Source organism: Sphingobacterium sp. DR205 (assembly GCF_011064245.1).
GTDB lineage: Bacteria > Bacteroidota > Bacteroidia > Sphingobacteriales > Sphingobacteriaceae > Sphingobacterium > Sphingobacterium athyrii.
In genome coordinates this window covers 7,151,263-7,208,933 of record NZ_CP049333.1, presented here as the reverse complement: position 1 = coordinate 7,208,933, position 57,671 = coordinate 7,151,263, and the positions used below count along the sequence as shown (strand labels likewise).

The 57,671-nt window shown below is 40.1% G+C and carries 45 protein-coding genes, 5 tRNA genes and 2 rRNA genes (2 of these 52 only partly in view); 25 read left to right on the top strand and 27 right to left on the bottom strand.

Going from position 1 to position 57,671, the window contains the following annotated elements; genetic code table 11:
* From G6053_RS30360 to G6053_RS30345, 4 genes are all read right to left on the bottom strand, one after another.
* Window positions 1-727, bottom strand: partial view of a PIG-L family deacetylase gene (locus G6053_RS30360; protein WP_165309511.1) — the start only. It extends 1,727 nt beyond the left edge of the window; the window shows 727 of its 2,454 coding nt (coding positions 1-727); its start codon is at window positions 725-727; its stop codon lies beyond the left edge, outside the window.
* Window positions 728-1,119: 392 nt separating this feature from the next.
* Complete coding sequence (locus G6053_RS30355; protein ID WP_108635448.1) at window positions 1,120-1,374, bottom strand: hypothetical protein; 255 nt, start codon at window positions 1,372-1,374, stop codon at window positions 1,120-1,122.
* Window positions 1,355-1,669, bottom strand: a complete 315-nt coding sequence (locus G6053_RS30350) for a thioredoxin family protein (RefSeq protein ID WP_108635449.1) — start codon at window positions 1,667-1,669, stop codon at window positions 1,355-1,357. Before G6053_RS30350 ends, G6053_RS30355 begins: the two co-directional genes overlap by 20 nt.
* Window positions 1,670-1,754: 85 nt before the next feature.
* Window positions 1,755-2,387, bottom strand: coding sequence for a peroxiredoxin (locus tag G6053_RS30345; RefSeq protein WP_104384792.1), 633 nt, complete (start codon window positions 2,385-2,387; stop codon window positions 1,755-1,757).
* Window positions 2,388-2,674: 287 nt separating this feature from the next.
* Between G6053_RS30345 and G6053_RS30340 the strand changes: the two genes are divergently transcribed.
* Together G6053_RS30340 and G6053_RS30335 are read left to right on the top strand one after the other, a co-directional pair.
* Window positions 2,675-2,755: transfer RNA gene (locus G6053_RS30340), tRNA-Tyr, on the top strand.
* Window positions 2,756-3,127: 372 nt separating this feature from the next.
* A tRNA-Arg gene (locus tag G6053_RS30335) sits at window positions 3,128-3,199 on the top strand.
* A 336-nt stretch (window positions 3,200-3,535) separates the two neighbouring features.
* Here the strand turns inward: G6053_RS30335 and G6053_RS30330 are convergent.
* On the bottom strand, window positions 3,536-4,726 hold the full coding sequence (locus tag G6053_RS30330) for an MFS transporter (protein ID WP_241254888.1): 1,191 nt from the start codon (window positions 4,724-4,726) through the stop codon (window positions 3,536-3,538).
* Window positions 4,727-5,226: 500 nt separating this feature from the next.
* On the opposite strand from G6053_RS30330, the gene G6053_RS30325 reads away from it, so the two are divergent.
* From G6053_RS30325 to G6053_RS30305, 5 genes are all read left to right on the top strand, one after another.
* On the top strand, window positions 5,227-8,430 hold the full coding sequence (locus G6053_RS30325; RefSeq protein WP_165309510.1) for a S41 family peptidase: 3,204 nt from the start codon (window positions 5,227-5,229) through the stop codon (window positions 8,428-8,430).
* Window positions 8,431-8,596: 166 nt separating this feature from the next.
* A complete protein-coding gene (locus G6053_RS30320; protein WP_165309509.1) occupies window positions 8,597-9,334 on the top strand; it encodes a carboxypeptidase-like regulatory domain-containing protein in 738 nt (245 codons plus the stop codon).
* A gap of 1,150 nt (window positions 9,335-10,484) precedes the next feature.
* A complete protein-coding gene (locus G6053_RS30315; protein ID WP_165309508.1) occupies window positions 10,485-10,886 on the top strand; it encodes a hypothetical protein in 402 nt (133 codons plus the stop codon).
* 117 nt (window positions 10,887-11,003) lie between these two features.
* A complete protein-coding gene (locus G6053_RS30310; protein WP_165309507.1) occupies window positions 11,004-11,972 on the top strand; it encodes a hypothetical protein in 969 nt (322 codons plus the stop codon).
* Window positions 11,973-11,984: 12 nt separating this feature from the next.
* Window positions 11,985-12,923 (top strand): hypothetical protein, encoded by a 939-nt coding sequence (locus G6053_RS30305; RefSeq protein WP_165309506.1) that lies wholly within the window; start codon window positions 11,985-11,987, stop codon window positions 12,921-12,923.
* 103 nt (window positions 12,924-13,026) lie between these two features.
* Here G6053_RS30305 and G6053_RS30300 read toward each other — a convergent pair whose 3' ends face one another.
* The 8 genes from G6053_RS30300 to G6053_RS30265 all read right to left on the bottom strand — a co-directional run bounded on the left by G6053_RS30300 (window position 13,027) and on the right by G6053_RS30265 (window position 20,758).
* The gene (locus tag G6053_RS30300; RefSeq protein WP_165309505.1) at window positions 13,027-13,503 is read right to left on the bottom strand and encodes a hypothetical protein; all 477 of its coding nucleotides are present in this window, start codon (window positions 13,501-13,503) and stop codon (window positions 13,027-13,029) included.
* A 10-nt stretch (window positions 13,504-13,513) separates the two neighbouring features.
* Window positions 13,514-14,008 (bottom strand): hypothetical protein, encoded by a 495-nt coding sequence (locus G6053_RS30295; RefSeq protein ID WP_165309504.1) that lies wholly within the window; start codon window positions 14,006-14,008, stop codon window positions 13,514-13,516.
* A 582-nt stretch (window positions 14,009-14,590) separates the two neighbouring features.
* A complete protein-coding gene (locus G6053_RS30290) occupies window positions 14,591-14,863 on the bottom strand; it encodes a hypothetical protein (RefSeq protein WP_165309503.1) in 273 nt (90 codons plus the stop codon).
* Window positions 14,864-15,137: 274 nt separating this feature from the next.
* Window positions 15,138-15,605: a JAB domain-containing protein gene (locus G6053_RS30285; protein ID WP_165309502.1), complete on the bottom strand. Its 468-nt coding sequence runs from the start codon at window positions 15,603-15,605 to the stop codon at window positions 15,138-15,140.
* Between the two features lie 395 nt (window positions 15,606-16,000).
* Window positions 16,001-17,863, bottom strand: a complete 1,863-nt coding sequence (locus G6053_RS30280; RefSeq protein ID WP_165309501.1) for a hypothetical protein — start codon at window positions 17,861-17,863, stop codon at window positions 16,001-16,003.
* A gap of 58 nt (window positions 17,864-17,921) precedes the next feature.
* On the bottom strand, window positions 17,922-18,365 hold the full coding sequence (locus G6053_RS30275) for a hypothetical protein (RefSeq protein ID WP_165309500.1): 444 nt from the start codon (window positions 18,363-18,365) through the stop codon (window positions 17,922-17,924).
* Window positions 18,366-18,558: 193 nt separating this feature from the next.
* Entirely contained in the window at window positions 18,559-19,515 is a 957-nt protein-coding gene (locus G6053_RS30270) for a hypothetical protein (protein ID WP_165309499.1), read from the bottom strand.
* Window positions 19,516-19,624: 109 nt separating this feature from the next.
* Window positions 19,625-20,758 (bottom strand): site-specific integrase, encoded by a 1,134-nt coding sequence (locus G6053_RS30265; protein ID WP_165309498.1) that lies wholly within the window; start codon window positions 20,756-20,758, stop codon window positions 19,625-19,627.
* Window positions 20,759-20,979: 221 nt separating this feature from the next.
* On the opposite strand from G6053_RS30265, the gene G6053_RS30260 reads away from it, so the two are divergent.
* Together G6053_RS30260 and G6053_RS30255 are read left to right on the top strand one after the other, a co-directional pair.
* Window positions 20,980-21,052: transfer RNA gene (locus G6053_RS30260), tRNA-Lys, on the top strand.
* Between the two features lie 466 nt (window positions 21,053-21,518).
* The gene (locus G6053_RS30255) at window positions 21,519-21,983 is read left to right on the top strand and encodes a response regulator (protein WP_108635465.1); all 465 of its coding nucleotides are present in this window, start codon (window positions 21,519-21,521) and stop codon (window positions 21,981-21,983) included.
* A gap of 26 nt (window positions 21,984-22,009) precedes the next feature.
* On the opposite strand, the gene G6053_RS30250 is transcribed toward G6053_RS30255, so the two are convergent.
* The 5 genes from G6053_RS30250 to G6053_RS30230 all read right to left on the bottom strand — a co-directional run bounded on the left by G6053_RS30250 (window position 22,010) and on the right by G6053_RS30230 (window position 28,423).
* On the bottom strand, window positions 22,010-23,095 hold the full coding sequence (locus G6053_RS30250; RefSeq protein WP_108635507.1) for a hybrid sensor histidine kinase/response regulator: 1,086 nt from the start codon (window positions 23,093-23,095) through the stop codon (window positions 22,010-22,012).
* 80 nt (window positions 23,096-23,175) lie between these two features.
* Entirely contained in the window at window positions 23,176-25,326 is a 2,151-nt protein-coding gene (locus G6053_RS30245; protein WP_165309497.1) for a 7TM diverse intracellular signaling domain-containing protein, read from the bottom strand.
* A gap of 10 nt (window positions 25,327-25,336) precedes the next feature.
* Window positions 25,337-26,101: a methyltransferase domain-containing protein gene (locus G6053_RS30240; protein ID WP_165309496.1), complete on the bottom strand. Its 765-nt coding sequence runs from the start codon at window positions 26,099-26,101 to the stop codon at window positions 25,337-25,339.
* On the bottom strand, window positions 26,101-26,910 hold the full coding sequence (locus tag G6053_RS30235) for a hypothetical protein (protein WP_108635468.1): 810 nt from the start codon (window positions 26,908-26,910) through the stop codon (window positions 26,101-26,103). Before G6053_RS30235 ends, G6053_RS30240 begins: the two co-directional genes overlap by 1 nt.
* 178 nt (window positions 26,911-27,088) lie before the next feature.
* Window positions 27,089-28,423: an amidohydrolase family protein gene (locus G6053_RS30230; protein ID WP_165309495.1), complete on the bottom strand. Its 1,335-nt coding sequence runs from the start codon at window positions 28,421-28,423 to the stop codon at window positions 27,089-27,091.
* A 216-nt stretch (window positions 28,424-28,639) separates the two neighbouring features.
* Here G6053_RS30230 and G6053_RS30225 point away from each other — a divergent pair, with 216 nt between their 5' ends.
* The 11 genes from G6053_RS30225 (at window position 28,640) to G6053_RS30175 (ending at window position 38,813) form a co-directional block, all read left to right on the top strand.
* The gene (locus G6053_RS30225) at window positions 28,640-29,584 is read left to right on the top strand and encodes a LytTR family DNA-binding domain-containing protein (RefSeq protein ID WP_165309494.1); all 945 of its coding nucleotides are present in this window, start codon (window positions 28,640-28,642) and stop codon (window positions 29,582-29,584) included.
* 113 nt (window positions 29,585-29,697) lie between these two features.
* Window positions 29,698-30,480, top strand: coding sequence for a CPBP family intramembrane glutamic endopeptidase (locus tag G6053_RS30220; protein ID WP_165309493.1), 783 nt, complete (start codon window positions 29,698-29,700; stop codon window positions 30,478-30,480).
* 150 nt (window positions 30,481-30,630) lie between these two features.
* Window positions 30,631-31,761: an SH3 domain-containing protein gene (locus tag G6053_RS30215; protein ID WP_165309492.1), complete on the top strand. Its 1,131-nt coding sequence runs from the start codon at window positions 30,631-30,633 to the stop codon at window positions 31,759-31,761.
* A gap of 140 nt (window positions 31,762-31,901) precedes the next feature.
* Window positions 31,902-32,378 (top strand): hypothetical protein, encoded by a 477-nt coding sequence (locus tag G6053_RS30210; RefSeq protein ID WP_241254887.1) that lies wholly within the window; start codon window positions 31,902-31,904, stop codon window positions 32,376-32,378.
* A gap of 10 nt (window positions 32,379-32,388) precedes the next feature.
* Complete coding sequence (locus G6053_RS30205; protein ID WP_206531840.1) at window positions 32,389-32,853, top strand: hypothetical protein; 465 nt, start codon at window positions 32,389-32,391, stop codon at window positions 32,851-32,853.
* Between the two features lie 480 nt (window positions 32,854-33,333).
* On the top strand, window positions 33,334-34,329 hold the full coding sequence (locus G6053_RS30195) for a D-2-hydroxyacid dehydrogenase family protein (protein ID WP_165309490.1): 996 nt from the start codon (window positions 33,334-33,336) through the stop codon (window positions 34,327-34,329).
* Window positions 34,330-34,524: 195 nt separating this feature from the next.
* Window positions 34,525-35,571: an aminotransferase class I/II-fold pyridoxal phosphate-dependent enzyme gene (locus tag G6053_RS30190; protein ID WP_165309489.1), complete on the top strand. Its 1,047-nt coding sequence runs from the start codon at window positions 34,525-34,527 to the stop codon at window positions 35,569-35,571.
* 247 nt (window positions 35,572-35,818) lie between these two features.
* Entirely contained in the window at window positions 35,819-36,103 is a 285-nt protein-coding gene (locus G6053_RS30185; protein ID WP_028071165.1) for an HU family DNA-binding protein, read from the top strand.
* Between the two features lie 17 nt (window positions 36,104-36,120).
* Complete coding sequence (locus G6053_RS30180; protein ID WP_108635479.1) at window positions 36,121-36,957, top strand: tetratricopeptide repeat protein; 837 nt, start codon at window positions 36,121-36,123, stop codon at window positions 36,955-36,957.
* 36 nt (window positions 36,958-36,993) lie between these two features.
* Window positions 36,994-37,083 carry a hypothetical protein gene (locus G6053_RS30875; protein ID WP_008506795.1) on the top strand — a complete coding sequence of 30 codons (90 nt, stop codon included), beginning with the start codon at window positions 36,994-36,996 and terminating at the stop codon, window positions 37,081-37,083.
* Window positions 37,084-37,259: 176 nt separating this feature from the next.
* Complete coding sequence (locus G6053_RS30175; RefSeq protein WP_077436961.1) at window positions 37,260-38,813, top strand: Rne/Rng family ribonuclease; 1,554 nt, start codon at window positions 37,260-37,262, stop codon at window positions 38,811-38,813.
* Between the two features lie 50 nt (window positions 38,814-38,863).
* Here G6053_RS30175 and miaA read toward each other — a convergent pair whose 3' ends face one another.
* From miaA to G6053_RS30160, 3 genes are all read right to left on the bottom strand, one after another.
* Window positions 38,864-39,763, bottom strand: a complete 900-nt coding sequence (miaA, locus tag G6053_RS30170; RefSeq protein ID WP_165309488.1) for a tRNA (adenosine(37)-N6)-dimethylallyltransferase MiaA — start codon at window positions 39,761-39,763, stop codon at window positions 38,864-38,866.
* Window positions 39,760-40,932: a Gfo/Idh/MocA family oxidoreductase gene (locus tag G6053_RS30165; protein WP_165309487.1), complete on the bottom strand. Its 1,173-nt coding sequence runs from the start codon at window positions 40,930-40,932 to the stop codon at window positions 39,760-39,762. Before G6053_RS30165 ends, miaA begins: the two co-directional genes overlap by 4 nt.
* A 65-nt stretch (window positions 40,933-40,997) precedes the next feature.
* Entirely contained in the window at window positions 40,998-41,777 is a 780-nt protein-coding gene (locus G6053_RS30160; protein WP_165309486.1) for a hypothetical protein, read from the bottom strand.
* A gap of 261 nt (window positions 41,778-42,038) precedes the next feature.
* Here G6053_RS30160 and def point away from each other — a divergent pair, with 261 nt between their 5' ends.
* Window positions 42,039-42,620, top strand: coding sequence for a peptide deformylase (gene def, locus G6053_RS30155; protein WP_108635483.1), 582 nt, complete (start codon window positions 42,039-42,041; stop codon window positions 42,618-42,620).
* 55 nt (window positions 42,621-42,675) lie between these two features.
* Here the strand turns inward: def and G6053_RS30150 are convergent, their stop codons facing one another.
* The 6 genes from G6053_RS30150 to G6053_RS30125 all read right to left on the bottom strand — a co-directional run bounded on the left by G6053_RS30150 (window position 42,676) and on the right by G6053_RS30125 (window position 52,490).
* Window positions 42,676-43,287 (bottom strand): trimeric intracellular cation channel family protein, encoded by a 612-nt coding sequence (locus G6053_RS30150; protein ID WP_108635484.1) that lies wholly within the window; start codon window positions 43,285-43,287, stop codon window positions 42,676-42,678.
* A 66-nt stretch (window positions 43,288-43,353) separates the two neighbouring features.
* Window positions 43,354-45,714, bottom strand: coding sequence for a GAF domain-containing protein (locus tag G6053_RS30145; protein WP_165309485.1), 2,361 nt, complete (start codon window positions 45,712-45,714; stop codon window positions 43,354-43,356).
* 14 nt (window positions 45,715-45,728) lie between these two features.
* Window positions 45,729-48,338, bottom strand: coding sequence for a BamA/TamA family outer membrane protein (locus tag G6053_RS30140; RefSeq protein WP_108635486.1), 2,610 nt, complete (start codon window positions 48,336-48,338; stop codon window positions 45,729-45,731).
* 5 nt (window positions 48,339-48,343) lie between these two features.
* Window positions 48,344-49,240: a hypothetical protein gene (locus G6053_RS30135; protein ID WP_165309484.1), complete on the bottom strand. Its 897-nt coding sequence runs from the start codon at window positions 49,238-49,240 to the stop codon at window positions 48,344-48,346.
* A gap of 4 nt (window positions 49,241-49,244) precedes the next feature.
* Complete coding sequence (gene ppk1 / locus G6053_RS30130) at window positions 49,245-51,257, bottom strand: polyphosphate kinase 1 (RefSeq protein ID WP_165309483.1); 2,013 nt, start codon at window positions 51,255-51,257, stop codon at window positions 49,245-49,247.
* Between the two features lie 48 nt (window positions 51,258-51,305).
* A complete protein-coding gene (locus G6053_RS30125) occupies window positions 51,306-52,490 on the bottom strand; it encodes a Pycsar system effector family protein (RefSeq protein WP_241254886.1) in 1,185 nt (394 codons plus the stop codon).
* A 1,712-nt stretch (window positions 52,491-54,202) separates the two neighbouring features.
* Between G6053_RS30125 and G6053_RS30120 the strand changes: the two genes are divergently transcribed.
* The 4 genes from G6053_RS30120 to G6053_RS30105 all read left to right on the top strand — a co-directional run.
* Window positions 54,203-55,732, top strand: a 16S ribosomal RNA gene (locus G6053_RS30120).
* A 122-nt stretch (window positions 55,733-55,854) separates the two neighbouring features.
* Window positions 55,855-55,928: transfer RNA gene (locus G6053_RS30115), tRNA-Ile, on the top strand.
* A 90-nt stretch (window positions 55,929-56,018) separates the two neighbouring features.
* Window positions 56,019-56,092 (top strand) — tRNA-Ala (locus tag G6053_RS30110).
* 265 nt (window positions 56,093-56,357) lie between these two features.
* Window positions 56,358-57,671 (top strand): 23S ribosomal RNA (locus tag G6053_RS30105) (it continues 1,571 nt past the right edge of the window).
* The 16S and 23S rRNA genes sit together here with 2 tRNA genes alongside, the layout of an rRNA operon.

The following is a 57,671-nucleotide window of genomic DNA, read 5'->3' as shown; positions in this document are numbered from 1 at the left end:
CAATTTCACCGTATGAGGCACCTATCAGCGCATTGTAGTTACCGATGTCCACTTTGAGCTGGTCTTCACGCGTATTGTCCTGTCCGCCAAAGTTAAAGGTATTCCAGAGGAGGCGTTTCGCCTGCCAGGGTTTTACATATTGCAGCTGTTCAGGAAATTGCTTAGGGTCAGCAGCGGCTTTGAATGCTTCGTGTGCCAGCATTGCGGAGGCCTGATGATGCCCATGGCCACCCCTGGCATCAGGTGGAAACCTCGTTATGATCAGGTCAGGTCTGAATTTGCGGATCAACCATACTGCTTCGGCGAGCACCCGTTGTTTGTCCCAAAAGTCAAATGTTTCCTCGGGTGTCTTTGAAAAGCCAAAATCGTAAGCTGAAGAGAAAAATTGTTCCCCTTTGTCGATCTTTCTCGCAGCAAGAAGCTCCTGCGTACGGATCAGTCCCAATTCAACGCCTTGTTCGGTGCCGATAAGATTCTGTCCCCCGTCACCACGGGTCAGGGATAAATAACCCGTTCTATATTTTTTCTCCTGGGCCAGCCAGGCGATCAGTCGGGTATTTTCGTCATCCGGATGTGCGGCAAAGTACAGAACGGAGCCTAAAACATTCAATTTTTCCAGGTTGAGCTTAATCTCGGCGGCATTCCACTGGGGATTTTGTGCTTGTACAGTTGACTTTGACAGCATGCTGGCCAATAGAACAATGACAGAAAGAAAGGGTTTTCGCATGCCTAAAGATAAAGATTTCATCCAAAACCGCATCGTTGCACATTGTAATTTTAATGTATATTATTTGCTGTAAAGAAGGTGAAAATCAGGGAAAATAAGGACGTTAGCTTAAGATTCGTCTAAAAATAAAAAACGGAAATTCCAACCAAGTTGAAATTTCCGTTTAACAATTAAAATATTTTTTCCTGAAACGAATTTTTAGAGAATAGTTATTTTGTCGCTTCGCTCCAAGTGGCAACCTTTAACATAGTAAATATATGTAGAAAATATTTAGTTCTGTCAGATTCCTTCAATTAGTTTTCCACATTGCTAAATTTTGTCAACAATTTAGCTTTTGGGCAACTAAAAATATGAAAAGAAAGTTTCACTTCAGTGTGTTTAGTCAAGCAAAATTATTTGTCAATTGCTCCTAGAACACGTTTCATGAACATATTTAAGGCGTCTTTTTTCGAATTGCCTTCTTTTATCAATTTATCAACCTCCACGGCACCGTATAGGTTAGAAATTAATTCACCGATCACGTCGAGTTCCTCATCTTTCAATGGAGCTTCTGTAAGAGCTTCCAATGTCTCGATGGTCTCCAGGATATAGTCTACATCATTTTGTTCGATGAATTCTGTAAGATGTTTAATTACTGGCAGCTTCATTGAATAATTCTACTAATGCGTCCAACTTATTTGTTTGTACTTGATTCACCAATTTACCGTTTTTAAATGCAGCAAATGTAGGCAGATTATTGACGTTTGCCAATTTGCGTGATTCAGGAAATTTCTCCGCATCAGCGATGATAAAAGGAACACTCTCGTTTTCGCCGGACAATTTCTTGAATTTTGGTTTCATGATTTTGCAGTTACCACACCATGTAGCAGCATACTGAACCATCACAATATCGTTATTGTTTACAATTTCTTGTAAATTATCGTTTTCTAATTCTTGTAACATGATTTTATTATTAAGGTGATTGATGGAGAAATCAACAGGAGCCGGGATAAAGGCCCCTGTTGATAAGACCTGAGGTCCTTTATTGTTAGTGTTTAGCTAAATAATCAGCTACACCTTTTCTGTCGGCATTCATTGCATCTTTACCTTCTTCCCAGTTTGCAGGACATACTTCGCCAAATTTCTGTACGTGAGCGTAAGCGTCGATCAAGCGTAAATATTCTTTCACGTTACGGCCCAAAGGCATGTCGTTTACAGACTCGTGGAATACACGGCCAGTTTCGTCGATCAAATAAGTAGCTCTGTAAGTAACAGCAGATCCCTGTGCCAATGTACCGTACTCAGGATGCTCAACTTCTTGAACGTCCAGGATACCCAATACGCTAGATAAGTTGCGGTTAGTATCAGCTAAAATAGGATATTCAACACCTTCGATACCACCATTATCTTTTGCAGTGTTTAACCAAGCAAAGTGAACTTCGTTTGTGTCGCAAGAAGCACCGATTAAGACTGTATTGCGTTTTTCAAATTCAGCAGCAGCCTCTTGGAACGCGTGTAACTCTGTAGGACATACAAAAGTGAAATCTTTTGGATACCAGAACAAAAGTACTTTTTTACCTTCTTTAACTGCTTTTTCGAAAATGTTGATCTGCAAATTGTCGCCTAAATAATCAATTGCATCTACTGTAATGCTTGGAAAACTTTTACCTGTGAAACTCATAATATATCTTTCTTTTTTTGTTGACACAAAGATAAGGCAACCCGGTTCAAAAAGCGAATTGATTTTACCAATACACTATCATCAAAATCTATTATGACTAGAATATAACAATAAGTTTTTATTATATTAATATAAGGTCTTTGAGAGGCGGCGGACCGAACAGGGATTTCTTGAAAAAATAAAACAATTCATACTGGGGTAGTTACAGATTAATGCGTCAAAATAGTTGCACAATTGATGTGCAAAAGCTACTTTTGCGACGTTCTATTTCAAAATAGCGCAATGCTGGAGGGGTTCCAGAGCGGTCAAATGGGACGGACTGTAAATCCGTTGCTTCGGCTTCGAAGGTTCGAATCCTTCTCCCTCCACATTTTTTTCCTTTATAAATTTCACTTTAAATTTTCCTGTCAAAATCGATGAGCATATTGGGCCAACGGCTTATATAACTCCATTGATGGGAGTCTACTGCTGTTGTCCTATAGAGCATATTGTAAGGATATTAAGTACTGCCTTTAAAATTTGGTGAATCTATTAAGTCTATTAAGGTATAGCCGGAACTGCCATTGTATGTCATTATCGGGTGTTATACCAGCGGTGCGGTGGCAGTTGAGGTTATTGTCGGGAATCCTCACCGAATTGCTTTTTGCTTCTGATCACGGAGTCCGGCAAAAAATATAGCATGGATTTTCAACTTGCTATTGACTTATTTATAAAATAAACCTAAGTTTGGCTTTTGAAACGGCCCCGTAGTTCAACGGATAGAATAGATGTTTCCTAAACATTTGATAGCAGTTCGATTCTGCTCGGGGCTACATAAGGAGAAGTGATGCCAGCAGTTTCGCTTTTCAATTGCAGGAGAAATACGATGAAAGTTATTTCTCCTGTTTTATTTTAATGGATAATCATCTTCGCTATTTGTATCGTTATTCCTCCCATCAGACAGTCAGTCTCCTGTCAGAACGTTTTTTTTCAGAAAAACTGTTGGTTTTTCAAAATAAAATATTGGGGACAATCTTTCGTTCATGCCGAATATGGGCGTAGCAGACGAAAAACACCCTGATAATTGGTCGCCGCAAGACACCAATAGAAGCAGCGAAGTTCAAAAATCAGCAAAAAAACGAAGAATGTATTTCCAAATACCAGTTGGATTAGGTATTGGACGGCGTTTCTTTAAATAGAGATAACCTTCCCACCATGCCAAACATGAGCAGACCAAAGCAGGCGAAAACACCATAGGAATAGCGTAAACTAAATGCTTCTGCGATATAGCCGATCAGTGGCGGCCCCATTAAGAACCCGAGATAGCTAATGCTGGAAACCATGGCCAATGCCACGCCCGATGGTACATTTTTATTTTGACCGGCGATACTATAGATAGACGGTACATTACAGGCGACACCGATACCCACGAGCATAAAAGCAAGCGTGCATATAATAAACTGAGGAAAAATGACCGAGGTCATCATGCCTACGAACATCAGGAGTCCGCTATATTGTAAGGTTCTTTTACGTCCCAGCTTACGGATCACGGCGTCGCCCACAAAACGGCCCGTTGCCATCATGATCATAAAAGAAGCATAGCCCACAACAACGAGTTTTTCGGGCGCATGAACGATTTCCTTAAAGTATACCCCGCTCCAGTCAAACATGGCGCCCTCGGTTGCCATGCTGAAAAAACCGATGATGCCCAGTTGTAAAAGACTTCCCTCAGGTCTGGAAAAAAAACTTCGCCGTTCTTTCTGTGGTGATTTTCCCGGAACCAGATAGCGTTGATTGATGAATGTATTGCCGATGACCAAGGCCAATATGATCAAAAAATGTGATAAGGTATCCAGGCCGAGGTTCATGGTGAGCAGCCCGACCAATGCGCCAGTAAATCCGGCGATGCTCCAAGCGCCGTGGAAAGAAGTCATAATTGACTTTTTATAGATCTGTTCGGTAGCTACCCCCTGGGTATTGACCGAGATATTGCACATATTTCCCGTTACGCCAAAAAGAAAGAGAATAGCTCCCAGTTGCCAGGCATTTTGAGCAAAGGCGATGGAGCATAAGACCAATGCATAAGCAATAGGTACGATACGGAGCACTTTGGCGCTCCCATATTTGGTGACCAATTTACCCGAAAGGGCCATTGTGACCAGCTGTCCTATGGGAAGCATCAATAAAATGGTTCCCAGCTGCCCTTCGCTCAGATGAAGACGCTCCTTGATGACCGGAATACGGCTTGCCCAGGAGGCGAAAGCAATGCCCTGACAAAAAAAGAAAAGAGATACTGCAATCCGAATGCGATTGCGTTTGTTATAAAGATCTTCCTCTGAGAGAGTTAGCATAGTGTCCATAGTTCCTGATTTGAGGGTGCAAAGTTACGGATAAGTATTTCATTTTACGACAGGATCAATAAAGAAATTTAATCACTCAGTCCCGAAGGAACATCATCGCTAAAGCTTGGCAAGAGTAGAACATGACAACAAAGACTGTTGAAAATTATATCTAAAACAAGTGAAAATTATCTTCTTTAATTTTGCTTTATGGCAGCCAAGGTTGCGATAATTATCTTCATTCATGCGCTTATGTAAATTTTGTTATGTTAAACACTTTATTATTAGATGGATACATATTCCATAATCAAACCCGATCCTTCCCTATGCTACTTGATCAAGTTGGCATAAGTTGAATTTACCAGCCTTTCTTTACTTTAAATATACGAAGTTGTTCAAACAAGACCTACTCATGTCAGGTTAAAATACAATCAAAATGTAAAATTCGCAATACGTCAATAGTTTTTCGATAACGTATCCTATTTTTGTTAAAGGCAAACAATTATTAGCCTCCTAGATAAATGATAAAAAAACTGCTTTTGAGTGCAGTTCTGGCCTACGGCGGAACTGCTTATGTCGTTGCGCAGCAACCGACATTTTTGTCTCATCCAACATTGACACCCGATGGGAAGGAGATGGTATTCAGCTATGAAGGAGATCTTTGGAAAGTAGCGAGCCAAGGAGGTGTTGCTGTCCGGCTTACGGGTATGGAGGGCAACGAAATCAACCCCCGAATCTCTCCGGACGGTAAATGGTTGGCATTCTCGGCCAATCAAAATGGGAATATGGATATTTATGTCATGCCTTTGGCCGGCGGAGATATCCGTCAGTTGACAGCACATGATGCCTCGGATGAGGTGGACAGCTGGAGCTGGGACAGTAAATCACTCTATTTCACTTCCTCTCGTTATAATCGTATGGGGGCTTATCAGGTGTCTCTGGACGGTGGAACGGCAACACGCCTATTTCCGCATTTTTTCAACTATATCAGTGGTGTCGTTCCTACGCCTTCGGGGGAGCTCCTGTTTAACGATAGCTGGGAAGGATACAGTTCGGCAAACCGCAAACGCTATAAGGGTGCATTCAACCCAGATATTCGTTCCTATAATCCCAAAACAAAAACCTTTCAGCAATATACAGACTATGTTGGAAAAGATCTTTGGCCAACAACAGATCAAAAAGGAAACATATACTGTGTTTCGGATGAAAACAACGGCGAATACAACCTGTATCAGCTCAGCGGCAAGACCAAAACAGCGCTAACAAGCTTTACAGAATCCATTAAACGTCCTTTTGTGTCAGCAAATGGCGATAAAATCGCATTTGAAAAAGGGTATCAGCTCTATATTTATGATGTCGCCGGGAAAAAAACGGTACAGCCCAATATCGCATTAAACCGCAATCAGGTACTTGGCAAGCTGAAGGAATTCAATATCTCGGGTAATATCAGTGATTTTGACGTTTCGCCCGACGGAAAAAAGATAGCCTTTGTATCCAGAGGCGAGCTGTTTGTTTCCGATAGTGAAGGTAAATTTGTGCGTCAGATGCCGGGCAAAGGGGAGCGTGTCATGGAAGTTAAATGGCTCAAGGACAGTAAAACCCTGCTTTATAGTCAAACCTACCAGGGATATCAGAACTGGTTTTCCCGTACCGCGGATGGAAAAGGCGAGGTGAAACAGCTGACCGAAGACCTTCGAAATAACCGCGATATTAGCTTTAACGCCGACCGAACGAAAGCGGTATACCTAAGCGGCCGCGATGAGGTACGAACATTGGATCTAGGGAGTCTAAAAAGCCAGACCGTGGTTAAAGACGAAATCTGGGGCTTCCAGAATTCTTCGCCCTCATTTTCGCCCGATGGTAATTATCTGTTATTTACGGCAATGCGCAATTTTGAACAGGACATCTTTGTCCATAACCTCAAGAGCGGGCAAACGACCAACCTGACCAATACCGGTGTCTCCGAGACCAACCCCTATTGGTCTCCGGATGGGAAGTATATTTATTTTGCGAGCAACAGAACCAAGCCTTCATACCCTACGGGAATGCAAAACTCGAGCATCTTCCGTATGGCGCTGACCAATTTTGACCAACCGTATCGCAGTGCCAAGTTCGACGAATTATTTGCCCAGCCCGCAGTAAAAAAAGATTCGGTCGCAAATAAGCCGAAAGCGCCTAAAAAAGAAAACGACGCCAAGGATAAGAGTAAGTCGAATGCAGATAAGAACAAGCCGGCAGCTCCCGGTTCAGAACCGAAGAAAACGGTCTTGGTACAGCTAGATCTTGAGGGCTTACGGGATCGTATCGAACAAGTCAGTCCTGCATCCGGGACACAGTACAGCCCTTTGGTGATCCAAAAAGCAGACAAGACTTATGTGTTCTATTCGTCTGACCATGAGGGCAAATTCAGCGCTTACCGTACCGTATATGAGCCATTCACGGCTCCTAAAACTGAAAAGGTAATCGAAGGTGGCATGGGACGGGTGCAGGAATCGGCAGGCAAGTACTTTGTGCTGAACCGAGGTACCATACAGAAATACAGTCTGGAGGGAAACAAGCTCGATGCGATAGCCATGAGCTTTAAATTCAACCGAGACCTGGAGAAAGAATTTAACCAGATGTTTTATGAAACCTGGGCCAATCTGGAAGAGAACTTTTATGACAGTAATTTTCATGGGGTAGACTGGACGGCAACCAAAAAGAAATACGAAAAATATCTGCAGGGAATCAATGACCGTAATGATCTGCGTATTCTCTTGAACGATATGTTGGGCGAGCTCAACTCATCACACTTGGGCTTTAGTTCCACGGGGGCTGAAGAACGTAAACCTTTTGGATTCGTGACCAACGAGATCGGAGTGGAATATGATAACGAAAACCCTTATAAGATCAGCCGCATTGTAGGCAATGGGCCGGCGGCAAAGAAAGAGGTGGATATTAAAGCGGGTGATGTGCTGGTCGCTGTCAATGGTGTTAAAATAAACACAACGGCAGATCGGGACAGTTATTTTACATGGCCATCAATGGAAGAGGAAGTGCAACTGACGCTAAGCCGCAATGGCAAAGAGGTTCATACCAATGTGCGGCCGATTTCCAGTACAGTTTTTAGGGAATTGATTTACGATGAATGGATCAAGGATAACCGCAGCCGTGTAGACAAATTGAGTGACAATAAGATTGCTTATTCACATATGAAGAATATGTCGGGCGGAGAATTGCAGCGTTTTCTTATCGATATGGCTGAGCAGGAAAATAACAAGCAAGGAATTATTTTGGACTTACGTTATAATACCGGTGGAAATGTGCACGATGAAGTATTGCGTTTTCTGTCGCAGCGGCCTTACCTACAGTGGCAGTATCGTGGTGGAAAACGAGCGCCACAAAGTAATTTTGCGCCCGCTGCCAAGCCGATCGTGCTGTTGATCAATGAACAGTCTCTGAGTGACGCAGAGATGACCGCGGCCGGATTCAAAGCCTTGAAACTGGGTAAAATCATTGGTAATGAAACTTACCGCTGGATCATCTTTACCTCAGGTAAGGGACTGGTCGACGGGTCTTTCTACCGGCTACCTTCCTGGGGTTGCTATACGCTGGACGGTCAGGATCTGGAGCAGACAGGTGTTGCACCTGATATTTTTGTGAAAAATACAGTTCAGGACCGTATGGAAAATAAAGATCCGCAGCTGGAGCGGGCAGTGAAAGAAATCTTAGCCGATCTCAAGTAATATAGTAACAATTATATATGACTGCAAGCTGGAGGGGTATCCCCTCCAGCTATAGCAAGATTAATTCCCCTACGGCCTCTTTACAACTATTTAAAATTATTTTATTCCGCTCTTGTGAAATCTTGATCTTTTTTGCATCCCTTCTCAAAACATAAAAGGAATAGACATGGAAAAGATCATATTACAAGTAAAAGAATCCTGCATGGCGGATTGGGGCAAAATGACAGCACAGGAACAAGGACGCTTTTGTGGCAAGTGCGAAAAGATAGTCGTTGATTTCTCGCAGATGAGTGATCAGGAAATCGTTGATCAGATCAAAAAATCCAGTAAAGGGCTTTGCGGTCGTTTTTATGAAGATCAGCTGTTACGTGAATTGGATGCCAGTTTTTCCTTTGCAAAAAATCCGGTATGGCTTAATAGGTGGAATGGTATTGCTGCCGGACTGATGCTAATCGGTTCATTGAGCTTACCTGCGGTACAGGCGCAAACCTTCACAACAGGAAAAGTGGCTGTGGTACAGCCAAAAGATGTAGCAGCAACCGAATCTGTCGAAAAACTGACAATTCCAAGCCAACCTCTGAAAAGTGAGCCTGCATTGTCAAATCAGGATAGCATTAAGGTAAAGATCTCAGGAAAAATTGTATGTGCTTCTGGCGAGGGCAGCATGACGGGAACTGACGTGTCAATTGGAGATTACCATACGAAAGCTGGTGAAAATGGCAGCTTTGAGTTTTGGGTACCACAATCCTTATTTAGTAAAGATCAGGAACTACGTGCACAAATGATCGGGTATAAGACTGTTGTTGTTCGCTTAAAAAAGGGCAACAAGAAAGCTATAAATAAGCCTATTAAGATGGAGGTTAGACCAATGATTATGGGGCTTATTGCTACTTCAGATCGGTAGGGACTAGGCCACGTGAAGGTGTTCTATTTTTTGCTTGGCTGTAAGTGAGTAACGGTCGAAGCACCGAGATGACCAGCAGACTTTTTTGACAGTTTATAAGTGCTTATATGTCTAATCTGGACTTTGCCGAAGAGTTTTTGATGGTTATCGCATGTGATATAATTTTGCGGGACCAATGGGTGAACGTACACTTAAGGCGATCGAAGCCATGGAACAAAAAATGGAAGACAAAGAATAAAAAATCTCCTTTTATACTTGACTTTCTCTCCGCTGAATCTTACATTTGATTTATCGAATGACTTCGTAGCTCAGTTGGTAGAGCAACAGACTCTTAATCAACGACTTAAAGTCTTTATTGTCCCATTTAACATATTCATTTTAAAGCATTTAGATAAAATCATTGTTAGAACAGTAGTTTAAAAATATTGTTAATTAACCTTGTTTTTTGAGCCTTAAACAGGCTTCTGTTCTCGCAATTGTTCTCGCTAATTTATATAATATAACCTCCTTCCTCTTTGTATAAAGTTAAGGAGGTTTTTTATTTTTTTTAATTTTAACGAGTAGGGAACCTAATGCTCTCTAATTGAATAAGACAAGAAAGTTGTGAGAACCCAAAATTTTTAAGGGGTATAAAATATAGAAATGAGTTCTCAATAGTCCTCAAAAATAATATGGATACGTAAACCATCGGGTAATATCCCCTATTCTATTAGAAAGCTTTTCGTTATCTAAATACCCTCTAAGATATTAAGCCCGCCCTTTTGCTCGCCGTCCTGCGAGTTGAACGAAGGTCGTTGAAGAAAAGTCCGTAAGGATGATTCAACGATATCTATGAAATAGACGAAGCTTCTTGGCGGTATTTTTGAAAAGAGGATTGTGACCTGGGTTTATCAAAAATAGTGACAAGAGCGAAGCCTGAGAGAACAGCAGGCGAGCCAAACTCTAAAAACGGTTGGATTTTGAATGTGCATGCAATGCTTATTCAAAAGACAAAAGAGTTTTTATGAAGTGAAGGGATTTATAAAACATTAAGTATGACAAACAGCGAAGCTATAAATATGAAATTTTATGAAATAAGGTTTCATATTTATAAAGTTTGGCGTATCTTAATGGCATAAATTCCGAAACGGAATGCCATATTACCAAGCTTATGATAAAAACTAAATGGCTTATTTATACAGTATTGATAGGTTTAATGCCATTCTTTATAAGAGTGTTCATTGTCCTTTTTGATAAAAGGGGATCTTTTGGCTATTTATTTAATGAAATTGACTTTATCAGTTTCGGATTAATATTAAATTTATCAGTAATTAACGAGTTAGAGGATAAAATCGTTGCAGATAAGGTTTGGAAGTCAAGGGTGATTGGGTTTTCAATCTTTTCCATTTTAATTCTTTCTGCAATACTAGCGATTGTAACTTATTCCGATTTTAATATGAATAAGGAATTGAATAGGAACTCAATTAAGATATGCGCAATTTTATTAGCTGTAGTTAACTTTGTCCTCAATTATGCTGTGTATAACAAATTAAACGTGTTAAACGATGAATAATTTGATAATAATCCTAACAGCAATCGCGTCGATTGTAGGTCTCTATATAGCAATAAGTACCATCGTGGAGACACGCAAAAGACATTACAATGATTATATTAAAAGAAAGAGAAATAAATGAAAAAATTAAGATCATTTTTATACTTAGATAATTACAAGATGTATTCAATATCTTCTCAATTATTTGAAGGTTTGACGGAGTACATTTTAAGAAGTGAAAGTGCAGTTTCCAAGGAAGAAGAAAAACAAAAAGGACCTGTATTCAGTGGTAAAGTATTAGCGGATATTATAGAAACAAACTCTAATCAGACAGAGAAAAAATTTTTACACGATTATTCATATAATCTTTTTGAAGAAACTTTAATAGGAGAAGGGAGAGTTCTCGAAATCTCTTCTGAAACAGATGATGATGTATTCGAAAAATTAGATGACTATAGTTTTTTGAAAATTACTGGTAATATAATTTTTAACGACGTTCAAGAATTGGAGAAAACGATGTCACAATTTAATCAAACAGGTGAGGCATTAGGTTATATAACTTGTTTGGAAGAATATAAAAATGAAGTTGCCGAAATACAACAGAGTGTTAACGATGTTAAAGACAGAAATAAAAAAGCTCATCTGAATAATTTACTTAAAAATAAAGCCTCATTTAGTACTTATTTGAAAGAAAAGGGTTTGCAGATGGATGAGGGATTTTTGAAGCATCTTGGATATCTTTTAAGGTATGGATATCATCAGCAATTAGAAGTTCAAGTTCCAATACTTAGAAATGGTTTAGATCTTAATTTATTCAGTGCTCAGCTCGATAGAAAGAATCTAAAAGAAAATGAACAAACGATGATAAAAAAATTTTCTAGAGAGACAGAAAAAAAATTCACGTTGTTTGGCATATTGACTCAGAAATTAGATCGTGAAAGTAAAGAAGAACTTTTTGCAAAATTTAGTGATGCAAAAGAAAATCCAAGTATGAAAGAAGCAATTTCTAATGTGGTAAAACATATGGGAAATGTCGAAAATACCTTTAATGGAAAGTCAGATTATGAGTTTATTATAGATCCAATAGCCTTGTATTTAGAAATTTAGATTTCAAACAATATGTCTAAAAATATTCTATTTCCTTATGTAACTTTTAATCATTTTGTTGATGAGCCATTAATAAAAAAATTAGCATTATTTTATGATAAAATACTGGTCGGAGATGGTCGATTTAATATAATCTCTGATCTGTCTAGTACTAAGATGAATGAGGAGAATCGATCTCTATTCTATGAACAAGCTGTATGGGAATTTTTAAAGGATAATAATGTAGTTGAAGTATATCCGTATTTTAAAGAGAAGTTCGATCAACAAGATGAGGAAACATTGGAGTTGACAAAGAAATTAGAGGAATTATTTAGGAAGGAGAGAATAGATAAATATTCAAAAATATCAAATCCAACTCAGGAAGAATTAGAAGAAATGAAGAGAGAATACTTCCATCATTTTTTCCTTACTCATGATATATCTATTAGATTGGACACATTACATTTGAGAAAACTTGATGAATTTTCGGAATATTACCCATTGCTTCGCACTATTGATACTTTAAGGTCGAATGAAAAGAAAACACAGATAATTCAATTTATATTAAATGATATTCCCGAACCAAGTTCTGATACCTCATGGGATCATATAATTGAATTTAGAACTGATGAAGATATAAAAAATAAATATTTGGCATTGATAAATTGGATAAATAGAACATCCAATTCTAACTCAAAAATTTCCGAAATAAAGGAGGAATATGATTATTTGTATAGTGAATATATAAAACAATTTAATCTCCATAAGATGAAATATAATAATTCAAAACTGGAAGTAATTGTGAATGCAACAGTGAATTTTGTCACAAACGTAGCGACAGGTAATTATATAAGCTCGATCAAAGATCTATTTCAATTTAATATTAAAAATGCCAGTCTGTTGCAAGAGGAGTCGAAACTTACAGGCAAAGAGATCGCATATATTTTTCATGCAAAAGAGACTTTTAAATAGAATCCCACTCACGAAACCCTCCAAGTTTCAATTGAGTGGGATTTTTAGATAGATATAGGGCAAGTTATAAAGGTAAATGTAGGATGTTTCAGTTATTGTCTTATTAAAAGTAAAACCACTTCGAAAAAAAAGATCGTTTATTTTCCCTTATCTCTTCGTTAACAATAATACCCTTTTCAAAGGTTAACTGGATCAGGTTTTTGTACACTGTGTCGTGATAATTATCACCAGAGAGCTTTATACGCTTTACCAATTTTATCTCCCCTGAAAACCATTTAGCAAAAACATTCTGCTGATTTGGAAATAGATAATTAAGGCTAATATTTTTGATTTCGTAAGATCTGTCAGGACTGAATTCATTTTTTTCAGTTTGATAAATTCTGATCGCTCCAGAAAAATGAGTTAGAAATAGCTTATTGTCTGATATAACCCATAATCCACTATAACCCCTCCAACAACTAGATGCTATGGGTTGAAATTCAAAATTTTGTTTTTGTAAATATTGATCCAATGGTTCAGCATAGAGACTTTGATACCTTTTTCCTTTATAAATGAATTCTTCGGGTGTTTGTGCTGTCATATCTGTTATTTTAATTGGCCAATGTAAAACGGAATTTATCAAATAGACGTGTAATAAGAGACTTCTTACCTCTTGTCACTCGGATTTCTTCGTTTATCAATTGACCGTTAACAAAGGTCAAGATATAGACCTTAATGCGTTCTTTATTTAGGTCCTCTATTTGAGATCGAGTTCTAACCAAATGAACGTCGCCAGTATACCAGTCAGCATGCATCCTGCAGTTATTCAGACAATGTGATAAATCAATATCTATAATCTCATCTTGATTTGTAGGAGAACAATTATTGAAATCAGAATAATTGATAATACCACTTAATTTGAAGATATTGAGTTGTTGACCTTCAATCACCCAAGTGGCGGTGAATCTCTTCCAGCATCTAGTACTTACATTTGGATAATATTCCTTTATATTTTCAGCAATTGCAGACGTTGTTATGTCCTCTTGATATATCGACCAAAAGCAACTTCTGTTGTAGTAAACAATTTCAGATTGATAAACTGCCATAAGCTTGGAATAAAATAGCCTTCCAATAAATGAAAAGGCTATTTATTGACTAAGTGTATTTTTTAAGGTCGTCCAGTATCGCTCTATACACTTGGTCGAAATTAAATCTGCCCAATTTGGAATCGATGTATTCCCTAGCAAATTCATGACCTTTGTGCGTTTGTGGAACTGGTGATGAAAAAATTCCTAGAAACCTAATTTTCTTCGTAAACCTGTGCGTGTTATCCATGTTGATATTAATCATCTTGTTCCTCAACACAGAAATTGTCTCGTAATTTGGTGAACCCTGCGGAGGTAGTTGAATAAAATATGATGGAGATATACTTATAACAAGATCGTCTTTCCAGTCTAAGGAAATATTGTATTTCCATCCATTATGAACTCCTTCGTCTTGTGATTTATATGAGATAGCCATTATTGTACAAATTGTGATATAATTGATATGAGAAGACAAAATCCAAGAATTATTAATACAATGATGTTCCTTGGTTCATCTAACGTCTTTTGTGATTTGAAGAATAGGAAAACCGATGCGAAAACGATCAATAATATTATTATATGCATGTTACCGATTCGAGTTTACTAACGGTTTTCAATGATAAAGTCAGAACTTCGTCGGCCTTGATTAACTTCATCTAGAACACCATTGATAAAATAGAAATACCACGAACCTTGATATCCATCTCCTTGCAGATAAATGGTGTAGTTACGAGTATGTTTGATGCTTGTAACCTTTTTTCTATTCTGTTTTAGGAAATCATTTTCACTCATCCCAATGGTATAGTATACTTTGGAAGCGCAAGAGGACAATGCAAGCAGTAGAATAACCCCGCATAGCGTTAATAACCTTTTCATAAGTTCAATATGTGTTTGGATCGAAAGTCCCGATTCGATGGGTTAATAATAAAAAAGCGTGGGACGTAACCTAGAGCTGAATGCTGAGAGAGGTACCTAGGAGAACCCTGCACAAACAAACAGATAGGCACGTCCCACGCTTATATATAGCGTAGAACGTCACCTTATCCGCTCTTGTTGTGCAATTGAAAATTTCCTAGGTTTTCTCTTTCACAAGAACTTCAAGCTAACGCTTTATTTCTTCAATATTTTAATACAATGCAAAGATAAATAATTATTGATTACCAATATCAAAATATCCCTCATCTTTTAAACTGAGGTATTTATCAGGTGTTACTATTAAATGGTCGCAGACTTCGATATCTAAGAACTTGCCTGCTTCAATTGCTTTCTTTGTAATTGCCCTATCGGCAGAACTTGGCTGTAATTGTTCCGATGGATGATTGTGTGCCAGTATTATTTTAGATGCTGATGCTTTTAGCGCTATAGAAAAGATAACTTTCATGTCCACTGGAACGAAATCCTTACCTCCTCTTGCTAGGTCTATAATTCCCAGTACTTTGTTAGCATTATTTAGTAAGATAACTTTAAACTCTTCTAAAAAGCTCATAACCGATCTGTCCCAGACCTGCATCAATATTTTATATGCTTGCTGGGAATTAGTTGCTAATGGGCATTCTGAAATTTTAAATTCGGGAATGAACTCGACCCTGATCTCTGAAACATTGAGTAGATTTTTCATGGTTTGATTGTGTTTTTAATAAATGATTTCCAAGTAGGTTGACGTCGGGGGATGATCATTTACACCTGTAGTGCGTAAAACACATATATTAGATTCAATGGCTGTACATTAACTTCGGACAATTTGCTAGACAGTGCCTTATTCTATTAGAGAGGGGGCGTTTATAAAAGGTAGATATATAGGTGTTTACGGCGTGTATAAAAAAACAGTTAGGTATAATTATTTGATATATAGTGAAATAAAACGGATGACTTTTCTAGACTAGAAATTCCCTCTAATTGAAAAAGAAATATTTTTCGGATGGGATCAGGTTATTATATTACCCATTTTCAAGACACCTGTCTTCTATTAAAAATAGCCCCGTCCTCAAAGACTTGGGGCATATTTTTAATAGGTCAATTTTTGGTATTTATATCATAGACGAATGACGTTATTTTTATGTGTTCAATTTGAACACCATTGATTCTAGGCTTAGATTCAGTTATTTGGAAGAAAGATTTTACGCCATGAATATTTCTTTTAATATCAGAATTATGATTACGTGTGATTTTAATAAATTGGTCTAAAAACTCTTGTTTCTTATAGCTTTTACCAACGTCAAATTTAGTATATAGTGCTTTGATAAGAGGGAAATTTTCTAAAGTATCTTTTCCATAGTTCAAGGCATGGTGCTTTTTTAAGGCTAACTGACTTTTAGCAATTTTTCTGAGTCCTTTTTCTCCTTCATCATAATATACATCGTAAATTTCAGGGTGTTTTTCTCGAATCATTTTGCTAAGATTATCTGAATCGTCAATTATAATATACTGGCCTTCATAATTTCTTTTCTTAGTTTCTTGAATATTATTGAGTAAAATAATAATTTGATCTAGTTTCTCTTGAAAACTAAGTGCTGTTTTAATTCTGTCTAATTGTTCTGATTTATTGATAACTAAATATTTTTCTTGTTCAACATTAAAATATTTGATATCTGTGTCTAGAATACAAACAGATTTATATGCATTAAAAAGCGAATCAGATGATCTATAATAAGAGTTTACTATATTTTCTTCTATAAAATTATCCCACATAAAGTAGTTCGGAGAACAATCTTGGTTAATAAATAATTTATGACCAGACATCTGTATAATACTGTTGATGACTTCTGCAGTATGTGGGTCGGAAGAGGATTTTTTTAGCCCTATAAGAAATTGTACAACAGCATTGCAAGCACTTAAATATGCAATAGATTCCTCTTTACTTTTGTGTTTTAACCTCGGATCAATATTCGAAATTATGGTAAATGACTTTACGACCTTTCGTTTTCTAAATCTTCCGACAATTTGAATAGCATCCGTTGCTGGATTTATTTTTGTATGAGGAGCATTTACAATATCGCTAAGAATTACAACATCAACTTCCTCGTTAATATCTATATCCAATGCGCAAAAATATCTTGATGTTAAAAAATTATATTTTTTGTAATTTTTCTCAAGCAATTGATGGCCAAGATGAGCAGGATTTATATTTTTTCTTTTGTCATAAAAATCATTGACTTCTTCGACGGATGTGAAGATTGCCGACTCTTTTTCAATATTTAATGTTTTTATAAAATCTGAGATGTTTGTAGGACTATTAAAAAAGATGAATACTTTTCTGTTTCTTAAAGTATCTAAATGTTTCTTAAATGCATCGAAAACAGAGTTAGTGGTAATCAATTTCATATTCTTTGCAATTTGATATGTTGGGATTACATTCCAGACTTTAAAATTATGTTGTTGAAATCTAGGATCGATAGGCATATACCCTGTTGCGCTAACTAGAGCTTTTCCCTTGAATTTAAAAAATAATTCCATTGGGTATGTGATCATTTCTCTAAAATCGACATCTGAGGCCATTTTTTCGAATTCATCAAAGAGGATAAAATAGTCATTAAGGAAATCAATATTTAATTTACTAAATGCGTCAATTACCTTTTTGAACGATTCTGGTGTTGTGATAATCTTCTTGTTAGGTTTTTTGTTCTTTGAAAGGTATTTGATTATGCTGTTGGTCGTTATACCTTCGTAAACTCCAAAACAATTTTTGTGTTTGAGTAATTTTCCTTGTATTACTGGAACATAAGGTTCAATAATAATTGAATTGCGCTCGCAGATTAGCTCTAAATATGTTGCACCAATACCTGTAATATTTTTTAAAAGAATCGTATTAGTTGGGATTTCAGCCATTATATGCTGTAAAAATTGTCCCTTTTGTATATATTTTGGTTCGTTTTGCATGATATCTATTGAAAATATTTGGGTAAGCAGGGGAAGACCCCCCTGCTTAGGAAAAGAATTATTTTTGTGTAGCTATAATCATTAGCTCTTTTAGGTTTAGGTCATACTTTACAAAGGACGCAAAGCTTAATAGTTTATGTAGTCCACGGAAATAGAACATTTCGAATTTAACATCTTTGCCTTCATGAGTCGTTGTCACTTCAACAAAAGAAATCCGTTCTTTTGGTGTAAATCGCACTTCCGAGATTTTCATCTTTATCCCATTTGTAAGATTATTAATGAAAAGCCAAAACTCTAGTCGCTGTTGATTAGTAAGTGCTTTATGGAATTCTCTAAAATACTTTTTTGTAAAGACACCAAAGTATTCATGATTTTCAATAAAAACATTATTATTCGATAGTATATATTTCACATTCTTCGCACTAGTTTTCTTTGTTTTACCAGTGAATAGTGGTTTTTGCTCCACGGAGGCATTTTTCAATTTTAATTGAACTATATTCATGTTCAGAATTCTTTTAACTTGTTTTTTCTCTGTCAACCCAGTTCGTTCCCACATCAACACTTGGCGCCTTATTGTTTTTGTGTTATCCCTTTCGGACAATACAAAGGTGCAAACAACGAAATAGGGGGCAATCTTTTCGTTTTTTAAAGATCACCCCCCATTGAAAATAAGGTTGAAAAAATATTGGCGGAATTTACATTTTCAGCAAATCTTTGATAAAGTCCTCCTTTTCCGAATAATTGCCGGATGGAGGTATGAGCTTGGGTGAATCAATTGGAATCATACCAAAAAAGCGCATAGCAGAAAAGATATATAGATGCTTTTGTTTCATCATAGGGGCAACCTTGGGTTCAGCTTCAACAATTAAAATATCTAAGAATTTCATGAGAGATTTGGCAACAAGACTGCTAAAGATTCTCCTAGCGGATTTATTCTTGCTTATTTTATAAGTAGACATCTGCTCATGCAGTCTGACAAAATATTTCAATGTGAATTCGTATTCTAGGCCCTCATTAATTGCCACGCTTAGAATAGAATTGGAAGTGATGAAATTCGTATTATAACGTCCCTTTATTCTATCGTCAAATTTTGAATATCTATCATCAATTAATTTATCCAATATTTCTTTTGAACTCTCTGGATCAACAAGAATATTATCCTGTGAGATTAAGTTTCCTCTTTCGTCCCTGTGCTTGATGGATATTTCACTCCGATTGATATTTTCTCGGATTCGCAACAGTTTTACAATTTCCTCAACATCTGCAATCTCCCAATTAACCAATTCTTGATGGTTCATTCCATCACTCTCTTTATTATCCAGTAGCTTGTAATGCAATTCCCACTCATAATCAAGATATGTATTAATGAGACATAGGCTTTCAAAGATGAGGGCTAAAATCATCTCTTTATGATATTGATCAAGATTTTCGTATTCTTCATTTAAAAGCATTGAAGATAGGTCATAGATCATTGAGTAGTCATCATGCCAGAATTTTCCCCCATTTTCGTCTATATGCCCCAAAGGAGATACCTCGAACGCAAAATGTTGGTTATCTGTCCAGTCTTTGGTGTTATAATCATTTTGGTAACACTGTTTTAAACGAAATGGATTAAGTTTAATATCTATATTGAATGGCATTTCTTCTATCATGACCCAAAAATATAAAAGCCATTGGATTTACCATCGGAATGATAACAGAAAATGAGAACTCATTTTATTAGAGGGGGTATAATTAACAAAATGAATTCTCAAATTCTCATTATAATTCTGGCATCACGTGTTTCAATTCATTCGCATTATGAACACCTAATCCACGCAGGTATTTAAGCGTTACAATCATATCTGAATGTCCTAATAGCTGTTGGAGTATATGAAGGTCTTTAGTTTTCTTATAAACGTTTACAGAAGCTGTATGGCGGAATGAGTAGATCGTTTGGTTCTTCTCGATAATTGCTTCTTTCTCCATTAGTTTGAACATTCTAGTCCAAGCGGTGCTAAAATAGTAGGGATTATTGGCATCAGGTGCCCCAGTAAAGAGATTATCATCATGGGATAGATTTTCTAATCGATTTATCAATAACTCCCTTACATAATTCGGTATTGGTACTATTCTAATCTTTTTCCCTTTATTCTCATTACCCGAGAGGTGTATTTCAGTAACATTATTCTTGAAATGGTGGCGTTTGAGCAATCTAATTTCATTATGGGGTCGTAGTAAGCAACCATAACTGATTAGACAACATAGATACAAATCTGTATGATTTCTCTTTAGAAACTCTAGGACTTTTGGTAATTGATCTTCTGAATAAATTTTATGAAGCTTAGGGGTTGCCTTTCTTCGATCTGTCCTATTAACAATGGAAGTGTTAAATTCAAAGTCTTTATCAATTTCTCCAAATACAGCCTTAATATGACGTCTTGAAATCATATAGTTGGAAGCACTCGAATTAAATTGATTCATGAATTCTTGAATTCTCGACCGTTGTAGATCGTTTATATTCCCATTTAATTCTTCGCTAGTTAGAAATGCTTTTAATTTATTGGTTAGTTTTTCTAGATGGTGGACATATTTGCTTGACAAATTTGCCTTCTTCTTATTTTCTATAGCCATATCTAACAATTCTCTTAAGGAGGTGTTTTCAATGGTTTTAATTTTTGTTGGCGATTTGTTTATAGGGTATTTCCCGAACTCAATAGCTTTTTTAAATTCATATTCTAGAACCTTTAATTTTTCAATCCTCTCTTTTACTGTTAAACAAGAGTTTGGCTGTATGTCCAAACCCAATTTTACACCAGTATATTCTTTATATTTTTTGTCTCCAATCTTGATATAGATATACGAACGCTTCTTTAAATCGTCGGGATTAGATATTGTAATTTGTGCATTATCCATGAGTGCTGTTCTCGCACTGTTCTCGCAATAGATGTTATCTATTACGCTTTGTTATATGAATAAATAAATGTTATGATAATGCTGTAACAAATCAGGTAATTCGAAGCTCCTTTTAGGTTTGATAAAACACTAAAATCTCGCTGGAATGTCATAAAACTCAAAAAAATACGGCTTAATACTTGACTTTCTCTTTGGTGAACCTTACATTTGATTTATCGAATGACTTCGTAGCTCAGTTGGTAGAGCAACAGACTCTTAATCTGTGGGTCCTGAGTTCGAGCCTCAGCGGGGTCACTTTCAGAAAAGCCTTTTTACGTAAGTAGAACGGCTTTTTTTATGCCTTTAAAGTGGTTTTTTCATTTTTGTCATACCGAGAGTTATAAAATCTATTAATTAATTTGAAACACTTAAATACGACTTCTATTTCATATTTAACCCAATTCTGGCTAAAATTGTACTGATTTGGCGCACTTTTGGCGCATTTTTATGTATATTCTAACCACGAGATCCCAATCTAATGCTCTCTAATTGAATAAGACACCAACGTTGTTGAGAACCCAAAATTTTTAAGAGGTATATAATATCAAAAAGAAATGAGCTGAAATAACATGGATAAGTAATCCATCAGGGCAATATCCCGTATTCTATTAGAAAGTGTAGGGTTATTTAATTTTTTCTAAAGTAATGAGTAAAGTTTGTTCTTCAAGCTACTTAATTCAGTAAATTTATTCCGTAAATTTGTATCGGAGGCAATAAGTTTATGGAAAACAAGAAGATTTCAATATTGTATGTTGATGATGAGGAGAATAATTTGTTTTCCTTCAAGGCGACATTCCGTTTAAAATATAAGATATTTACCGCCATCAGTGGAGCAGAGGCAATTGATCTCGTTAAAAATAATTCGATTAATATCATTATCACCGATCAACGAATGCCCGAAATGACCGGTGTCGAGTTTTTGGAGAGGATCATTAAGATTGATGCAGCTCCAATGCGTATACTTTTAACGGGGTATACTGATATGGCTGCTGTGGTCGATGCTGTCAATAAAGGAAAGATATTCCATTACCTCAATAAACCTTGGAGCGAAGCAGAACTGGACGAAACGATTCAGCGTGCGTATGAGGTATATCTGGAACGGCAAAAAATAATCGAAACGAATGCGAAACTCGAATCATCCAATGATCAACTCGAGTTTATGCTGCGCCAAAAACTGCTTTCCTAAAACAAAAGCTTTTAGGAAAGGCAGAACTATTTACTCGGTATACTGACTGTAAATGTCGTGCCTGCACCCAGTGGCGATTGCACATCAATGGTCCCTTGCAGCTTTAGTAGCGCGTTTTGTACGTTATACAAGCCAAATCCCATGCCTTTGGCCTGATCACTGCCCCTAAAAAACAGTTTGAAAATATCATGAATGTGTTCGGGAGAAATACCGATACCATTATCGCTCACCACAATCTTCGCCTGCTTGTCAGATACGTCAACAGATAGTTTAACGAATGGCTCCGCCTGGCCCTTACGCTGATATTTGAAGGCGTTGGATAGTAAATTGTGTAAAATCAATTCTAGAATTGCCTTGTCACATTTAAATGGTTCTTTTTGGTTTACATAGATATCAAAGCTTACGTCTTTGTTTTGGGTATACATTTTATAGAACTGTCTTACATTGCCGAAAAGTTCGTCAAAATTAATTTCAGAGAGCATGAGCTCACCTCTCCGCAATAGATAGTAGTCCCTTAGACTATCAATATAGGCATCTAGGCTGACCAATGAACTATCCATCAAGGTAAGTAATTCATGGATGCGGTCTATATTGTCAAATTCTAGCCCAAGTTTTACTGCGGAGAGTACTCCTGTTAAAGGATCACGTAAATCATGGCTGACACTATAGGCAAACTTATCCAGCTCATCGTACGCTTTCTGCAGCTCCTGATTCTTTGTCTCTAACAGCGAATTTGCAACATAAAATTTATTTGCTTCTTCAACTGCTGAAATAATCTCTTCCCTCATCCAAGGCTTGCGGACAAAGCGAAAGATATGGCCCTTATTGATCGCGTCAATAACTGTATCCATGTCAGCATACGCAGTCAATAAAATACGTATAGGCTTCGGAAAATCTCTTTTGATGCGGTGCAGAAAATCTATTCCCAGTTCTTCGGGCATACGCTGGTCACAAAAGATCACACGGATCTCCGGATTGGCGAGAAGTATTTTCTCGGCTTCAGCTGTGTTTGATGCAGTATGAATGACATAATCGTATCTAAAATTCGCTTTAAAACCAATTAAGTTATTTGCTTCATCATCAATATATAATATTTCAAGCTCCGTCTGCATAATTTGTATAATATGGTTTATTTTCCCAAAATGACCGAAATTAATCATAATTTATCGAACTCATTGGGTTTACTTTTACGTCAATTCTTTTGTTGTATGGGGATTTGTAGCGTGAAGACTGTTCCCTCTCCTACTTCTGATTCTACAATAATCCTACCATGATGCTTGGCAATGGTATTATAGGCGATGGACATCCCTAACCCTGTCCCCTCGCCGACGTCCTTTGTCGTGAAAAAAGGTTCAAAAATACGTTCCTGAATATTTTTTGGAATACCGATGCCATTGTCTGCTATTTTAACAAAAACACTGGACAGATCCGCAGCAAGTCCAGTTTCTATCCCTAATTTCCCCCCTCCGTTATCACCGAATTTTTTGTTGATGGCATACAGTGCATTCGTTATAATATTCAGAAATACCTGGTTCAGTTTCCCTGCATGGCATTCTACCATCGGCAGGTCGCCATATTTTTTTTCGACCTCAATCGTATTATTGATCAAGCTGTTCAGTATCACCATCGTGGACGCTATGCCCTCGTTGATATCGGCAAATTTTAATGTGTCCTCATCGACACGTGAGAAGATACGTAAACTTTTTACTATTTCAGCGGTACGATGGGCTCCATCATGCATTCCTTTCAATAGAAAATCGACTTCCGTCTTCAGATAGTCAATGTCCAGATCATCCTTGAATTTTTTGATCTGTAATTGTTTCTCATCATCAGAAAGCTCCGGTGCAAAAGCAATACGTTCGACTTCGTCCAACGTGTCCCAGATCATCCTGATATCTCTTTTCAGGGGGGCTACATTCGAGGTGACGAAGTTGATTGGATTGTTGATTTCGTGTGCGACTCCTGCGGTCAACTGTCCCAACGAGGCCATTTTTTCGGCTTCAACCAATTGTGACTGGGCTTCTTTCAGATGTGTCAGTGTCATTTGCAATGACGCATTGGATTCTTTTAGTTCATGTGTTCGTTCACTGACCTTTTGCTCCAGCACCATATTCTGTTCACGGATGAGCCGCTCGTTTTCTAAAGAGATCGCTAATTCTCGTAGCCTAGATTCTTCCTTTTCCTGCTTAAGTATATTGATGCTGTAGGCCAGACCAAAGGATAGCAAAGCCATTTCGATTACGGAGGCAATCTGCACAGCGTTGCTTGTAAAGTTATTATAGTCTAATATTCCGTAGTCTTTTAATAAAAACACAACGGATCCTAGGAGTAAAACAGTCCATCCATAAACAAAGTATTTTGCTGGTTTATAGCCGCTTATCATAATGCGATAGGATAAGTAGAGAACAAATAAAGAGCCAGCTCCAGTGGTCACCTGCATCACAAAAAATGCGGATTGCGTTAAACTGGCTAGCGCCAGGATGGTACCAATGGCAAACAAAATAATAAAAATGATGATTATCCGTCTTGATCGCGGTGCATTTTTCTTTAATTGGAGAAATGAATCTGCAAATAAAAGCGCACTAAGCCCCGATAGACAACCAAATATCATGGGGCCTTTGGTTGCAAAGTAAGGCCAGGAAGGCCATAGATACTGAAAACTATAACCTTTGATGCCCATTTGGGTGACACCGGCACAGAGGACATATAAAACGTAATAAAGGTACCCCCTATCCCTTACGGAGAAAAATAGAAAGAGATTATATATCACCATAATGAGTACTATTCCGATATAGATACCACTAATGAGGCTATCGTTATTCATCTGCGTCACAAATTGTCGCTCGCTACTCAGGTAGATGGGTAATATAATCTGCTCGGTACTTTTAATACGAATGAAAAAGGTCTTTTCAGCCCGTCTGGGCAGATGAATGTCAAATACATAGTTCGGAACTTTATATTTTCGTATGGAAAAATTTTGATGTTCCCCAAGTTTGATCGATTGGTAAGAGCCATTCCCGGACGGGCTATATAATTCAACTTCATCCAATAACGGATAGGCAATTTCTAATAGAAAATATAAATCTTGTTCGCTGCTATTTTTTATAGGGAGGCGAAACCAGACGGCGTCAGATGAGATGCCTAAGTTTGGAACTGCACTATTTAGGGGTTGAAAGTCCGATGAAGATAAAATGGTTGAAAATGCGGGGTTCCCGGGCCCGGTATAACGCTCCAGCTGATGACCGATCAGTAGCCGTTGTCCGGGATGGTCAACAGTGAGCTGTGCTCGTGACGGGAGGCATGCGAGAATATACAGACAGATCAGGGAAAACCAGCACTTCATTTTTAGGAGGCTATTTTTTTGCCAGGGCGATGACCAGATTCATTGACACTAAAAAACAGCCGGTTTCATCCAATTGTTTCAGTGTTTGTTGGAATTCCTCAAATTCTGCTTGGCTCAATTTGCCCTTTTCGAACATCTCCAAGAGGATGCTGTCTAAAAACAGATAGCGGTTGGCTTCTTCTTTAGAACGTGTCACCATGCAGAAAGTTTGCAGTTGAACATCTTGAAATCCATTCTTAAGGAGGTCTGTTGTCAGCTTATTGCCCGCCCAGCCGTTGTTGACTTTCTCTTCGGTCAAATAATGGCAGATCTTGGCTTCTATGCTTACATGCTGGGTGTAGAAAGTCAGGCTATTCCAGATGGTCTCAACGATAACCACAGGTTGGCCCTTGCCCAATATGCGATATACCTCACGAAACATCTTTTGTGGATCAGTCAAATGCTGGACAAGACGTTCCATCCGTACTCCGGAAACCTCCTCATCTTCGAAATCGAGCTGATATACCTCACCCTGAACGAAATTAACATTGCTGATTCCGTCGCTACCTGCTTTCGCATGATCAATCAATTTCGCATCATGGTCTACACCGATCACCTGTACTTCGCTTCCCAGCATATTGGCCAGGTTAATAGCATCCATTCCGGTACCGCAACCCAAATCGGCAAGGAGCCCCTCTTTGATCGTAGTGAAAGGAGAATAGGATTGTATTTTTAATTGCTTGAGAAAGTCTCCGGTATCCTGTAAATAACCGGCGCCATAGTGTTTAGTGTCCATTACAAAATATTTAGATTACGTTGATCTGTTTTGAGATCTGCCGATGTGTGCTGCAAATTTTTTATGACCTCTTCAAGATCCCAACGGTCTAGGTTGGGGATGTCTATTTGATAGTGAATTTCAATTTCTTTATTTCGCAGGGTTTCTATCCGGACAATATTGGAATTGTTTCGGAGGGAGAAAATAGCTTCCTTATTTTCCTGATCGGCTTCAGTCAACGTATCCAGATTTCTCATGATCATGACTGTCGCCACTAAGTCTAATTTGGGATAGTAAAAAGTACCATTGTTACCAACGCTGGTATCTATGCGGTAACCCACACTTTCCGCCAGTTTTACCGTATATGGAGCACACAGTGCAAATAACGATTTGATTCCGATCTGTGTACTGATGGCTGCTCCAGCCCTGGTGAGGAAAATACTCCCGATTCCATAGCCCGCGATCTCCCGCGAGTTCCATAGCCCGCAGCCTTCGCCGGTACCGTGTAAGGCGTAGTCGTATACTAAATCGTAAATCCGTGCATCCATGGCACCTGTAGCCTGTTCTATCGGCAATGGCTCACTTCCGCCGGCGGCATGTATGCGAACACCTCCATATACCTTCTCACCATCAAGAGATTCTACAATAAGGACGAATGACGCCGGATTGTACATCCATTCGTTCTTGGACGAAGTAACTTTCTTGACACCTATCGCTGTCAAGACATGGGCGTGCCCTTCTATAAAACGTTCACAGGTCTTAGGATCGTCGATAGCACGAAATGCTCTCAATCTAACTACCGGACGTCCATCGTTGAATAATAATGCCACCGAAATGCTTTAATTTATCGTTGAAACACAAAACTAATCAATAAAAAGCAAAAGGTGTTTAAAGCTTTGATAAATAAACACCTTTATGATCTGCCTTTTACAAAAATATATGTAAGGCCGGTTCTATCCATAAAATCAATTATATTAATAGAGATCGGAACCAGCCTGGAATGAACTGTCAACGTTTTTGTAAACTATTCTTATAAATTTGTCCGTCTTTGACAATAAGGAGAAAATTTTTGTCCGGATCGGCCAGTAGTGCCAGGTCCCGGAGCGGATCGCCATTGACCAATAGCATGTCGGCCAAGGCTCCCTCTTCGATCACGCCTAGTTTGCCGGGATATGGGCTCCGTAAACCCGAAATCTGTAACAGCTCCGCATTGTCCTGGGTAACCATTTTAATAATCTCAGCATTCGTAAACCATTTTTGAAGACGGAGGATGAATGAATTTTGCAGCTCATTCAGGTCTGGTTCAAAAAGGAAGTCGGTTCCCCAGGCGAGCTTAACACCGTGTTTCTTGGCCAAAGGCCATACTTTTTCCTGTCCTTCGATAACGGGCTTGCGTTTTATTCGCCTTTGCGGATCCATATCAGGTGTGTCTTCGACCAAATTTTGTAAGCTGAGCCAGATATTTTTCTCTGCAAGAAGTTGCAGCGTTTCCTCATCCAATAGCTGTCCGTGTTCGATGCACTTTACCCCTGCTTCGACCGCCCGGCGTATCGCCCTGGGGGTATAAGCGTGTACGGTAACATAAGTGCCCCAATCTTCCGCTGCTTCGACCGCCGCCTTCATCTCATCCAGGGTATATTGCGTAACATCCACAGGGTCATACGCCGAAGAGGTGCCTCCGCCAGCCATCAGTTTGATCTGACTGGCGCCGAACCGTAAATTTTCTCTGACGGCTGTCAGTACCTCATCGCGTCCGTCGGCTATAAAAGTGGCTCCATATCTTTCGGCCCGTGAAACAATGCCGAAGAATCTGCGCGATTTTTCCTCTGGCGTCCTAAAATCACCATGCCCCGCAGTTTGGCTTATTGTAGCTCCGGAAGGCCAGATCCTGGGGCCGATTAGTTTACCTTTGTCAATCGCAGCCTTCAATGGAAATATCGGTCCACCCACATCGCGCACACTCGTAAATCCACGCATGAGCATTTTCTGCGCTGATTGGCCAACCTTGTTTACCAGAAATTCCTCAGAAAGGTCGTTTGTCATCATCTGTGGCATTGTAAGTGCCCCAAAGACCAAATGCACATGGGCATCAATCAAGCCGGGCAGTAATGTTTTGCCTTTGGCATCTATCTTTACAATTTCGGCTCCTGTGGTTTTAATGGGCGCAGCACTGATCGTTTGAATCGTGTTGCCGTTGATCAGAACGTGTTTCAGACCGCTAAGGCTCTGGTTTTTATAATCTATGAGTTTGACATTTTCCAAAAGGATCTGTTTCTGCTGTGCTGTTAAAACATGGGTGCTGCAAGCACAGATAAAGAAGGTAAGTACATGACGTAAACGCATAATTATTAAATATAATGTGTTTAAATAATACTATGACTACAGTCATCAAACCATATAAAAGACATGTTTAATGAACTATTCCCTAAGTTAAATATAATTTGGATATTTCTTTATTATAGTGTAATAATATTTCGCCATAATTAGTCGCTAAGTGCCTCTGTACGATCAAAAAGTGCTATAATCAGCGCTAAATTTTTAGTAAATTTGTTACTGATTATGATCAATTTAACGCGATGGCTAGGGCGGCACCAACAGGTCATTCCGGAAATATTTTCACTCCGGACCTCGCTGCGGTATGCTTTTTTGCTCGGAGGATCCTGTTATCTTTTTTTAATCATTTTTCAGCCTTTTGGTACCTACAATTTTGAAGATTCAGGGAAATATATACTATTGATGGGCTATGGGGGCATTTTCGCCTTATCTTATCTATTCGCTTCCGCCTTATTGGCCAACAGAAAGAAATGGACGGTAAAAAAAGAATTCCTGCGTATGCTATTGGTATACGTAGCAGCGACAATATTGAATTTTTTATACAATAGCTGTATTGTGAGCCGGGTGTCCATGCAATGGATCAACTTGCTGTATATGGGACTTTATACCCTGTCGCTCTATGTACCCATCGGACTGATTTATTTTTTAACACTCATAAAAACGGATCGGGGTAAACCGACGGAGTCTGTATCGGTCCCTTTCGCCCAGAGGCAAGTTTTGCCGATACGAGTGAGTTTACCGGCGCAGCGTATATCGAACCTCGGCGCTCATACCCCGGCTGCTCCACTATTGGCGAGCTTACCGGATCAGCATGCCGTGGTTTCTGATAACAGCACTGTTGTTTGTCTTGCTAATGGGAGCCAGCTTTTATGTTTTGGCCGACAGGATTTTATATTTGCCAAATCCATGGATAATTATTGTGAGGTCTATTTTTACGAAAATAAAATAGCCAAAAAAGAGATTATCCGGATCACTTTGGGAAAGTTGGCGGAGCAATTGACAGATGCGAACATACACCGTTGCCATAGGTCATATCTGGTTAATTTCGACAAGATTCTGGTCAAGGAGGGCAATGCAAAAGGCTTTCTGTTGCGTTTCGCTGACAGGGACGAATATGCACTGGTATCGCGATCGATGCTCCCGGCTGTAAGAGCCTACTTATTGAAATGATGCGGTTCAATTGGCTCCCTGGGATAACCGGTACCATTCGTCCCTAAATCTGGCGAACCGCCACATATTTTTGTCAGTCCTGTCATTGCCATATAGTTTTGTCCCAAAAAAATATGAATCATACAAATTTCAACTTGCTTGTTTTGTTTTTCTTCTTCGGGATTTACTTTGGCTTAGATCAGGCATTTTTTTCCTCCGTTCAGTCCTGGATAATCGGCTTTATTCACAACAGGGCCTTGGCCCACATGGTAACCTATATTCTCAGCCTGCTGCCTTTGCTCTTGGGGGCACTTTTGCTCAAGCCTAAAGATCAGGACACATTGGTGTCTAAATTTGGGGTAAATGGGTCTCCTGCATTGGGGATAGGTATCGCCGCGTTGGCAACACTTCCGATGTTTATCGGTTATGCATTTAGGTTTTCTTTGATCAGGGAACCCGATTTCAATTCATTGGTCATTAATACCTTCTCTGCAGGATTGTTTGAAGAACTCATCTTTAGGGCTTATTTTTTTGGTCTTGTTTACCGCTATACACGCCTTGGGTTTATTCCCGCTATTCTGGCAACATCGTTGGTATTTGCCTTACTGCATCTATATCAAAGCCAGGATCCGATGGAATTGGTTCTCATTTTTATGATAACATTTTTGGGATCGGTATTGTTTGCCTGGTTATATACTGAGTGGAAGTTTAATGTTTGGGTTCCGGTAGCCCTACATATATTGATGAATCTGGCCTGGGTGCTATTTAATGTTGACGAAAATGCTGCAGGCAACTGGTATGCTAATATCTTCCGCTTTTTGACGATCGCTCTGATGATCGTATTGACAGTAATCAGAGCCAAGAATAGCCATAACGGTCTCCGGGTAAACCGAAAGACACTCTGGCGCAAGGTATAAAATTCGGAAGCGAAGTTCCGGGAGTTTACATTGGCTTTTGCCCGATATCGGTAGGTTCGGTTTATGGGCATTTCCGAATTTATAGCAATAGAAGAGAACCCCTGAATACCAGTATTTTTTTTCGGCACGGGAATCGCTATCTTCACCTATATGAAAAGACTGTTATTTTTACCCGTGTATATGCTTGTCGGAAGCACTATTTTGATGGGAATGTCAAGCTGTGGTGACGGAGCAAAAAAGAAAGCTATCCGGAAGGAGGATTCGGTGCAAATGGGTGTGAGTGCGATCAAAGATACCGCGATAGCGGAGAAATTTCCGCCCTTGCCGATCAACTATGATCAGACAAAGGTCTTGAAAAATCTATATGTGATCGACCGTGCTGGCGTGGTTTTGCGTCAGGGGGCAGATGAAAATGCTCCGGCGCTTGGAAAATATCCTTTTGGAACAAAACTGGACGTGATCGGTGAGGAAGGTGAGTGGATTGCAGTGATGGATCGTATTCAAAGGGATTATAAAGGGGCTAACGGTGAAGCCAATGATGTAACACAATGGGAAAAAGTATATGTGGCGAAATCTAAATTGGGCAAACAGGATAAAATAACAATATCGCCCAAGGATTTAAATATTATTGTCTCACAGACCGTAAACGGAAAAGAAAGCTATTATGAAAAAGGGCATCCATTGGATAAATATCTTTTTGTGGAATTAATAGATGAACAAACGTTTTTGGCCGCCCGAAATACGGTAGAAAATTATTTGATCAAAGATACGCTGTCCTATACCAAAAACGGAAAGATTTTGGAACTGCCGCTGGCAAACGGGAAAAAACTGACTTTTACAGATAAGGATATAGATAATGAGCTGGAATCTAGCTATTCGTACATGGGGCATTACGATTTTCTGAATGCTTTTGCCATAGCGGGCAACTATTGGGAAAGTGCTGATGTACGCCTTTTTGATCGGCAGGATGGTCATCTTATTGTGGAATGCGGCGATTATCCTTTCTTTTCCGCGGATAAAAAATATTTGATGACGTTGCATGCTGATCCCTATGAATCAACGGGTGACCTGCAAGTCTTCCACGTGAAACAGGGAAAGGTGATCCCGATGATTTCAGTAAGTTTTAAAGAATGGATGCCGACATGGAAAGAGGAACTGATGTTCTGGGGTAAAGATGGGTACATCTATACCGCCGCCAACCATGTAAATGGTTATTGGGGCGAGGAAGGAAGCTTGAGTGAAAGGTCTCAGTTTATTAGAATCAAGTTGCTTAAACCTTAAGCGGTGCCAAAAAGGTGTTTTGCCGATTCAATTTGCGAGTATCAGGCTGCATGGACACTATTTTTCTGTTTTAAGTAAAACTATTTTGGGACGCACCTGTTGTATTCCATAAAATAGATTATAGTTTGTAATTTAGCTGGATGAAACTAAAAACACTACTGTTATTTGCTGCGCTATGTTGTTCATTCTTTCTGGTAAAGGCCCAAAATAGGCCTTGGCGGGAGCATAACAGCTGGATCTGGGGGCCTTCAGCGGGATACCAGTACCAAAGCGGCAATTTTCTAAAAGTTTCTGGTTGGGGCCTATTTGCACCGAACGACTTTCAGTACATGAAAATCGACGCCGGTGCAAATTTCAGCTGGATGGACAACAAAACGACAGTTATTCCCGAGGTGGGCTTTACCTATTATCTAAATGACTTTGTCCTGTTCCCATTTGTTAAGGCCGAACTGACCCCTTATACCATCACTCCAAAAGTTGGAGCAAGTTTATTCTCAATCGTCGACTTGGGTATAGGCTATGGATTTGATTACAACACAAAGAAGAATTTTAGGCCGATAGATGGTTTTACGGTGTCTGTAGGGGTGAATATACCGCTGAATTTTCATCTTTATTAAATGACGGATTATGCAAAATAGAAGTATACTTTGGATAGGCTGTATGATTATTTTGCTTGCTTTTGGAAAAAAGGCAGCAGCACAGGATCATTTGATCGGTCCTACGCTGAGTTATCAATTCCAAAAAGAGAGTATCATAAAAACAGGCGCTTATTTTGCATTTCCATTTTTAGGTGATAATATCTTGCGGGCAGATGCCACAGCCAACTTTACCTGGACTCAAAAGAAATTTGCGGTTATTCCAGAAGGGGCCATTACATATTATCCACAAACGTATGTGTTGACTCCATTTGTACGTGCGGAAGTGACGCCTTATACCTTTACCCCAAAACTTGGTGTCAGTCTGGCAACACTTTTGGATATTGATTTTGGACATGGTTTTTCCATCAAAGACAAAGCGGATTATCGGCTAATGAAGGGATTTGCAGTGTCTCTGAGATTCAGTATTCCGCTGAACTATAGGCTCAACATGTAACTTCTTCCGCCTTCAAGTTATCTGTCCGATTGCTCAGCGATCAAAAAGAAGATGATTCGGGGATTTTCTCTGCCTGATTACAGCGCCTCATGAATAAATGGGTGAGGTCAGCCTTCGGTTACTGATTTATCCAACTTTTGAAAGCGGCAACTTTCTCTCTCGAAACAATCAAATCGTCAGACTCGTAGTGCTTGAGGTACACTTTCAATCTGGCATTGGAATGCACAGCGACGTTTTTTATAGCATTAAATTGCACAATGGAACTTCGGTTGATCCTGAAAAAATCTTTGGGGGATAATTGTGGCGACAAAGCATCCAGCGTCTGGTCTACGGACGCAAACAATTGCTCCTACGAAAAAGAGTGGATGAAATGTCAAAAAATCATGACGAAATGTAGTATTCCGATTTTATGCTGTAAATTAATGTTCGAAATGAAAACCGGTCATCATAAATGAACGGTGTAAATTAAGTCACAGAAAGATGCGAATTACCATTTTAGATGACTATCAAGATGCTGTCCGACAGTTGGATTGTTTCAAAATACTTGATGGTCATGATGTTCAGATATTGAAACAATCCTATACAGATCCCCATGAATTGGCGGAAAAACTTAAAAACACAGAAGCGTTGGTGCTGATCAGGGAACGAACGAAAATCTCTGCCGAGCTGCTCAGTAAGCTGCCAAACCTTCGGCTCATCAGCCAAACCGGAAAAATTTCCAATCATCTTGATCTGACGACCTGTAGCTTTTATCAGGTTGCTGTTGCAGAAAGTACGGGATCCCCAACTGCTCCCGCCGAACTGACCTGGTTATTAATTATGAATGCTTTGCGGAAACTGCCGCAAGCGATTGCAGCGATGCAAAAAGGGCAATGGCAGACGAATATTGGTCAGTCCGTGGCAGGAAAAACAATGGGGATATGGGGCTACGGTAAAATAGGTCGGCTGATCGCCCAATACGCCAAAGCCTTTGGCGCGGAAGTGATCGTTTGGGGCAGCGAATGTTCAAGGGAAGAGGCTGTGAGGGATGGATTCTTAGCAGCATCCAGTAAATCAGATTTCTTCCATTTTGCGGATGTGGTAACCCTGCACCTACGATTGGTGCCAGAAACCCGGGGTATCGTAAAATTGGAGGATCTAAGGTCCATGAAGCCGTCAGCACTATTTGTAAATACTTCGCGGGCGGAACTGGTGGAACAAGGTGCGCTTCTGAAGGCTCTGGAAAGTGGAACTCCAGGCGCCGCTGCTCTGGATGTCTATGAGTCCGAACCGATCACGGATCCCAATTATCCATTGTTGCAAATGCCAAATGTCATCTGTTCTCCGCATTTGGGCTACGTGGAAGAGGATGGATACGAAAAGCTGTTTAGGTTGGCATTTGAAAATATTGTCGCTTTCGCACAAGGAACACCACAGCATATCGCCAATCCAGAAGTACTTACAGCTTACCCCAGATCGACCGGTCAGAGCAATTAACGAACTTTCTGGAGCACCAATTGACTCTTCGTTCATTGGCAAATGAAGCAATTAAAAGCCTCCTACAATGTTACTCTTTGGTCATAAGTGGAGCTGAGGATTAGGGACGAATGTTTCTGTTACAATTTGATAGGCCAAACCAAATGCGTATTATTGATTACAATACCCTGCATGTAGTAGGGCTCCATGGTTAAAATGAAAAATTTCACAAAACTTGATCAGCCCACCGGGCGGTCCATATATCTGGATGAAAAGGAATACCTCTTTTTTGGGGGAACCTCCTATCTGGGGCTGGCAACGGATAAAGCATATGCCGAACTTTTTATTGAGGGAGTGCGACAGTATGGTGTTAATAACGGGACTTCGCGCAATAATAATGTTCAGCAGGCTATATTTGATCAAGCTGAACAATATGCGGCCATGCGGTTTGGTTTTGGAGCTGGTTTATTGCTGTCTAGCGGCTATTTGGCGACCCAATTTGTTGTCAAAATGTTATCAATGGAGGGAGAACTGCTTTATGCCCCGGCCTGCCATCCCTCCTTGTGGCTTGACATAAACCCTGCTGTAACGGGCGATTTTAGGGACTGGAGTCTGCGAACTGTCGAGTATATCAATCAATCCAAAGCGGCCTCTTTTGTTATCGTGAGCAATAGCTTGGATAATATGACTCCAGAACGATATGACTTCTCGATTTTTAAGAACGTTTCGGCAATGAAGAAAGTTACCTTGATCCTGGATGATTCTCACGGTATAGGTGTACTGCGTGAAAATGGCATTTCGATCGCTGACCGTGATTTTCTAGGGGAAAATATAGAATTGATTGTTGTTGCCTCCTTAGCAAAGGGTTTGGCGACAGATGCAGGACTGATCTTGGCCAGCGCGAAACGGATTGAACAGCTCAAGAAATCAAATTTTTATACGGGGGCCTCTCCCAGTTCCCCCGCGAGCCTCTTTGCTTTTTTAAATGGGGAACACATCTATCGTAAACAATTTGAAAAATTGCAGGCAAATATTCGTTATTTCGAATCACTTTCTGAGGGATATTTAAATAGCATGGCTAATTTCCCAGTCTTTTCGTCCAAGGATACCAGCCTATATGCAAGGCTGATGGAAGCCGGTATACTGGTCTCGAGTTTCCCTTATCCGCTCCCTACGGATCCCTTATTGAATAGGATTGTGGTCAATGCACATCATACATCCGAAGATTTGGACCGTATTAGTCATGCAATTGGCATATCTTGAATTTTCTATGACATCCAATGAATCAACTTGTTGTAAATTAGGAAATTGTTTTTATTTTTGAGATTTATTTCAGCATTTGTTGGATGTGAAATGGCGTTAATTGATTGTAAATGTTTGGCTTTTGGAAGGTTATTTATCAAAAAAGTGTTTAAATAATTTCCATTCCTCATTTTAAAACAATACTTTTGCATCCCCAAACATTAGTTGGCTTAAGGGTTGAAAAATAAATAATTACAGTAAAATAGATATGACTAAAGCAGAAATTATTGCAGAAATCTCTAACAAAACTGGCTTAGAGAAGGTAGATGTTCAAGAGACCGTAGAGGCGTTCTTCAAAGTTGTCAAAAACGCAATGATCGGAGGAGAAAATGTATATGTAAGAGGTTTTGGTAGCTTCGTAGTCAAAAAAAGAGCTGAGAAGACTGCAAGAAACATTTCAAAAAATACAGCAATCATTATTCCGGAGCATTTTGTCCCTAGCTTCAAGCCAGCTAAGATTTTCGTTGAGAAAGTAAAAAATGGCAATAAATAATCTTAAAATAGATTAAAATGGCAAATACCAAACAAATAATAGTCATAGGAGCAGTTGTAGCCTTGGTTGCTGTGCTATTTGCGCAGCCTATTAAAGGTTTGGTGGACAAAGAAAAACAAACTGCTGCAGCATCTGAATCGAAACCTTCCAATGAAGTAAACTTGGAAAATATCTCTTCGATGACAAAACAAGGTTTAGATGCTAGTTTAGTCAAAGAAATTTCCGATATTGAGGCCCAAGTTGCAAAAGCTTCTGGTGAAGATAAGGTAAAGCTGTTGCAACAGTTGGCAGATAAGTGGGACGACGTCGCAAAACCAGCCCCTCAGGCATTTGTGTATGAGGAAATGGCAAAGGTTTCCCCTCAATTTGAATATTGGTTGAAAGCCGGTAATGCTTATCGTGCTGCTTATACGAATTTGCAAGATTCTACTTTAGCCCAAGCACTCAATCAAAATGCAATTCATGCATATGAGGCAGCGCTAAAAGCGAATTCAAGTAGTCTGGATGCAAAGACAGGATTAGGTGCCGCAATGGTATCAGGGACAAACAACCCAATGGCAGGTATTGCTTTATTACGGGAAGTTGTTGCTGCTGATCCTAAAAACTTAGAAGCGAATAAAACTTTGGGATTGTTTTCATTACAGTCCCGTCAGTTTGACAAAGCCATCGAGCGTTTTAAGACCGTTATCGATCAGAAGCCCGATGCAGAGTCATACTTTTACTTAGCCACAGGCTATGAAAATATTGGGATGAAAAAAGAGGCCGTCACTGCTTTTCAAAAAAGTAAAGAGCTGGCTGCTGATCCATCCCTATCACAATTCATTGATCGCAAGATTGCGGAATTGAGCAAGTAATTAATTTATTATTTATAATCATTAAAAAATTTAGCTATGCCAAGCGGAAAAAAAAGAAAAAGACACAAGATGGCTACTCACAAACGTAAAAAACGTTTAAGAAAAAATAGACACAAGAAAAAATAATCTTGTGATGAGCTTTTAAACATCTTGGCCCATTTTGCTGAGATAGCTTTACGAAACGATCTACATGTCTTTATGGATGTGTAGATTGTTTTTTTCGTAACAACGTTCTTTAAATGTTTAATCGGATACCGAAAATTGCGATAGGATATCGCATAGGTATCAAAAATGAGTAGCTTTTGGTAAAGGAATTAATTATCGATTCAACTCCTGATAAAGGGGTAACTATTGCTTTACTACAGGACAAGCAGCTCGTTGAACTTAACCGTGAGCCCGCAAATAACAATTTTGCCGTTGGGGATATCTATCTCGGACGGATTAAGCGAATTATGCCGGGGCTAAATGCGGCTTTCGTAGATGTAGGCTACGAAAAGGACGCTTTTCTACATTATTTAGATTTGGGTCCCCAAGTTCAATCTTTGCTTAAGCTTACGCGTATCGTAAAGAATGGCAGTTATCAAGAGAAACTGCTCAATAGTTTAAAACTTGAAAAGGATATCGATAAAGCTGGTAAGATCTCTGATGTCTTGAGCAAAAATATGCTCGTGCCAGTACAAATCGCCAAAGAACCCATCTCAACAAAAGGACCTCGTCTGAGCTCAGACCTATCAATTGCAGGTCGTTTTGTCGTTTTGGTGCCTTTCTCAAGTACTGTTTCCATTTCCAAGCGTATCAAAGGCAGTAACGAACGCAACCGCCTCAAAAAGATTGTCGAAGGTATTAAACCAGCTAATTTTGGTGTAATCATCCGTACAGTCTCCGAAGGAAAGGGTGTCGAAGAACTGCAACGTGACTTATTGGACCTGATCTCAAAATGGGAGCTATTTACCAAACGTCTTCGAAATGCTGAACCACCACAAAAGGTTCTCGGCGAAATGGATCGCGCATCCACTATTCTACGGGATATCCTAACGGATGAGTTCTCGCATATTTATGTTAATGATCCTTCGATCTTCGAAGAAACAAAATCATATATACACGATATATCTCCGGATCTGGAGAAAATTGTAAAACTTTACAAACATAAAGAACCAATTTTCGACCATTTCGGAGTTGAAAAGCAAATCAAGGCAGCTTTTGGCAAGACTGTTACTTTGCCCGGCGGCGCGTATCTCGTTATTGAGCATACCGAAGCCCTGCATGTAATCGATGTCAATAGTGGTAACCGTTCTGCCAATAAGGAGAATCAGGAGGATAATGCATTGCTGGTCAATATGGAAGCAGCAAAGGAAATTGCGCGGCAACTGCGCCTGCGTGATATGGGGGGAATTGTAGTCATCGATTTCATTGATATGCATAAGCCCAATCACCGAAAAGAGTTGTATACATTCTTAAAAGAATGTATGGTGTCGGATAGGGCGAGGCATACGATTTTGCCACCAAGTAAATTTGGTCTGGTGCAGATCACCCGCCAGCGTGTAAGACCTGAAATGAATATTGTCACAAACGAGAAATGTCCGGCTTGTGATGGTACAGGAGAAATCCGATCAAGTATTGTCCTAATGGATGATATTGAAAATAATTTGAGTTTTATTCTTCAAGAACAGAATGAGAAAAAGGTGACCTTATGTGTTCACCCGTACATAGACGCCTACATTAAGTCTGGTCTGATTTCTAAAAGAATGAAATGGTTTATGAAGTACGGTAAATGGATTAAAGTAAATCCAATGACGTCATATTATCTAACTGAATTCCACTTTTTCAATGCGAAAGACGAGGAAATCAAGTTATAATAGAAAGAGATTAACGAAAAGGGTTAGTAGTCATACTAGCCCTTTTTTGTTTATATCCAATGAATCTTGATCCCATCCTTTTCCATTTTTCGGAAGTAGGTCATTTGACGTTTGGCATACCGGTGTATTTCCGTTTCCAGTTTGGTGAAGAAGGTCGTGTAATCCACTTGCCCAAGGAGATATAAGGAGGCATACTTGTACTCTAAACCATAATATTGCAGCTGATCATGAGAAACTCCCTCGGTCAGTAATTGTTCGACTTCTTGTAGAAATCCGCTTTTGATTCGCTCATTCAATCGTTTACTGATACTTTCCCGTCTTTTTTCTAATGGTGGATTTAATCCAATGACAAGAGCTTCTGAAGCTTGCTGTTTGGGTTTGAACTCGGGGTTCTGTTGGAGAAATTCCAGTATCTCGATGGCGCGGATAATACGTTTATTCGTGGAATGGTCTATCTGAAAATCCAATGGACATGCATAGGTGCTTAGCCGTTCCATCAATTCAGGCGCTGTCTTTCCGGCGAGAGACTCTTTGAACCCCGTTATACTCGGAATTAGTGCATAGGGGGTCTGTTGGATAACGCTCTGCAAATATAAGCCCGTTCCACCGCAGAGGATCGTGTGCTTGCCCTTTTTTAAAATGGACTGATGGGCTTGATGGAAGTCCGCAATAAAATTTCCAAGATTGTATTTTGCTCCCGGTTCTTGTATATCGATGAGATGGTATGGAATGCCTTGGTATTCAGTAAGGTCTTTTCCAGTTCCAATATCCATGCGTCGGTAAATTTGACGGGAATCGGCACTGATAATTTCGGCATCAATTTGTTGGGCGAGTTGTACTGCCAGTTTGGTCTTGCCGGAGGCTGTGGGGCCTAGGATAACGATAACTTTCTCTTTTGGAACAGATTGTTGTTCCAAAAGAGAAAGTATAGGTTTTAGTCTGTCTATCACAGAACAAATTTAGTCCATTTTTCTGTTCCTTCATTATTTTTTACGACAGTATCGATGAAGGCCATACCTCTGACCCCGTCATAAACTGTTGGAAAGTCTTGTTCTTCAGCGGTTGGAGTTCTTCCTTCACGTTTTGCGGTAACTGTTGCTGCAAAGTTGCGATAGATATTAGCAAAAGATTCCAATAGCCCTTCTGGGTGGCCAGCAGGAACACGTGTATTATGGGTTGCAAACGAGCTCAATGTATAAGGCGCAGCGTATGCATTTCCTGTACGGTACAGCTGGCGAGGTTGATCAAGCATTTTGACGATCAGGTTGTTCGGGTCTTCGTTGGCCCATTCCAATCCGCCTTTTTCGCCATAAATACGTATACGAACAGCGTTCTCTTCTCCTGCCGAGATTTGTGATGCCATTAATACGCCTTTGGCACCGTTTTGGAAACGCAATAATACGGAGCCATCATCATCCAATAATCGGCCTTCAACAAATGTTGTTAAATCAGCACATAACTCTTCGATTTTTAATCCCGACACATATTCCGCAAGATGAGCTACGTGTGTACCGATATCACCCATGACCAACGACTTGCCCGAGCGTTTTGGATCCGCGCGCCAAGCCGCGCCAGCATTGCCCTCGCGTTCAGTTAAACGGCTCAACCAGCCCTGTGGATATTCAACAACAATTTTTCTTATTTTACCAAAGTGGCCTTCTTTTACCATTGCTTTGGCCTGCTTTACCATCGGATAACCTGAATAGGTATGTGTCAAACATAATGTACGGCCCGTACGCTCTACAGTCTCCTGTAATTCTTTTGCTTCTTCAACAGATACAGTCATTGGTTTTTCAACAACAACATCGAAGCCTTTTTCCAAAGCTAATTTAGCTGGAGCAAAATGTAGAAAGTTTGGAGTAACGATCGTTACAAAATCCATACGCTCCCCCTCAGGAAGCAACGATTCTTTCTCGATCATCTCTTCGTAGTTGAGATAGACACGCTCAGGAGCTACAAATAAGTCTTCTCCAGACTGTTTTGAAATCTGTGGATCAATGCTAAATGCGCCACAAACCAATTCAATCTTTCCATCCATAAAAGCGGCAATGCGGTGTACAGCACCAATAAAGGCGTCGTTTCCGCCTCCGACCATACCCATGCGAAGTTTTCTCTTCATAACGTTATTATTTTTTGATTATTTATTTTTCAAATTATTACAGTGTACAATATACACAATTTAGCTTATTTTATATACAAAATCATCTTGATGCTTCCCATGTTTTCCTTTTGAAAGCCAAGTGGAGCCTGATCCATTAATACACTTAGCTCTTCTTCGTTACGATAAGTATATCTATGCGCTCCCGCAATCCAGAAGGTGATCGGAGCTGTAATTTCTTTTATCGTAAAGCCGATTTTTTCTAAGGAAGAATGCTGATTCCAGTCCCTGTCGGTATACGTCATAATATCCCCCGGGGAAAAGTCTTTCGAAAAAGCCTTGATTAACTTGCTTAGCCCGCCAATCACGTTATAGCCAGATTTATTGCAAAAGCGCAATAACTCAAAAGAACGGTATTCGTCATTTTTATCGTTCATACGGCGCCCTCCGGAAAAAACAGCTATGGACACGAGTTCGCCCTGCTCATATAGTCCGTATCTGTATTTTCCCGGGAGTGGAGTTTGTAAGTGATGTTCCACGAGGAACTGCTGACTTACTTTTTTATCAATCCGAGCAACGATTGTTTTCCGTGCGTAAATACGACGATTATTCTTCCATTTGGCAACGATGCGCTGAACAATGAGGTCGAATTTTTGTGCTAATATATCCTCGTCTATATGAATGCCCTCTTCGGGGCCCTGAAACCGTAAACGTCTTTCGTTGGGATAGAGAAAGATCTTTTTTGTTAATTCAGAAGAATCAATTTGTAGATATCCATCTAGTTCGATCAGGGGTAATCGCACTGCTAGGTGACGTTCAAGTTCGATTTTGAACCGAATAACAAGATCTTTAAAAGCTGGATTCATAAAACAAAAGTAACTCTTATGGAAGTTCTGGCGAAATATTCGCTTTTAATAATTATCCGTATCTTTGTGCAAAATATGATTGTACTGTGAAATATCCATGCTTAAAAAGCATAACACCGATGCGGGCTAAGCAGCTGCAAGCGAAAAAAAATGTGGTATATTATTTATACAGCATATTTCATAGGACTTTAAAAAACAAACTAAGTGCGACGACTTCATTTGTATCAATGACAATCGACACTTATAAATAATTATTTATATATGAAACTTCCGATAGTGGCGTATGGCGACCCTGTATTAAGAAAGGTTGCTGAGGAAATAGATGAAGACTATCCTGATTTAAAGAAATTGATAGATGATATGTTTGATACCATGTATGCTGCACATGGTGTTGGGATTGCGGCGCCACAAGTTGGATTGCCAATACGTATGTTTGTTATTGATGCGACGCCGTTTGCAGAAGATGACGAAGAGAATAAAGAAATGCTCAAATCTTTCAAAAGAGTTTTCATCAATCCGATTATGGTGGAGGAATCTGGTGAAAAATGGGCTTTTGGTGAAGGCTGCCTAAGTATTCCTGATATTAATGAAGACGTACTTCGTCATAAGAATATTCGTATCAATTATTTGGATGAGAATTTTGAGGAGCACGAAGTGGACCTGACCGGATTGGCGGCGCGTGTTGTTCAACACGAATATGACCATCTTGAAGGGAAGCTGTTTACAGACAAATTGAGCACGCTTAAGAAAACGATGTTAAAGGGTAAGTTGGACGCAATTGCCAAAGGCAATATCCGGGTGAGCTATAAAATGAAATTTCCACAGCAAAAGAAAAAGCGTTAGTCCAAACTAACGCTTCTCTTATTTTATTGTAGCGATTGCTTTCCAACCTTATCACTCAGTCCAATCGGGGAAGATATAACCTATACTTAACCGCGGTCATTCGAATCAGAAAAACCACACCGGCAGCAATAATAGCTGCCCAGGACAAATCCAGATTGAGGTGTACAAGCAAAATATAAATTAATCCGCCCGCCAAACAGGCCGTAGCATAGACCTCTTTTTTGAAGATCAAAGGCGTCTCATTGAGGAGGATATCGCGTATCATTCCCCCGCATACAGCTGTAAACATACCAAAGATGATGGCTGCATAGACGTTACTTTCGTAGTTCAATGACTTTTGCACGCCTAAGATGGTGAAGAAACTGATTCCTATCGCATCAAAAAGTGTCAGGGTTCGATAATAGCCATAGAGCTGCCTATTGAAGATGATGGCAATTAAGATGCCTAAGAATATCGCAATAAGATAATTGCTGTCATTTACCCAAACGGGGCGTAAATTTAGAAATACGTCACGCATGGATCCGCCGCCAATAGCCGTCACAAAACCCAAGAAGGCAGCTCCGAAAATATCGATGTCCTTACGCTTTGCGGATAAGGTGCCCGATATCGCAAAAAATAAAGTGCCAAGCAAATCGCTTAAATAAAAATAGTTGGCATCAGTTATCATCGTAATATTGTTATTAAAATAATTCCCTTATTTACGCTCTACTAAATCCAGAGAGATTATACAAATTTAGGAGAAATCCCGATAGTTTAGGTTTACTGTAAGACGAATAGCTTTCAAACCTACTATTCCTTGTACATCCTCCAGTTTGAGGTGCTCTACGGTCCTTTCAATGATGCCCATATCATAAATAGCCTGTATGCTTAGATTAAGGTCTTCTAGCACCTCATCCGACAGATAGACAATGGCAATCTTGTTGACCTGGGTGAGCCTTTCCTTGGTCCGTTTTACCCGTATTTTATCTATTCTTTTTTTGATGATTTCGTAACGGATATTCAATGATCCTTCAACATCAAATCGACGCTCGTCTTCCCGAAAGCTGATATCAATACTGTGTGGGTTAATGAAAATAAGCTGTGTGGTCTCCAAGGTAATTGGTAAATCCTGTTTTGCGTGATGTGCTTTCAGGGCAATACGGGCCATGGAGATAATCTGTTGTCGCCTAAAGATATTGATAAATTCTTTGCTAAAGGTCTGCTGTGGTGTAATGGATTCTCCTATATAGATATCGTATTCGATACCGTCGGTCCTGAATTTTTGAAAATAGGAGGGATAATTGCCCTGGATAAAACTGTTGAAATGATTGAGTTCCTTACTGATGATTTGATTTATCTTCCATAATGAGGTCTCAAATTCATTTCTATAAAATTCTCCGGTTTCACGATTGGTGAAAAAATGCTTGGCATAATGTTCGATAATGTCGTGCTTTGTTGAGAATTCTCTTCTCGCTGCCTCGATAAATGGCTGAACATCTTTTCTGAAGAATTCAATGATCTTGACCATGGATTCATCAAAGGAGATTTGGTCGAGCGACATGGTAATCTGGTCTACCCGTTTTGAAAAATCAATAATGAGCTGATGTGTGTCCTCCCTGGATAGTTCGTCAATGAGAAGAGCCAGTTGTTTCACTTTGAAACTAAAATCCTTTAAAATAGATGCATTGCGGATGACGGTAGAATCCTTTACATCTATAGCTCCATAAAGTGGATAAACTTCTTCGAAAATAACAGGTTTGATATGGGCGTTCTGTTCATCGTTTTCCAGTTCCTGAATATATTGAGCTGCAATATGATTAAACTTCCATTGTACGGCCGGCTGGATTGTTGTAAACCGGTTAATAATAATCTCGTCAATGCGTTTCTTGAACTCTGCTGTGATATCATAGGATAGCTGAGACAGTAGGGGCACAAGCGTGCGGAGGGATTGAATGGTTTCATTGTCCAATTGATCCAGCTGATGACTGTAAATTTCCATAATCCCGGACAAGGCATGGTTATGTATCAATGGAATACACAGATAGGTCTTGACCCCGGACGCCTTGATTCGTTCATCAAAAATGGATGTCGTATTTTTAATGGCATCTAGGGTATTATAAAAAATAAGATGCGGGTGTTTTAGGTAGTTTGCAACTTGCGGATTGATGTTGGTATAGCTATTGCTGGCGTTTGCTTCGGAAATTAAAATACTTTTATTTGTAATGGAATAATCAAAAAAAGGCAGGCCATTTAACTGAAACAATGGAAACAGACTAAAAATTGTATCCGTACTCTTTAGGATCGGCGCGATGATTTTCTCCAGATCTGATAAAAAAAGATGGTAATTGTATGTGGCAAGATCCAATAAAATAGACTGTATTCTCTTAATAGTATGTTCGAGACTACTTTTTTTGACAGTGAGCATGGTGAACCCGGATAATTCAAAATCTTCTAGCTTAATTGCATTAATGACATGATCCCAGTTGAACAAAGAAGCGTCATTGGTGTTTTTGGTCAGATTTCTCAGGTCGAATTGGGGAAGTTCTTTTTTGGGCTTAATATCAACAAATTTGAAATCTATAGTTAGATCATAATAATCGATGATTTCGCCTTTTTCATTTAAATGATGATAAACAATTGTATTATTTTCTTTGGCAGGCAGTCCGTATAGACGTTCGAAAATAAGCGTATATATCAGCTTTTCTTGGTTGTTTAGGGGCTCTCCATCTTGCAATTGATCTTGGATATCCTGTTCCTCCAATCTATTTTTCCAGAGGTCAAAAAAGGCATCAGTCCCATAAAACGCTTCTTCTGCAAGTGGCGTAGCGAGCGCCCAATATCGTTTAGGATCTGTATCTATAAGCGATACCGAAAGACTATAGATGAGCTGTAAAATATCTTTATAGGCACTTAAATTGTGTTTACATAGCTTGCCGCTGACATGTTCAATTTCTTTTATTCGCTCCAGGGCAAATAATGGAATCATGTCATCAGAAGATATACCACTTTCGGTAAAGGATTCTAGGTATCGAAAGAAAGGTTCAAAATGAAGTTTTTTTTCGAGCTTATAGAATGTGTTTTTACCTTTTGTTAGCTGTACTTTCCTTATTTCCATTTATTGAATATACTTTAGAAGCGAAAGCCTGTACTAAAATAAGGATACCAGCCTTCGTTGGATTTGGCCATTACGAAGTGAAGGGGCAAGGCATTTGCCACGATATAATAAAGCCCTCCGCCGAATCCTTGGTGGAAAGTGGAGCTGTTATGGTCTTTTGCCCAGACTTTTCCAATATCATACATGCCCATGAGGCCTAGCTCCCCAGGCAGAACGTAGCTTTTTATATCATGGATCTTAACACGAGCCTCCAGGTTATTGTAGACCATTTGTTCCCCAGCAAAACGGTATTGGCGATAACCACGTAGATTTTCGTGACCACCAAGAAAAAGATATTGATAGAATGTTGGGTTACCCACGACCGTTCCTCCTCCTACCCTGTTGGCAAATATAATACCTTCGTTAATTGCACTAAAATAACCGGTCATTTCTGCGCTTAACTGTGCCGAATGCCGCGAATATTTGTTTAAGCCTAAATAGGATTGTAGCGCAGCTTTAACAAATACACCTTTACTTGGATTGATTTTACGATTACGAGTATCTTGTGTTAGAAAAGCATTTAATCCGGCAAAGGCCTTGTCATGGGTAATGGAGAGACTATCATAGGAATGCAGTGCCTGCGGATTTAGGATAAAACGATCTTGATTTTCAACGGGATCCAGATGATAGAACTGGATATGGGGGCCAATAGCGTAATTTAACGTCGATGATGGATGCCATCTCAGTAGCGGATTGATATTAAAAATATTGAATCGGCTACGGTAATATTTTGCTCCATACTGATCTTTTAAAAACAAGGAATTGTTGCCCACGCCAAAAAAGTTTTGCGTATTGTCGGGCGCTTTTGCCAGTGCGTCGATAACGAAGTCGGCATTGCCTATGACATCTTCCCATTCACCGCGATAATGAATTTTATAGGCACCTGTCCGGAATGCCGTAGCGACTGTAATCTGTTGTTTATAGGTAAAAGGCACTTTCCTAAATCCCCGTTGGTGGGTATATGCTGCGCCAAGCCCCAAAGAAAAACCATCATCAGCATTGTAACCAGCTGTTAATAATGGTAGCCAGGAATTGTATAAATTCACGGGAACAAACGCTGTATTTACGCTATCCTTACCGCGATGTAGCTTGACTCGTTTTTTTTCTCCTAAAATCGTTGAATTGGACGTGTTTTCATAGAGCTTTATTCTTGATCTGCTATTATCAATTACATAGGTCTTTGGCAAACTATCGCCAATTATTCGCAGTTTTATCGGAGAATTTGTATTATTTATTAACAATGAGTCTTGACCCTCAGAAAGATATAATCGGATCTCTTTCGTCAAATTTTTTTCGTAAACTTTGTCCATCAAAGTTTTAGTCACCTGTCCATTTTTGTTGATTTTGGATACCTTGACATTTAATCCCCTGTCTTTGGTGCTGACGATCTCTACCTTCTCGTTCTTATCACTGAAATGGATATCTACAATATTATTGATAAAGCGATAATATTGTTCCATCGCAGTAGGCAGGGCATCACGTCTGCTCTGAAGGGTGCGGAAAATCTGTTCGCCTCGAATCGCTATGGATGATTGAGGCAAGCTGTTGACAGACTGCCGGAGTACCGAATCGGTCAATCGGGCGACAAATTGGTCTACTTCTTTTGTCCATTCTTTGTGGGAGAGCTGATTGCTGGGATGTGCATTTAAAAACCTGGATTTGAAAAGGGAATATCTGATATTTGGAATGCCCATTGTAAACCCTTGCATAACAGGATTTACAAATCGTTGGTAAATATCTTTCATCAAAAATCCCTGTGTAACACGCAAGGCCTGATCGCGGTCACGTGGAATGGGAATATAGTCCTTATCTTTGTCATTCGTATTCTGATTTTCATTGTACCAGCGCCATTGATCTTCATGACGATCCCAATCGCTTACCATCACGTCCAACATGCGTGCTCTGAGGTATGCCTTGGGTTTAAAATCATCGTCATTGTCTTCCTGGAGTTTGCGCACCGCTTTAGCACTATTATCAGAATCGCCCAGCGGTTCCCGTTCCTCCAATAGGGCTACAGTATTTTCGAATAGCGCTGCGTATTGGCCAAGGATCGGATCCGGTGCGACGAATCCGATAATAGGATGTGCATGTGGGATGTTGACAGCATTGGCCAGTGCCGGGATCATCAGCGCGGAATAAGGATGTTGCGCACTTGTTGCATCGTCCAGGACATCCTGAACAAAGGTCCCGTGCAATTCTTCTGGAATCAAAGATTCTGTTCGTTTATTTACTGACCGAAGGGCCCATTCTCTTCCTGTTGGATCCGTCAATCGAAGTGACACGGATTGCATGCCCCCTCCCTGTTTGATGGGCGTTAGACCTCCGAATAATTTAGAGAGCTGAAGTATGGGTAATGAGGTTTCGGCAGCCCATTCTTTGCGATAGTTTTCTCCCAGAAATGATTTTTTAAATTTGCCCGCCTGTCCATACTTTGCATTTGCGACAACAGTAATACTGTCTTTTATCACGGCTTGTGTCAGAGGCTTGTCTTTGTGTGCTTCAGCTGCCAAGGTCGACTTGTTCTCCTGCTGGGAATAAGCTTGTGCGGTGAAAAAAAGTAAAAGAAATGGTAAGACCCGTTGCATGCTTATTATTTTTCAAATTTATAAATGATTCCTTTGTCCTGATCACCGGCTTCACTGCTGATGTAAAGATTGGATTTTGAATCAAAGTTGATCCCTTCTGGTTGGGGAAATAGCTTTGGATCCAACGGCGTTAAGGATTTGACCTTGAAGTTTTCGTCCGTTACAACGAGCGCCTTGTCAATGGAGGATAAAATATACCATTCATTGCTATCGGTTTTCTTTGCAAGTGCTGACGGTTTGAAGGTCTTTTTGATCTTGGGATCAAATTTCTTTAGCTCATCGACTTGGATAGCAAATTCGCCTTTTGGACTGAATTTGCCATCCGTTCCAATGGAAAAAATATATCCGGTTGTTTGTGATTGTTTTTTGTCTACCCGGCATTCTTTGCAGAGAACATAAGCGAGGTTAGCTGCTTTATCGACATAAAGTCCTTCATATTCGCCCTTGGGAAGAATATCTTTTTGTTCAGCGACCGCCTGTATGTTATCTTTATCTGCCATTGGGAAGGAATAGACACTGCCATTGCTTTTTAAAACAAAGAAGTGTGTTTTGCTAATACCAATGTCTTCGTAATCACCGTCTTTTCCAAATTGGCTGAATGTGAGCTTTTGTGTAGGCAAATGGTATTTAAAAAGTAATCCTTGTTCATCTTGAATGGCATAAATCTCTTCATCCTGACCCTCTAAAAATGCGATCCCTGATATTTCGAGCAGCTCGTTGGGTAAACTTATCTTTTCGCCGGACAGCAATTTATAAGGAATTGCCTGTTGCGTTTTTTTGTCTGTTGTTGTGTCCGTAAAATTAGCTGTGCGTTCTTTGTTTGCATTACTGGGGTTGCAAGCTAGTAATACCGTGGAAATTATTCCCAATGCAAAAGCGGATAGTCGTGTTGAGTTTTTCATCAATTTAGTTGTTTAAGTAATCAACAATTTGTTGCTGCGATTTATTGCCAATCGGATGTGCTATAGGCAAGTTTTGCCCTAGGTCATCAATAAAAGTAGCTTCGATATCGTCAGCGAACTGGATTTCGAAGAGCTGCTGAATCCTTTTGGATAATACTGTTTCCAGTATCGGAAAACAGGTTTCTATCCGACGGTAGATATTGCGATCCATCCAATCTGAGGAACCTAAATATACTTTTGTATCATCGCCGTACCGAAATATAAAGATTCTCCCATGCTCTAAATAGCGACCTACGATCCGTTTAACTTTTATATTTTCACTTAAGCCTTGTACTTGAGGTTTAAGCCGGCAGATTCCTCTGACCAACAATTGTACCTTTACACCGGCTTGGCTAGCCTCATACAATTTATTGATTAACGATTCTTCCTCTAAATTGTTTAACTTAATTTTTATCGAAGTAGTTATTCCTTGCTTGAGCTGAGCAATTGCTTCGTCGATCAGCCCGATGAAAGTTTGCTTTAAATTGAATTGTGCTACCAATAGGTGCTGAAATAAAATATCTGTTGGACTGCTTGGTTTCTTTCTATTGGGTAAAAACTCAAATAGCTGGCCTAGTTCCGCTGTCAGCAAGCGATTGGATGTCATCAAAAAATAGTCGGTATATACGGTGGCGGTCTTCTCGTTTAAGTTGCCAGTCCCAAATAGTGCGCTTTCTTTTCCATCTTTTCGTCTGACAAGTGCAATTTTAGCATGCACTTTGAGATTAGGGATACTATAGCTGATTCTTACCCCCTGTTCCTTCATTATTCTGGACCAATGTATATTATTGGCTTCGTCGAAACGTGCTTTTAATTCAACAAACACATTCACTTTCTTGCCATTCTTTGCTGCAGTGGCCAGGGCTTGGGCGATATGCGAATCTCCGGCAATCCGATAGAGTGTCGTGTGGATTTCCACAACCTCAGGATCGATAGCCGCTTCGTTAAAAAAACGAAGAATGGGGTCAAACGATTCATAAGGAGTACAGATCAATATATCCTTCTGATCGAGCTGGTCAAAAAGGGAATGTTCGAAATCCTGATGTACCTCTATCTGTCGCTGTTTCGGGAAGGACAATGCTTCCTGTTTTACCGGGAAGGAGAAAAAGTCCTTTAGATTATGGTAATATCCTCCGGCGACAATACTACTTTTCCGTAGGTCAAAAAGAACTGCAAGTCTTTCGATGAGCTGTTCTGGAAAACCCGGCTGATGTAAGAATCGGGTTGCGTAACCAAGATCTCTTTTATTGACTTCTGCCTCTATTTTCTGAGCGATATCACCATCAAATTCATCTTGCAAATTAAGCTCAGCATCCCGCGTAATTTTGAAGGAGTAGAAAGTTAAACTCTTGTCTTTTATTAAGTTGGGTAAAAATAGTTTAATGATATCGTCGATGAATACAACATATGTTTTGGAATTGACCTGACAGGTGAAGAACCGATTAATGCGATCTGCGGGTATATTAACAATGAACAGATCAGCCGTATTATTGTCTGTCAATGCAAAGTACAGGCGGTTGTTGATCGGGAAAAAAGAGAATTCTTCGTTAACAGGAATGATTTGCAGATAAGAAGCAATTGTGCTAAAAAAATATTTGGCGGCAAGAGATTTTACTGCTAATGGAATCTCTTGGTTATAGATTAGGATAATATTTTCCGCAGCTAACTGCTGAATAATATCAGTTAAAAAGAGTCCAAATTTTTGCTGTTGTTTATCGATAATTTTGGATGCTTTTTTATACGTTCCAATATCGAGATTCGGGATGACCTGGTCAGTAGTCTTTTTTCTAATTTTCTTCCAAGCCATTAATACAGGCATCCGTACACGGTAGAACTCATCTAAGTTTGATGAAAAAATGGCGAGGAACTGTAATTTCTCCAACAATGGTACTGCCGGGCGCCCAGCTTCGTTAAGCACCCTGTCATTAAAGGAAAGCCAACTGATATCTCTGTTGATATATAGGTCTTTTTTTTTCATTCGAAAAATAATCTAAGGAATAATGCGGTTAAAAGAGCTGTATCTATTTTATAAGAGTGTTGCAATAACAAATGAAATAACAGAGATGACCAGGCCAAACATAAAGATGCCATAAGCATAACGTAATAACTTATATTTTCTGCCCAGAACGACACCTTGGGAATAGACATCTTTTGTAAGCATTCCGTATAAAAACTCGGAGTCGACCATTACTTTCTGCATCCCTTCGTTATAGTCGTTGAGTTTCATTTTGTAGAAGTTTCCGAAAAATAATAGATTGACGGTTTTATCCTCGATCTCCTGCTTTGAAAATTTTCCAGCCGGTATTTTGGGGATAGTCGATAATATGGCCATAACCATGGTTGCAACAACAATTACAGTGAGGATAATTGTTGGAAAGATCAGGTGCTCATTGCTATCTAATTTTCTAAACAATACTGCAATGACAACGGATAGAATAATAGAATTGACAGTTAATAGTATGTTCGCTTTATTGTCAGCCATGTCGCTCAGACGCTGGTTGTTGGACGATGTTATTCGAAACATCGTCTCTATACCACGTTCGGGTTTGGTGCTTTTGTCTTTCTCTTTTTTTGTTTCTTTTTTGTCTTCTTTTTTCTTGGCGTTAGATTTTTCCTGTTTTCGCTCGAGTTCTTTTAAGTTCTGTTCTTTTTTTGCGTTGAGCTTTTGTTGCGCATAATCCGTATGGTAATGATGGCCTGACAAGAGTTTTATCGTACCTGCACGCCAGACATCTTTGTCAATTTCTTTACCCAATACAGCCTCGGCTTCGGCTTTCATAAGTTTGTTCCTATTTTCAAAGTCGTCATTACCGAAATGGAACAGGTCAGCATCACAGAGAATCTGTTCCAGTAGATTGTTTGGGTCCTGAGGCATTCTCGTCGCCAGGATGCAACCTTTGATTTTTTCTTTAATATCTTCGGATATGCCTTTATCTTTCAGAAAGCCCAAAGCTATTTCTACGCTTCTTTTCTCATGGCCAATCGCGTTGTCAGATTCTACATAACCTAGATCATGAAAATAAGCAGCACTAATCACGATAAAATGATCTTCATCGTTTAACTTATAGAACGACGAAATTTCTTCTGCCGCCTGTACTACTGAATGTGTGTGTAGGCTGTTGTGAAAACAATGACAAGAAGATATGTTTTCTACAATATAAGTATTAGAATAGTGCTCTACTTGTTTTAAAAGCTCGTTATAATCTATCATGACCAATATGATGTTTATTTAGAATAAAAGTATTCAATATCTTTAACATCTTGTATATATGTGATCCCTTTTCGTAATTTTTTGATCTAGATCAAGTTTGATAGACTAGAAAGCATACAAAATCATTGTTTTTTTTGTACAGGGTGCGTCCTTTAAGTTTTTTCTTTAGTTGAGATTGCTGCTTTTGATGCCCTGAGGCCGCGAACATTTCTGCTTTTCGGGATGTCATGTTCGGCTGTAGTTCTTTAATTAAGTCTCCTGGGTTAGTTTGATAAGTGGTAGCTTCTCCTCTACCTTTTTGTTGTTTAACCTTATTCTGACTAGTTGTAGTTGCCCTCGGTGATGAATTGGGGTTTGCTTAGCTTGATCCCAAGCTGGAGTGTTTTTGCGTTAGACAAGAAGTACTATGTTTAAGTTGATAAATATTTTGATCTAGGGCTACGGCTCGCGACCATAGTCCTACTATCGTTCATGTCGCATCTCCGCTTTTAGTTATATTATGATCTGGTCAAGTATTGATTTTATAATAGTTTAGAAGTAAGCTAGACTTAGGTTAGGATTTAGTTAGGTTTCGCTTAGCTTTTACCTAAAGAATACCTAAACTAAACCTAAATAAAACCTAAACAAACCCTAACTAAACATTGGATCTGTATCGGTATTGTTGCTGCTGCTTCTGCCTTGTTTTTCTATGGCCCCCACGGACTGCCAAGCTGCGGTTTATATGTCTGCCCATAATTTGGCCTCCCTGATCGGGTGACCCGGCTCATGGGATTTTTTTCTGTTTTGGCCCGCTGTCTTTCCGGCGGGTTCTCTGTTTTGTTCAGGCCCGCGTCCCGTTTTCCGGCCTTCCCACGTATCTGTTAGCCGCTCCTCTGCTTTCGGACTGAAACCCGTCAGCGCCGCCGGGGCTCCCGATTCCGTGCCCTTTCCGGATTCTGGGCGTGTGCTGGGGAGGCTGCTGTTATTCTTCGGTCCTACCTATGCCCCGGACTGCCCCCGTAATCCGTGGAGCGAGATTCCACGGTGTTCTGTATCCGTGGCACACGTTTACCCTCCCAAAGGGTCATGTCTGCAGCAAAGTATTCCCGCTTTACCTGTTCGGAGGTTTCTCCTTACGGTCCCCTTTAAAACAGACCGCTAGCTTTCAGCCGAAGTTCCGCGCCGGCTTTCCACTGCTGCTCCGCGGACAACCGGCCTTTCGGGACGCGGAAAGGCCTCCTGCGGAAAAACAATCAGCCACCTGTCCAGCGAGTTAGGGGTAAAATGAAATAAATAAGAACAAAAGGCTTGGAAGTTTGCCCGAAAACTCCCTATCTTTGCACCACTCCGCAAGGGAGGAACGGTTGCTTCGAAAGAGGGAGCCAATGAAAAAAGAAGGGTTTAACGGGAGTTAAGCGCAGAAACTGGAAAGAAAAAGAAAAAAAAACTTCAAAAGTTTTTTGGAAGTTCAAAAAAGATTTCTACCTTTGCAGTCCCAACGGAAACGGAGGGAAAAACAAAAAAGATAAAGACAGGCCTGGTGCCCATCGGAATATAGCGGATACGGAAGTTGAAGCGAGAAAAGTTCTTTAAGAAAACACAATCATGTAAGCGTGACGAGTAGGAGACGAAAGTCATGAACAAATTCAAGAATTGGTTCAATTCGGTCCAAGATCAGAGATATAAAAAAGAATTCTGATTATGTAAATAGTTGGAATCAAAAACTTCATTTTACAATGGAGAGTTTGATCCTGGCTCAGGATGAACGCTAGCGGCAGGCCTAATACATGCAAGTCGGACGGGATCCATCAGAGAGCTTGCTCGAAGATGGTGAGAGTGGCGCACGGGTGCGTAACGCGTGAGCAACCTACCTCTATCAGGGGGATAGCCTCTCGAAAGAGAGATTAACACCGCATAATATAACTATTCGGCATCGTCTGGTTATTAAATATTTATAGGATAGAGATGGGCTCGCGTGACATTAGCTGGTTGGTAAGGTAACGGCTTACCAAGGCGACGATGTCTAGGGGCTCTGAGAGGAGAATCCCCCACACTGGTACTGAGACACGGACCAGACTCCTACGGGAGGCAGCAGTAAGGAATATTGGTCAATGGGCGGAAGCCTGAACCAGCCATGCCGCGTGCAGGACGACTGCCCTATGGGTTGTAAACTGCTTTTGTCCGGGAATAAACCCAGGTACGTGTACCTGGCTGAATGTACCGGAAGAATAAGGATCGGCTAACTCCGTGCCAGCAGCCGCGGTAATACGGAGGATCCGAGCGTTATCCGGATTTATTGGGTTTAAAGGGTGCGTAGGCGGCCCATTAAGTCAGGGGTGAAATACGGTGGCTCAACCATCGCAGTGCCTTTGATACTGATGGGCTTGAATCCATTTGAAGTGGGCGGAATAAGACAAGTAGCGGTGAAATGCATAGATATGTCTTAGAACTCCGATTGCGAAGGCAGCTCACTAAGCTGGTATTGACGCTGATGCACGAAAGCGTGGGGATCGAACAGGATTAGATACCCTGGTAGTCCACGCCCTAAACGATGATAACTCGATGTTGGCGATAGACGGCCAGCGTCCCAGCGAAAGCGTTAAGTTATCCACCTGGGGAGTACGCCCGCAAGGGTGAAACTCAAAGGAATTGACGGGGGCCCGCACAAGCGGAGGAGCATGTGGTTTAATTCGATGATACGCGAGGAACCTTACCCGGGCTTGAAAGTTAGTGAAGGATGCAGAGACGCATCCGTCCTTCGGGACACGAAACTAGGTGCTGCATGGCTGTCGTCAGCTCGTGCCGTGAGGTGTTGGGTTAAGTCCCGCAACGAGCGCAACCCCTATGTTTAGTTGCCAGCATGTTATGGTGGGGACTCTAAACAGACTGCCTGTGCAAACAGTGAGGAAGGTGGGGACGACGTCAAGTCATCATGGCCCTTACGTCCGGGGCTACACACGTGCTACAATGGATGGTACAGCGGGCAGCTACATAGCAATATGATGCTAATCTCTAAAAGCCATTCACAGTTCGGATTGGGGTCTGCAACTCGACCCCATGAAGTTGGATTCGCTAGTAATCGCGTATCAGCAATGACGCGGTGAATACGTTCCCGGGCCTTGTACACACCGCCCGTCAAGCCATGAAAGTTGGGGGTACCTAAAGCATGTGACCGCAAGGAGCGTGTTAGGGTAAAACCGATAATTGGGGCTAAGTCGTAACAAGGTAGCCGTACCGGAAGGTGCGGCTGGAATACCTCCTTTCTAGAGTATCGCGGACCGGTGCTCGTCACGTTACATATGATTGCAAAAGAAGAAAAAACATCAGAAGAAAGTGCCCGCCCCTAATGGAGCGGTCCCTGAGAGAAGAGATGAACAGAATAGCTAGTCCCGTAGCTCAGTTGGTTAGAGCACTACACTGATAATGTAGGGGTCAGCAGTTCAAATCTGCTCGGGACTACTTAAAAGATCTGAGGGATGAGATGGGAGAAACAGTATGGCGACATACAGGATCTCATATCTATCATCTAACATCTCATATCTAAAAAAAGGGGAATTAGCTCAGCTGGCTAGAGCACCTGCCTTGCACGCAGGGGGTCAACGGTTCGAATCCGTTATTCTCCACGTTTTTTGGAAGGAAGTATAGGGAAAGATAACAGGCCATACAGGGTCTAATATCTCAGATCTAATATCTCCTATCTGAAAAAAAGAGTTCTTTGACATATTGAAAGAGAAAAAAAATTACAAGAGAAGACAACAGTATAGAGACAATGCTTGTATGTGTTTGATGTGATGAGGAGACCCTCGGTCAAGGCCGAACGAATCATTGCGTAGCATACGGGTATATATATCAAAAGCAGCCGCATAGTGGCAAAAGGCTATGTCGGTGAAGAAAGTAAATAAGGGCACACGGGGGATGCCTAGGCTCTCAGAGGCGAAGAAGGACGTGATAAGCTGCGATAAGCTACGGGGATCGGCAAATGCGACTTGATCCGTAGATTTCCGAATGGGGCAACCTGGCTATTTGAAGAATAGCCGTATAAAACGCGAACGCGCTGAACTGAAACATCTAAGTAGGCGTAGGAGAAGAAAATAACAATGATTTCCCAAGTAGTGGCGAGCGAACGGGAAAGAGCCCAAACCGATCATGTTACGGCATAGTCGGGGTTGTAGGACCACGATATTGTACAATGCTATGAACTGGAAGCAGGTGGGAAACTGCGCGACAAGGGTGAGAGCCCCGTACAGGCAAAGAATATTGGCATAGTGGTATCCTGAGTACCGCGGGACCGGAGAAATCCTGTGGGAATCCACCAGCACCATCTGGTAAGGCTAAATACTCCTGAGAGACCGATAGTGAACCAGTACCGTGAGGGAAAGGTGAAAAGAACCCCGAACAGGGGAGTGAAAAGAACCTGAAACCGTGTGCTTACAAGCGGTTGGAGCAGGCAGGTCCTGTGACAGCGTGCCTTTTGCATAATGAGCCTACGAGTTACTCTTGTCTGGCAAGGTTAAGTCCTTCAGGGACGCAGCCGAAGCGAAAGCGAGTCTTAATAGGGCGCATAGTCAGATGAGGTAGACGCGAAACCTTGTGATCTACCCTTGGGCAGGTTGAAGTTGCAGTAACATGTAATGGAGGACCGAACCGATAAACGTTGAAAAGTTTCCGGATGACCTGAGGGTAGGGGTGAAAGGCCAATCAAACTGGGAAATAGCTCGTACTCCCCGAAATGTTTTTAGGAACAGCGTCGGCATTGAGTCTGATAGAGGTAGAGCTACCGATTGGGTGCGGGGGAGTCAAATCCTACCAAATCCAGACGAACTCCGAATGCTATCAGATATGGCCGGCAGTGAGGCTTTGGGTGCTAAGGTCCAAGGCCGAGAGGGAAAGAACCCAGACCATCAGCTAAGGTCCCCAAATCCGTTCTAAGTTGAACTAACGAGGTCCGGTTGCCCAGACAGCTAGGATGTTGGCTTGGAAGCAGCCATTCATTTAAAGAGTGCGTAACAGCTCACTAGTCGAGCGGCCGGGCGTGGATAATAAACGGGCATCAAGAACGGTACCGAAGCTATGGATTTGCATTGAAAGATATGCATCTGGTAGGGGAGCATTCCATATGGGGCGAAGATACCTGGTAATGGGTGTTGGACCGTATGGAAAAGCAAATGTAGGCATAAGTAACGATAAGGCGGGTGGGAAACC

What these genes read in the sequence shown, in the direction of transcription:
- G6053_RS30355 (WP_108635448.1), bottom strand. Translation starts at nt 1,374, where the DNA reads ATGAAGCTGCCAGTAATTAAACATCTTACAGAATTCATCGAACAAAAT.
- G6053_RS30350 (WP_108635449.1), bottom strand. Translation starts at nt 1,669, where the DNA reads ATGTTACAAGAATTAGAAAACGATAATTTACAAGAAATTGTAAACAAT.
- G6053_RS30345 (WP_104384792.1), bottom strand. Translation starts at nt 2,387, where the DNA reads ATGAGTTTCACAGGTAAAAGTTTTCCAAGCATTACAGTAGATGCAATT.
- G6053_RS30330 (WP_241254888.1), bottom strand. Translation starts at nt 4,726, where the DNA reads ATGGACACTATGCTAACTCTCTCAGAGGAAGATCTTTATAACAAACGC.
- G6053_RS30325 (WP_165309510.1), top strand. Translation starts at nt 5,227, where the DNA reads ATGATAAAAAAACTGCTTTTGAGTGCAGTTCTGGCCTACGGCGGAACT.
- G6053_RS30320 (WP_165309509.1), top strand. Translation starts at nt 8,597, where the DNA reads ATGGAAAAGATCATATTACAAGTAAAAGAATCCTGCATGGCGGATTGG.
- G6053_RS30315 (WP_165309508.1), top strand. Translation starts at nt 10,485, where the DNA reads ATGATAAAAACTAAATGGCTTATTTATACAGTATTGATAGGTTTAATG.
- G6053_RS30310 (WP_165309507.1), top strand. Translation starts at nt 11,004, where the DNA reads ATGAAAAAATTAAGATCATTTTTATACTTAGATAATTACAAGATGTAT.
- G6053_RS30305 (WP_165309506.1), top strand. Translation starts at nt 11,985, where the DNA reads ATGTCTAAAAATATTCTATTTCCTTATGTAACTTTTAATCATTTTGTT.
- G6053_RS30300 (WP_165309505.1), bottom strand. Translation starts at nt 13,503, where the DNA reads ATGACAGCACAAACACCCGAAGAATTCATTTATAAAGGAAAAAGGTAT.
- G6053_RS30295 (WP_165309504.1), bottom strand. Translation starts at nt 14,008, where the DNA reads ATGGCAGTTTATCAATCTGAAATTGTTTACTACAACAGAAGTTGCTTT.
- G6053_RS30290 (WP_165309503.1), bottom strand. Translation starts at nt 14,863, where the DNA reads ATGAAAAGGTTATTAACGCTATGCGGGGTTATTCTACTGCTTGCATTG.
- G6053_RS30285 (WP_165309502.1), bottom strand. Translation starts at nt 15,605, where the DNA reads ATGAAAAATCTACTCAATGTTTCAGAGATCAGGGTCGAGTTCATTCCC.
- G6053_RS30280 (WP_165309501.1), bottom strand. Translation starts at nt 17,863, where the DNA reads ATGCAAAACGAACCAAAATATATACAAAAGGGACAATTTTTACAGCAT.
- G6053_RS30275 (WP_165309500.1), bottom strand. Translation starts at nt 18,365, where the DNA reads ATGAATATAGTTCAATTAAAATTGAAAAATGCCTCCGTGGAGCAAAAA.
- G6053_RS30270 (WP_165309499.1), bottom strand. Translation starts at nt 19,515, where the DNA reads ATGATAGAAGAAATGCCATTCAATATAGATATTAAACTTAATCCATTT.
- G6053_RS30265 (WP_165309498.1), bottom strand. Translation starts at nt 20,758, where the DNA reads ATGGATAATGCACAAATTACAATATCTAATCCCGACGATTTAAAGAAG.
- G6053_RS30255 (WP_108635465.1), top strand. Translation starts at nt 21,519, where the DNA reads ATGGAAAACAAGAAGATTTCAATATTGTATGTTGATGATGAGGAGAAT.
- G6053_RS30250 (WP_108635507.1), bottom strand. Translation starts at nt 23,095, where the DNA reads ATGCAGACGGAGCTTGAAATATTATATATTGATGATGAAGCAAATAAC.
- G6053_RS30245 (WP_165309497.1), bottom strand. Translation starts at nt 25,326, where the DNA reads ATGAAGTGCTGGTTTTCCCTGATCTGTCTGTATATTCTCGCATGCCTC.
- G6053_RS30240 (WP_165309496.1), bottom strand. Translation starts at nt 26,101, where the DNA reads ATGGACACTAAACACTATGGCGCCGGTTATTTACAGGATACCGGAGAC.
- G6053_RS30230 (WP_165309495.1), bottom strand. Translation starts at nt 28,423, where the DNA reads ATGCGTTTACGTCATGTACTTACCTTCTTTATCTGTGCTTGCAGCACC.
- G6053_RS30225 (WP_165309494.1), top strand. Translation starts at nt 28,640, where the DNA reads ATGATCAATTTAACGCGATGGCTAGGGCGGCACCAACAGGTCATTCCG.
- G6053_RS30220 (WP_165309493.1), top strand. Translation starts at nt 29,698, where the DNA reads ATGAATCATACAAATTTCAACTTGCTTGTTTTGTTTTTCTTCTTCGGG.
- G6053_RS30215 (WP_165309492.1), top strand. Translation starts at nt 30,631, where the DNA reads ATGAAAAGACTGTTATTTTTACCCGTGTATATGCTTGTCGGAAGCACT.
- G6053_RS30210 (WP_241254887.1), top strand. Translation starts at nt 31,902, where the DNA reads ATGAAACTAAAAACACTACTGTTATTTGCTGCGCTATGTTGTTCATTC.
- G6053_RS30205 (WP_206531840.1), top strand. Translation starts at nt 32,389, where the DNA reads ATGCAAAATAGAAGTATACTTTGGATAGGCTGTATGATTATTTTGCTT.
- G6053_RS30195 (WP_165309490.1), top strand. Translation starts at nt 33,334, where the DNA reads ATGCGAATTACCATTTTAGATGACTATCAAGATGCTGTCCGACAGTTG.
- G6053_RS30190 (WP_165309489.1), top strand. Translation starts at nt 34,525, where the DNA reads ATGAAAAATTTCACAAAACTTGATCAGCCCACCGGGCGGTCCATATAT.
- G6053_RS30185 (WP_028071165.1), top strand. Translation starts at nt 35,819, where the DNA reads ATGACTAAAGCAGAAATTATTGCAGAAATCTCTAACAAAACTGGCTTA.
- G6053_RS30180 (WP_108635479.1), top strand. Translation starts at nt 36,121, where the DNA reads ATGGCAAATACCAAACAAATAATAGTCATAGGAGCAGTTGTAGCCTTG.
- G6053_RS30875 (WP_008506795.1), top strand. Translation starts at nt 36,994, where the DNA reads ATGCCAAGCGGAAAAAAAAGAAAAAGACACAAGATGGCTACTCACAAA.
- G6053_RS30165 (WP_165309487.1), bottom strand. Translation starts at nt 40,932, where the DNA reads ATGAAGAGAAAACTTCGCATGGGTATGGTCGGAGGCGGAAACGACGCC.
- G6053_RS30160 (WP_165309486.1), bottom strand. Translation starts at nt 41,777, where the DNA reads ATGAATCCAGCTTTTAAAGATCTTGTTATTCGGTTCAAAATCGAACTT.
- def (WP_108635483.1), top strand. Translation starts at nt 42,039, where the DNA reads ATGAAACTTCCGATAGTGGCGTATGGCGACCCTGTATTAAGAAAGGTT.
- G6053_RS30150 (WP_108635484.1), bottom strand. Translation starts at nt 43,287, where the DNA reads ATGATAACTGATGCCAACTATTTTTATTTAAGCGATTTGCTTGGCACT.
- G6053_RS30145 (WP_165309485.1), bottom strand. Translation starts at nt 45,714, where the DNA reads ATGGAAATAAGGAAAGTACAGCTAACAAAAGGTAAAAACACATTCTAT.
- G6053_RS30140 (WP_108635486.1), bottom strand. Translation starts at nt 48,338, where the DNA reads ATGCAACGGGTCTTACCATTTCTTTTACTTTTTTTCACCGCACAAGCT.
- G6053_RS30135 (WP_165309484.1), bottom strand. Translation starts at nt 49,240, where the DNA reads ATGAAAAACTCAACACGACTATCCGCTTTTGCATTGGGAATAATTTCC.
- ppk1 (WP_165309483.1), bottom strand. Translation starts at nt 51,257, where the DNA reads ATGAAAAAAAAAGACCTATATATCAACAGAGATATCAGTTGGCTTTCC.
- G6053_RS30125 (WP_241254886.1), bottom strand. Translation starts at nt 52,490, where the DNA reads ATGATAGATTATAACGAGCTTTTAAAACAAGTAGAGCACTATTCTAAT.